Origin of the sequence: Pseudomonas sp. B6002, from assembly GCF_013385985.1 — a bacterium.
Classification (GTDB): domain Bacteria; phylum Pseudomonadota; class Gammaproteobacteria; order Pseudomonadales; family Pseudomonadaceae; genus Aquipseudomonas.
Genome location: NZ_JACAOY010000023.1, coordinates 172,267 through 228,667, shown reverse-complemented (window position 1 = coordinate 228,667; position 56,401 = coordinate 172,267). Strand labels below are relative to the sequence as shown.

53 protein-coding genes (1 of these 53 cut by a window edge) are annotated in these 56,401 nt (G+C 61.5%); 30 read left to right on the top strand and 23 right to left on the bottom strand.

Annotated elements, in window-relative coordinates:
- The 6 genes from HX792_RS24815 to HX792_RS24790 form a co-directional block, all read left to right on the top strand.
- Positions 1–1,843, top strand: partial view of a sigma-54-dependent Fis family transcriptional regulator gene (locus HX792_RS24815; RefSeq protein WP_176998547.1) — the 3' portion only. The gene continues 50 nt to the left of window position 1, outside the view; 1,843 of the gene's 1,893 nt are visible here — the last part of the coding sequence; the start codon falls outside the window, past its left edge; the stop codon is at positions 1,841–1,843.
- Between the two features lie 162 nt (positions 1,844–2,005).
- Positions 2,006–3,250 carry a hypothetical protein gene (locus HX792_RS24810; RefSeq protein ID WP_176998546.1) on the top strand — a complete coding sequence of 415 codons (1,245 nt, stop codon included), beginning with the start codon at positions 2,006–2,008 and terminating at the stop codon, positions 3,248–3,250.
- A 171-nt stretch (positions 3,251–3,421) separates the two neighbouring features.
- Positions 3,422–6,373, top strand: coding sequence for a hypothetical protein (locus HX792_RS24805; protein WP_176998545.1), 2,952 nt, complete (start codon positions 3,422–3,424; stop codon positions 6,371–6,373).
- Between the two features lie 75 nt (positions 6,374–6,448).
- Entirely contained in the window at positions 6,449–7,798 is a 1,350-nt protein-coding gene (gene mpl, locus HX792_RS24800) for a UDP-N-acetylmuramate:L-alanyl-gamma-D-glutamyl-meso-diaminopimelate ligase (RefSeq protein WP_176998544.1), read from the top strand.
- The gene (gene ubiX / locus HX792_RS24795; RefSeq protein WP_071485426.1) at positions 7,795–8,424 is read left to right on the top strand and encodes a flavin prenyltransferase UbiX; all 630 of its coding nucleotides are present in this window, start codon (positions 7,795–7,797) and stop codon (positions 8,422–8,424) included. Before mpl ends, ubiX begins: the two co-directional genes overlap by 4 nt.
- Positions 8,417–8,701 (top strand): YceK/YidQ family lipoprotein, encoded by a 285-nt coding sequence (locus HX792_RS24790; RefSeq protein ID WP_176998543.1) that lies wholly within the window; start codon positions 8,417–8,419, stop codon positions 8,699–8,701. Before ubiX ends, HX792_RS24790 begins: the two co-directional genes overlap by 8 nt.
- A gap of 95 nt (positions 8,702–8,796) precedes the next feature.
- On the opposite strand, the gene HX792_RS24785 is transcribed toward HX792_RS24790, so the two are convergent.
- The 3 genes from HX792_RS24785 to HX792_RS24775 form a co-directional block, all read right to left on the bottom strand.
- A complete protein-coding gene (locus tag HX792_RS24785; protein WP_176998542.1) occupies positions 8,797–9,438 on the bottom strand; it encodes an oxidoreductase in 642 nt (213 codons plus the stop codon).
- A 29-nt stretch (positions 9,439–9,467) separates the two neighbouring features.
- A complete protein-coding gene (locus HX792_RS24780) occupies positions 9,468–11,186 on the bottom strand; it encodes a C13 family peptidase (protein ID WP_176998541.1) in 1,719 nt (572 codons plus the stop codon).
- Positions 11,187–11,362: 176 nt separating this feature from the next.
- Positions 11,363–11,818: a MaoC family dehydratase gene (locus tag HX792_RS24775; protein WP_003194496.1), complete on the bottom strand. Its 456-nt coding sequence runs from the start codon at positions 11,816–11,818 to the stop codon at positions 11,363–11,365.
- Between the two features lie 158 nt (positions 11,819–11,976).
- Here HX792_RS24775 and HX792_RS24770 point away from each other — a divergent pair, with 158 nt between their 5' ends.
- The 3 genes from HX792_RS24770 to HX792_RS24760 are packed head-to-tail and all read left to right on the top strand — an operon-like array spanning position 11,977 to position 13,656.
- Positions 11,977–12,330, top strand: a complete 354-nt coding sequence (locus tag HX792_RS24770; RefSeq protein ID WP_176998540.1) for a CidA/LrgA family protein — start codon at positions 11,977–11,979, stop codon at positions 12,328–12,330.
- Entirely contained in the window at positions 12,327–13,043 is a 717-nt protein-coding gene (locus tag HX792_RS24765) for an LrgB family protein (protein WP_176998539.1), read from the top strand. The genes HX792_RS24770 and HX792_RS24765 overlap by 4 nt, the downstream gene beginning before the upstream one ends.
- Positions 13,044–13,065: 22 nt before the next feature.
- Positions 13,066–13,656 (top strand): LON peptidase substrate-binding domain-containing protein, encoded by a 591-nt coding sequence (locus HX792_RS24760; protein ID WP_176998538.1) that lies wholly within the window; start codon positions 13,066–13,068, stop codon positions 13,654–13,656.
- Here HX792_RS24760 and HX792_RS24755 read toward each other — a convergent pair.
- Both HX792_RS24755 and HX792_RS24750 read right to left on the bottom strand, forming a co-directional pair.
- Positions 13,653–14,969, bottom strand: coding sequence for a bifunctional DedA family/phosphatase PAP2 family protein (locus HX792_RS24755; RefSeq protein ID WP_176998537.1), 1,317 nt, complete (start codon positions 14,967–14,969; stop codon positions 13,653–13,655). The genes HX792_RS24760 and HX792_RS24755 overlap by 4 nt on opposite strands.
- A 108-nt stretch (positions 14,970–15,077) precedes the next feature.
- On the bottom strand, positions 15,078–15,761 hold the full coding sequence (locus HX792_RS24750) for a DNA-3-methyladenine glycosylase (protein WP_176998536.1): 684 nt from the start codon (positions 15,759–15,761) through the stop codon (positions 15,078–15,080).
- 175 nt (positions 15,762–15,936) lie between these two features.
- On the opposite strand from HX792_RS24750, the gene HX792_RS24745 reads away from it, so the two are divergent.
- The 13 genes from HX792_RS24745 (at position 15,937) to HX792_RS24685 (ending at position 28,456) form a co-directional block, all read left to right on the top strand.
- Positions 15,937–17,202, top strand: coding sequence for a glutamate-5-semialdehyde dehydrogenase (locus HX792_RS24745; RefSeq protein WP_176998535.1), 1,266 nt, complete (start codon positions 15,937–15,939; stop codon positions 17,200–17,202).
- Positions 17,202–17,846 (top strand): nicotinate-nucleotide adenylyltransferase, encoded by a 645-nt coding sequence (nadD, locus tag HX792_RS24740; RefSeq protein WP_176998534.1) that lies wholly within the window; start codon positions 17,202–17,204, stop codon positions 17,844–17,846. The genes HX792_RS24745 and nadD overlap by 1 nt, the downstream gene beginning before the upstream one ends.
- A gap of 69 nt (positions 17,847–17,915) precedes the next feature.
- Entirely contained in the window at positions 17,916–18,410 is a 495-nt protein-coding gene (gene rsfS / locus HX792_RS24735; protein ID WP_010206793.1) for a ribosome silencing factor, read from the top strand.
- 9 nt (positions 18,411–18,419) lie between these two features.
- Positions 18,420–18,887 carry a 23S rRNA (pseudouridine(1915)-N(3))-methyltransferase RlmH gene (rlmH, locus tag HX792_RS24730; RefSeq protein WP_003176297.1) on the top strand — a complete coding sequence of 156 codons (468 nt, stop codon included), beginning with the start codon at positions 18,420–18,422 and terminating at the stop codon, positions 18,885–18,887.
- A 15-nt stretch (positions 18,888–18,902) separates the two neighbouring features.
- A complete protein-coding gene (mrdA, locus tag HX792_RS24725) occupies positions 18,903–20,801 on the top strand; it encodes a penicillin-binding protein 2 (RefSeq protein WP_176998533.1) in 1,899 nt (632 codons plus the stop codon).
- 31 nt (positions 20,802–20,832) lie between these two features.
- A complete protein-coding gene (gene rodA / locus HX792_RS24720; protein ID WP_050442794.1) occupies positions 20,833–21,936 on the top strand; it encodes a rod shape-determining protein RodA in 1,104 nt (367 codons plus the stop codon).
- 17 nt (positions 21,937–21,953) lie between these two features.
- On the top strand, positions 21,954–22,964 hold the full coding sequence (gene mltB / locus HX792_RS24715) for a lytic murein transglycosylase B (RefSeq protein ID WP_176998532.1): 1,011 nt from the start codon (positions 21,954–21,956) through the stop codon (positions 22,962–22,964).
- A complete protein-coding gene (locus tag HX792_RS24710; RefSeq protein WP_176998531.1) occupies positions 22,964–23,962 on the top strand; it encodes a septal ring lytic transglycosylase RlpA family protein in 999 nt (332 codons plus the stop codon). The genes mltB and HX792_RS24710 overlap by 1 nt, the downstream gene beginning before the upstream one ends.
- Before the next feature lie 184 nt (positions 23,963–24,146).
- On the top strand, positions 24,147–25,304 hold the full coding sequence (locus HX792_RS24705) for a D-alanyl-D-alanine carboxypeptidase family protein (protein ID WP_176998530.1): 1,158 nt from the start codon (positions 24,147–24,149) through the stop codon (positions 25,302–25,304).
- 84 nt (positions 25,305–25,388) lie between these two features.
- On the top strand, positions 25,389–25,670 hold the full coding sequence (locus HX792_RS24700; protein WP_025858241.1) for a DUF493 domain-containing protein: 282 nt from the start codon (positions 25,389–25,391) through the stop codon (positions 25,668–25,670).
- Positions 25,670–26,317 (top strand): lipoyl(octanoyl) transferase LipB, encoded by a 648-nt coding sequence (gene lipB / locus HX792_RS24695; protein ID WP_176998529.1) that lies wholly within the window; start codon positions 25,670–25,672, stop codon positions 26,315–26,317. Before HX792_RS24700 ends, lipB begins: the two co-directional genes overlap by 1 nt.
- Positions 26,318–26,343: 26 nt before the next feature.
- Positions 26,344–27,345 (top strand): lipoyl synthase, encoded by a 1,002-nt coding sequence (gene lipA / locus HX792_RS24690; RefSeq protein WP_176998559.1) that lies wholly within the window; start codon positions 26,344–26,346, stop codon positions 27,343–27,345.
- Positions 27,346–27,526: 181 nt separating this feature from the next.
- Positions 27,527–28,456, top strand: a complete 930-nt coding sequence (locus tag HX792_RS24685; protein ID WP_176998528.1) for an LD-carboxypeptidase — start codon at positions 27,527–27,529, stop codon at positions 28,454–28,456.
- 125 nt (positions 28,457–28,581) lie between these two features.
- Here the strand turns inward: HX792_RS24685 and HX792_RS24680 are convergent, their stop codons facing one another.
- From HX792_RS24680 to leuS, 5 genes are all read right to left on the bottom strand, one after another.
- Positions 28,582–29,907, bottom strand: coding sequence for a lytic murein transglycosylase (locus tag HX792_RS24680; RefSeq protein WP_176998527.1), 1,326 nt, complete (start codon positions 29,905–29,907; stop codon positions 28,582–28,584).
- A 61-nt stretch (positions 29,908–29,968) separates the two neighbouring features.
- The gene (arfA, locus tag HX792_RS24675) at positions 29,969–30,133 is read right to left on the bottom strand and encodes an alternative ribosome rescue factor ArfA (protein ID WP_071489899.1); all 165 of its coding nucleotides are present in this window, start codon (positions 30,131–30,133) and stop codon (positions 29,969–29,971) included.
- Positions 30,134–30,347: 214 nt separating this feature from the next.
- Positions 30,348–31,385, bottom strand: a complete 1,038-nt coding sequence (holA, locus tag HX792_RS24670; protein ID WP_176998526.1) for a DNA polymerase III subunit delta — start codon at positions 31,383–31,385, stop codon at positions 30,348–30,350.
- A gap of 39 nt (positions 31,386–31,424) precedes the next feature.
- Complete coding sequence (gene lptE, locus HX792_RS24665; RefSeq protein ID WP_176998525.1) at positions 31,425–32,030, bottom strand: LPS assembly lipoprotein LptE; 606 nt, start codon at positions 32,028–32,030, stop codon at positions 31,425–31,427.
- Between the two features lie 88 nt (positions 32,031–32,118).
- The gene (gene leuS / locus HX792_RS24660) at positions 32,119–34,725 is read right to left on the bottom strand and encodes a leucine--tRNA ligase (RefSeq protein WP_176998524.1); all 2,607 of its coding nucleotides are present in this window, start codon (positions 34,723–34,725) and stop codon (positions 32,119–32,121) included.
- 261 nt (positions 34,726–34,986) lie between these two features.
- Here leuS and HX792_RS24655 point away from each other — a divergent pair, with 261 nt between their 5' ends.
- Both HX792_RS24655 and HX792_RS24650 read left to right on the top strand, forming a co-directional pair.
- Complete coding sequence (locus HX792_RS24655) at positions 34,987–35,304, top strand: hypothetical protein (RefSeq protein WP_176998523.1); 318 nt, start codon at positions 34,987–34,989, stop codon at positions 35,302–35,304.
- A gap of 114 nt (positions 35,305–35,418) precedes the next feature.
- A complete protein-coding gene (locus HX792_RS24650) occupies positions 35,419–36,180 on the top strand; it encodes a YdcF family protein (RefSeq protein WP_176998522.1) in 762 nt (253 codons plus the stop codon).
- A gap of 120 nt (positions 36,181–36,300) precedes the next feature.
- Here HX792_RS24650 and lnt read toward each other — a convergent pair whose 3' ends face one another.
- The 5 genes from lnt to miaB all read right to left on the bottom strand — a co-directional run bounded on the left by lnt (position 36,301) and on the right by miaB (position 41,736).
- Positions 36,301–37,824 carry an apolipoprotein N-acyltransferase gene (gene lnt / locus HX792_RS24645; protein WP_176998521.1) on the bottom strand — a complete coding sequence of 508 codons (1,524 nt, stop codon included), beginning with the start codon at positions 37,822–37,824 and terminating at the stop codon, positions 36,301–36,303.
- Between the two features lie 8 nt (positions 37,825–37,832).
- Positions 37,833–38,672 (bottom strand): HlyC/CorC family transporter, encoded by an 840-nt coding sequence (locus tag HX792_RS24640; protein WP_176998520.1) that lies wholly within the window; start codon positions 38,670–38,672, stop codon positions 37,833–37,835.
- A gap of 42 nt (positions 38,673–38,714) precedes the next feature.
- On the bottom strand, positions 38,715–39,173 hold the full coding sequence (gene ybeY / locus HX792_RS24635) for an rRNA maturation RNase YbeY (RefSeq protein ID WP_176998519.1): 459 nt from the start codon (positions 39,171–39,173) through the stop codon (positions 38,715–38,717).
- Positions 39,166–40,170 (bottom strand): PhoH family protein, encoded by a 1,005-nt coding sequence (locus HX792_RS24630; protein ID WP_176998518.1) that lies wholly within the window; start codon positions 40,168–40,170, stop codon positions 39,166–39,168. Before HX792_RS24630 ends, ybeY begins: the two co-directional genes overlap by 8 nt.
- 237 nt (positions 40,171–40,407) lie before the next feature.
- Positions 40,408–41,736, bottom strand: coding sequence for a tRNA (N6-isopentenyl adenosine(37)-C2)-methylthiotransferase MiaB (gene miaB, locus HX792_RS24625; protein WP_176998517.1), 1,329 nt, complete (start codon positions 41,734–41,736; stop codon positions 40,408–40,410).
- 131 nt (positions 41,737–41,867) lie between these two features.
- Between miaB and HX792_RS24620 the strand changes: the two genes are divergently transcribed.
- Positions 41,868–42,194: a DUF1820 family protein gene (locus HX792_RS24620; RefSeq protein ID WP_003194436.1), complete on the top strand. Its 327-nt coding sequence runs from the start codon at positions 41,868–41,870 to the stop codon at positions 42,192–42,194.
- A gap of 128 nt (positions 42,195–42,322) precedes the next feature.
- Here the strand turns inward: HX792_RS24620 and HX792_RS24615 are convergent, their stop codons facing one another.
- From HX792_RS24615 to HX792_RS24600, 4 genes are all read right to left on the bottom strand, one after another.
- On the bottom strand, positions 42,323–42,877 hold the full coding sequence (locus tag HX792_RS24615; RefSeq protein WP_176998516.1) for a tetratricopeptide repeat protein: 555 nt from the start codon (positions 42,875–42,877) through the stop codon (positions 42,323–42,325).
- Positions 42,878–43,101: 224 nt separating this feature from the next.
- Complete coding sequence (gene hemL, locus HX792_RS24610; RefSeq protein WP_176998515.1) at positions 43,102–44,385, bottom strand: glutamate-1-semialdehyde 2,1-aminomutase; 1,284 nt, start codon at positions 44,383–44,385, stop codon at positions 43,102–43,104.
- A 30-nt stretch (positions 44,386–44,415) separates the two neighbouring features.
- Positions 44,416–45,042, bottom strand: coding sequence for a thiamine phosphate synthase (gene thiE / locus HX792_RS24605; RefSeq protein WP_176998514.1), 627 nt, complete (start codon positions 45,040–45,042; stop codon positions 44,416–44,418).
- Between the two features lie 19 nt (positions 45,043–45,061).
- Positions 45,062–45,859 carry a hydroxymethylpyrimidine/phosphomethylpyrimidine kinase gene (locus HX792_RS24600; protein WP_176998513.1) on the bottom strand — a complete coding sequence of 266 codons (798 nt, stop codon included), beginning with the start codon at positions 45,857–45,859 and terminating at the stop codon, positions 45,062–45,064.
- 286 nt (positions 45,860–46,145) lie between these two features.
- On the opposite strand from HX792_RS24600, the gene HX792_RS24595 reads away from it, so the two are divergent.
- The 4 genes from HX792_RS24595 (at position 46,146) to HX792_RS24580 (ending at position 52,614) form a co-directional block, all read left to right on the top strand.
- Positions 46,146–48,524 carry a hybrid sensor histidine kinase/response regulator gene (locus HX792_RS24595; RefSeq protein ID WP_176998512.1) on the top strand — a complete coding sequence of 793 codons (2,379 nt, stop codon included), beginning with the start codon at positions 46,146–46,148 and terminating at the stop codon, positions 48,522–48,524.
- Between the two features lie 89 nt (positions 48,525–48,613).
- Positions 48,614–50,263, top strand: a complete 1,650-nt coding sequence (locus HX792_RS24590) for an acyl-CoA dehydrogenase family protein (protein ID WP_176998511.1) — start codon at positions 48,614–48,616, stop codon at positions 50,261–50,263.
- 148 nt (positions 50,264–50,411) lie between these two features.
- Positions 50,412–51,911, top strand: coding sequence for an AMP nucleosidase (amn, locus tag HX792_RS24585; RefSeq protein ID WP_176998510.1), 1,500 nt, complete (start codon positions 50,412–50,414; stop codon positions 51,909–51,911).
- 67 nt (positions 51,912–51,978) lie between these two features.
- The gene (locus HX792_RS24580; protein WP_256349897.1) at positions 51,979–52,614 is read left to right on the top strand and encodes a pseudouridine synthase; all 636 of its coding nucleotides are present in this window, start codon (positions 51,979–51,981) and stop codon (positions 52,612–52,614) included.
- On the opposite strand, the gene HX792_RS24575 is transcribed toward HX792_RS24580, so the two are convergent.
- Both HX792_RS24575 and HX792_RS24570 read right to left on the bottom strand, forming a co-directional pair.
- Positions 52,609–52,818, bottom strand: a complete 210-nt coding sequence (locus HX792_RS24575; protein WP_025999909.1) for a DUF2788 domain-containing protein — start codon at positions 52,816–52,818, stop codon at positions 52,609–52,611. The two genes, HX792_RS24580 and HX792_RS24575, sit on opposite strands and share 6 nt — an antisense overlap.
- A gap of 197 nt (positions 52,819–53,015) precedes the next feature.
- The gene (locus tag HX792_RS24570; RefSeq protein ID WP_003194418.1) at positions 53,016–53,495 is read right to left on the bottom strand and encodes an Lrp/AsnC family transcriptional regulator; all 480 of its coding nucleotides are present in this window, start codon (positions 53,493–53,495) and stop codon (positions 53,016–53,018) included.
- 432 nt (positions 53,496–53,927) lie between these two features.
- On the opposite strand from HX792_RS24570, the gene HX792_RS24565 reads away from it, so the two are divergent.
- Positions 53,928–55,034, top strand: coding sequence for a DUF6515 family protein (locus tag HX792_RS24565; protein WP_176998509.1), 1,107 nt, complete (start codon positions 53,928–53,930; stop codon positions 55,032–55,034).
- Here HX792_RS24565 and HX792_RS24560 read toward each other — a convergent pair.
- The gene (locus HX792_RS24560) at positions 55,031–55,924 is read right to left on the bottom strand and encodes a cation diffusion facilitator family transporter (protein WP_176998508.1); all 894 of its coding nucleotides are present in this window, start codon (positions 55,922–55,924) and stop codon (positions 55,031–55,033) included. The genes HX792_RS24565 and HX792_RS24560 overlap by 4 nt on opposite strands.
- Positions 55,925–55,939: 15 nt before the next feature.
- Positions 55,940–56,359, bottom strand: a complete 420-nt coding sequence (locus HX792_RS24555; protein WP_176998507.1) for a polyribonucleotide nucleotidyltransferase — start codon at positions 56,357–56,359, stop codon at positions 55,940–55,942.
- Positions 56,360–56,401: the final 42 nt, after the last annotated feature.

The window sequence follows — 56,401 nt, the reverse complement described above, 5'->3', positions numbered from 1 at the left end:
CCATGGTCGCGACCCGTCCAGCGATCCCTCTATTGCCCGGTCCTGGCTGCGTTGCCTGGAGGACTACCACCTCGACCCTGCGCAAACCATTGCCCCCACCGTGCTTGAGCATGGCCGCCTGCTGGAAAGCCGCGAGCGCCTGCAACAGGTGCTGCACATCGCCGGCAGTGAGATGAACAGCCTGCACCAGCAACTCTCGGGTGCTGGCCATGCGGTGTTGCTGACCGATGCGCGGGGTGTGATCCTCAACTGTGTCACCGCGCCGTCCGAGCGCAAGATCTTCGAGCGCGCCGGGCTGTGGCTGGGCGCCGATTGGAGCGAGGCGTGCGAGGGCACCAACGGCATCGGCACCTGCCTGGTGGAACGCCAGTCCCTGACCATTCACCGTGATGAGCATTTTCGCGGACGACATACTGGCTTGACCTGTTCGGCCAGCCCGGTGTTCGACCCCCATGGCGAATTGCTGGCCGTGCTGGATGTGTCCTCGGCCCGCGAGGCGGTGTCGCGCCAGAGCCAGTTCCATACCATGGCACTGGTGAACCTGTCGGCGAAGATGATTGAGAGCTGCTACTTCCTGCGTCACTTCGAAAACCACTGGCTGCTGCGTTTTCACCTGCAGGCCGAGTCGGTCGGGTTGTTCAGCGAAGGGTTGCTGGCGTTCGACGGCGAAGGGCGGATCTGCGCGGTAAACCAGAGCGCCCTGAACCTGCTGGGGCAACTGCGCGGCGGTTTGCTGGGGCAACCGGTGGAAGCGTTTTTCGACTGCTCCCTGGACCAATTGCTCGGCCGCGCCAGCGCCAATGCCACGGCCAGTTGGCCTCTGCGCACCCGCGATGGACGGCCATTGTTCGCCGCATTGCGCGGTCAGCCGCGCAGCGTGCCTGCCCCCATCATGGCCAAACCGGCGCCGCCTCAGTTGTCCGGCATTTGCCTGGGCGATCCGGCGCTGCAAAATGACTTTCGCAAAGCGCTGCGGGTGTTTGAGCGTGATGTGCCACTGCTCATCAATGGCGAAACCGGCTCCGGTAAAGAAGCCTTCGCCAAGGCCGTGCACCACGCCAGTCAGCGCGCCAATAAAGCGTTTGTAGCGCTCAATTGCGCCGCCATCCCGGAAAGCCTGATCGAAAGCGAGTTATTCGGCTATCGTGGCGGCAGCTTTACTGGTGCCCTCAAGGATGGCATGCGCGGCAAGCTCCAACAGGCCGACGGTGGCACGTTGTTCCTTGACGAAATTGGCGATATGCCACTGGCTTTGCAGACCCGTCTATTAAGGGTGCTGGAAGATCGCCTGGTGGTCCCCATCGGCGGCGAGCCTCAAGCCGTGAATGTCCGAATTATCAGCGCTACGCACCGTAATTTGCATGAACGCGTACGGGACGGCAGCTTTCGCGAAGACCTGTATTACCGGCTTAACGGCCTGGAAATCGGCCTGCCGGCGTTGCGCGAGCGCAGTGACAAGTCGCAACTGCTGGACTTCCTGCTGGGGGAGGAGGCCGGAGATCAGTCGATCAGTGTGGAGCCCGAAGCGCGCGAGGCATTGCTGGCCTTCGCCTGGCCGGGCAATGTCCGTCAGTTGCGCACGGTATTGCGCACACTGGTGGCACTCAGCGATGACGGGCGGATAGAGTTGTTGGATCTGCCCGCTATGGTGCAATGCCCCCCTGTTCAACACGCCAGCGAGTCACTCCTAGATAATGCCGAGCGCCAGACGTTGCTGACAGCATTGGAGCAACGGCACTGGCATATGACGTACACGGCGCAAGCGCTGGGTATCAGTCGTAATACGCTTTATAGGAAATTGCGAAAATATAATATTAAACGGTGTGCGGCAGTGCCTAGTTAATGTGAGCGTGCCCTGAGGTCTTTAAGGCAGTATTTAAACTCGGGTGGAGGGGGCTTTTCAAAAGGCTGTAGGGAACTGTTTTGTTTTTGGTGACCACGTAATGAACAGAAGCCATGAGGTTTCACTGTTGGGTTTAATGCCCGTTCATTATGAGGTGACTATATGCCGAGAATCAAACCGCCTACCGTTCATGTACCTAAATCTATACCGGCGCCGGCTAGACCGATTCCGCATTACGCGCCTTCAGGCAGTTATTATAATAAGCAAGGGCTCCTGGTCAATAAGCAGGGTCAGTTGCTCAATGACAAAGGGCAGGCGGTTAACAAACAAGGGTTTCTGATTAATTCGAATAACCAGCGGATTAATGAGCAGGGGCAGCGGGTTAATAACAGCGGTCAGGCAATCGGTAATAAGGGCCGTCTGATCGATGAAAAGGGGCGATTGATAAATACCCAAGGAAAACTTATCAATGAGAACAATCATCTCGTCGATACCCAAGGCCGCTTGGTCAATCACTCGGGCCGCTTGGTCAACGCTCAGGGGCACTTGGTCGATAAGGACGGAAAGCGTGTCAATCGAGAAGGCTTTCTGATTGATGGCACTGGAAGACCGCTCGATAAGAACGGCAAGGTAGCAAGGGATCAGGCCAGTGCGGTCAAGGGCAATAACGAACCTCATGAGCAACTGCTTTCGCCCAAAATCAACCAAAAGATTCTCGATTGGAAGAACAAGGTCCCAGCGCCCGCGGCTACGCCTAAAATGACGATTGCGGAAGCCACGACCCGGATGATGAATGCCGAAAAAATGGTCAAGTCGGGCGTGATTCCATCGTCGCCATCTGCGGCGCGTACTGCGCGCGATGCGGCGATCAGTGCCGGGATAACGGGGGTAGTGTCTGCGCCAATTAACATTGGGGCATATGCCGGGTCTACGGCGGCTTCCGAACAAATCAAGGCGTCGTATCTGCCTCAACCCATGATTCCTCCGACGCCGATCGGTAAGTCATCGGTCGAACGTCCAGAGGCGCCGGCGGCCCCAGAACTCAATAAGCTCTACGCAAGAATGGATGATGCTCAGATCCAGGCGTTCACGTTGGCGAATCAGTCGATGGTGCTCAAGTTTGGGGATACCGAAACGGGTTATGTGCCGAGTCAAAATTGGTCGAAAGACCCGCTTGAACGCATGAGCCAACTTGAGAATCTGTTGGACTTCGCTGAACAACATACGAAGGAAGTTTCCGATCAATATGAGGTTTTCTTCAAGCCTCATCTGGCTGCTCAACCGGCTGCCCAAGGCCTTGATGGGCTGGAAAGTCGTATGGCTACACTCGAAGAGCGAATAGCAAAGGTGAATAAGGCACAAGCTGATATTTTGCTGAAAATGGAAAAATCCGTGACTAAACAGTGAGCGGGTCAGTGCCAAATTTCATAGTTGGCTTTTGCAGTGCATGTTAATTCTCAATGTCGATAGGGGGTAGTCGACGGATATTGGTAATAAGCCTGGCGCTGAATGGAGTATCTGTGACAGGCTTTTCTGAAAGATTGCCCGGTAACGCGCAATAGCTTTCGGGGTGTTGCAATGATTTCCAATCATTTGAGTTCATCACGTTTTATATTGTTCTACCCTCAGTCTGAATCGCCGATAGATAATAAGTCTAACAGTGCAACTCCTCCAAATATATCCACAGCTTTCCCACCTTCACGCTATCGACGCAGTGCGGCGTCTTCTTCATCTCCACACGTGGCTGATTATGGCGGGCTGCTAACTAAAGACGTCCCTTTGGCGGCTGACGCCCAGGCCAAATTACGCCAGGTAGTTGCCACTTGGAAAGCCGCTCAACCCAAAGCAAACACCGATGATGCCAGCGGTGTGCCGAGTCTAATCGAATGCTTGCGGCTTACCCTTCCTGAGCCTTTACGGTCTGGTAAGGATGAACCTGAAAAAACCCTTAAAGCCATTCTCGATTCTCCAGAAGGCCTTGCGTTGGCCAGGTTACTCCAGGACAGCATCGACGCAGTACCCACGGCCACCAGCCTGCAGGAAGTACTGCTTAGCGCGCTATTGTTGGATGTGGATTCGGCAGGAGGCCTGGAGCGTAATAATCTGGCTGGGTACGCGTTGCGTCAGCCAGGTAACTGGGGTTACAGCGCTGCGCAAATGGTCACGCGTTTTGAAGCGCACCTGGCCACCCGCTTCGGCGATGCCAATGCCAAAATCATCGCTTTTCAACTGTTGTCGGTTTCCGCCCCCGAGTTTCTGGTGAAGGACCTGCCCTCGTCGCTGGTGTATGGTTCCCACCAATGGGCCTCCTTCAGTGCAGCGGTGGCTCGCCAAGAGGCGAGTCACCCGGGATCAACGCATGCGAAGACCTATGCGCAGATCATGAACCTCGATGAGATAGCGCCTGTTTCTGAGTTTGAAAAGCGTCAACAACAACTCGCTCAGATGACGGCCGTTATCGACTGGGGTATTGCCAACGGCGTCATAGTTGAAAAAAACGATGATGCGTACACCCCCGAAGAAGTCGAAAGCGCGTTGAAGGCCATGCAAGCACAGCATAAGACCTTGGCTGATTCCGTTGATGCATTGTCGACGCCGATGCCAACCCGGCGAGAGTTGGCGCTCGTTGAGCTGCGGCGCGTGTATGGCGTCGAAAATGAAGCTTTTTTTGAGCAGAAGCTGCTGGGGAATATCCCGCCGGGGTCGCCCGGCCGAAAAGCCTATTCGCTGCTGGACATTTACATGTCAGGCGACCTGGGTAATCACTTCTGGATATCCAGCGACCCTGACTTCAATACCGTCAAAGTGAATCTGGGTTTTCCGAAGTTGCCAAACATCAAACAGCAGTTTGATGAAAGCTTCGACAAATACACCCAAGGGCTCAAAGATGGTTTTGCCGCGCAGTTCAAGTATCAACTCTCATTGCTTGCGCTCGAAGACCGGCGGCTGATTGAGTACGGCAAGGTCACGACATTCAACCTCCAGACGCCCAGTGCCAATCAGGGCCCTGTCAGCACCGATCATAAAATTCAAGCGTATATAGGCAGCGGTGCAGTACTTATCAGGGCTGAACGTGATGGGAAGGTTTGTCATTATCTGTATTCACCGGCGCAGGGCCGAATCATCAAGGACGCCGACCCTTCCAGGCCTGGCCTGCAGTTTCCAGGCTCTCGTTTGTACTTCTCCATGTCGCTGCCTGATTCGCCGGGCGGTAAAGAACCGCCGGTCACTATCCTGTGGCAGACAGTCGGTAGTGCATCGCCGAAAAACGATCCGGTGGACTTTTCCGCCTATCGTATCTACCCCTCCAAATCGTTGGAGGCCGGTATACCCGGAGAGCATCCCTCCCCGCCGCCGACTTTTTTTTCGCCTAAAACCGATGAACTGTCAGCCGCTGTCGGTGCTTATTTCACGCGAGGTTTGGATGAGGCGAAAGCAACGGCCAATGGCAGCACAGAGCAAGAGCGGGAAAGCGCGCGTTCAAAGGCCGTCAATGCGTTCTTTTTAGGACTGATTCCTTTCTACAATGCGGTTGAAAGTTTTATTAATGGCAGGCCCGCTGAAGGTTTTTTCAATGTGGTGCTGGATGTGTTTGGCTTTTTTATTCCGGGGCTAAAAGGCGGGGTCCAAGGCGTCAAGCAGGGTGTCAGAGCCGGATTGGGCACGACGCTGAACTTCATCAAGGGGGTTGGCAAGGCCGGTGTGAAGGCGCTTAACCCTCTAGCAGGTATTTATGACGTGGGCCGTGGTGTATTTAAACTGGGTAAAGCAGGCTTTAAAAAAATAAGCCGTCTTGGCGGGCGTGGGCGCAGTTTTGATCTTCCCCAACTAGGCAACAAAGGCGGGATTGCCGAGGGCCTCTACAGGCCGTTGGGCGCTAATAGCCATGCGGTTCACGTCACCGCCGTGGAACGCAACGGAAAATGGTATGCCTTCGACCCTGCGACTCAAACGCCATACGGCGCGCCATTGAAAGGTTTTGCCCAGTACTCTTCTTCCGATTTTGTCGGCCAGGTCAAGCAGTGGGCAATGGAGGCGGTGACCGATGTTGGCATTGGGGCTGCTGTCATTGCGACGCAAAAAGCGCTTCAAAAACACTATGAGCGTCCTGCTGCTCCTGACGGCGGTGTTAACCCCGGCGACGTAGAAGTCGCGGACCTGGGGCCGGTAGTTGAACCCGTTGATCCTGCCCTTCGAGTTCGCCTCGACGCTGCAACGCGGGGCGCCAATGAGTTGGGTAAGTTATCGTTGCAATTGGCGCCGGGTGCTGTGGTGGACATCCCGAAATGGTCCAGCGAGCCGCAGCAGGTCGTCAACCAGTTGGAGGCTTTCCTGGCGTTGCTCGAGGAACTCACGATTGATCTTGCACAGGCTTATGAGGTTTTTTTCAAACCGTACACACACGAAGGCTCCGTCAGTCAGGGCGACGGGGGTGTTGCGGATCGATTGAACACCATTGAGAAAAAAATAGCTGCCATACGTGGTGCGTTGACGCAGGTGTCGGCTCGGCATAAACAGGCCGTCGCATAGAGGGGGCGGCTCACCTAAAGAGTGCGATTTCCCCCTCCCTGCGCTAACCTGCCTCGATGTTTTACGAGGTCGACTATGCACATTCATATTCTTGGTATCTGCGGCACTTTCATGGGTTCGATGGCGGTTCTGGCCAAAGAACTGGGCCATCACGTCACCGGCTCCGATGCCAATGTCTACCCGCCCATGAGCACGCAGTTGCAGGCCCAGGGCATTGAGCTGACCCAAGGTTACGACCCGTCGCAGTTCGACCCGGTGCCGGACCTGGTGGTCATTGGGAATGCCATGTCCCGTGGCAACCCAGCCGTCGAGTATGTGCTCAACAAAGGCTTGCCGTATGTGTCTGGCCCGCAGTGGCTGGCAGACCACGTGCTGCAAGACCGTTGGGTGCTCGCCGTTGCCGGCACCCATGGCAAGACCACCACCAGCAGCATGCTGGCCTGGGTGCTTGAGCATGCGGGCATGAGCCCGGGCTTCCTGATTGGTGGCGTGCCGCAGAACTTCTCGGTCTCGGCGCGCCTGGGCGACACGCCGTTTTTTGTGATCGAAGCGGATGAATACGACAGTGCCTTCTTCGACAAGCGCTCCAAGTTCGTTCACTACCGCCCGCGCACGGCGATCCTGAACAACCTGGAATTCGATCACGCCGACATCTTCCCCGATCTGCCGGCCATCGAGCGGCAGTTCCACCACCTGGTGCGCACCATTCCAAGCGAAGGCCTGGTGATCCACCCGACCACCGAGCCCGCCTTGCAGCGGGTGATCGAGATGGGCTGCTGGACCCCGGTGCAAACCACCGGCGCGGGCGGGCAGTGGCAGGTCAAGTTGCTCAGCGACGACGGCTCCAAGTTCGAAGTGCTGTTTGAAGGCGAGCCCCAAGGCATTGTCGAGTGGGGCATGACCGGCCAGCACAACGTGGCCAACGCCCTGGTCACCCTGGCGGCCGCACGGCATGTGGGCGTTGTGCCGTCCATGGGCATCGCCGCCTTGAGCGCCTTCAAGAGCGTGAAACGCCGCATGGAAAAAGTCGCCGACGTGAATGGCATTACTATCTACGACGACTTTGCCCACCACCCGACGGCAATCGCCACCACCCTGGATGGCCTGCGCAAGCAGGTGGGCGATGCGCCGATCATTGCGATCATCGAGCCGCGTTCCAACTCCATGAAACTGGGCGCGCACCGCGATGGTTTGCCAGAAAGCGTCAACGATGCCAACGAGGCCGTCTGGTACGCACCGGCCAACCTCGGCTGGGACCTGCCGGGCATTGCCGCGCGGTGTACGGTGCCGTCCACGGTGTGTGATTCCATCGAAGGCATCATCGAACACGTCAAGCGCCAGGCCAAGCCGGGCACTCACGTAGTGGTCATGAGCAACGGCGGCTTCGGCGGCCTGCATGGCAAGTTGGCCGAGGCGCTGAAATGAGCGGCCCGGAACGCGTCACCCTGGCGATGACCGGCGCATCGGGCGCGCCTTATGGGTTGCGCCTGCTCGATTGCCTGGTGCGCGAAGACCGCGAGGTGCATTTTTTGATCTCCAAGGCCGCGCAGTTGGTACTGGCCACCGAGACCGACGTCGCGCTGCCGGCCAAGGTGCAGATGATGCAAGCCTTCCTCACCGAGTACACCGGTGCGGCGGCGGGGCAGATCCGGGTGTACGGCAAGGAAGACTGGATGTCGCCGGTGGCCTCGGGCTCTGGCGCACCGGCGGCGATGGTGGTGGTACCGTGTTCCACCGGCACCTTGTCGGCGATCGCCACCGGTGCGTGCAACAACCTGATCGAGCGCGCGGCGGACGTGACCCTCAAGGAGCGTCGCCAGTTGATCCTGGTGCCGCGTGAGGCGCCGTATTCGAGCATTCACCTGGAGCACATGCTCAAGCTGTCGAACATGGGCGTGACCATTTTGCCGGCATCGCCGGGCTTCTATCACCAGCCGCAGACCATCGATGACCTGGTGGACTTTGTGGTGGCGCGCATTCTCAACCTGCTGAACATCCCTCAGGACATGCTGCCACGTTGGGGCGAACACCATTTGAGCAGCGATGAATAAACTCTTGATGGTACTGCTGGCGCTGCAACTCGCCGGCTGCGCGACCGCTCGCACGCTGGACGCCGCGCAACCTGGTGCACCCGTGGTGTATGCCGGTACGCGGCTCGACTTGTATGCGATCAACGGCGGCTGCTGCGCCAAAGACCGCTTCGGCGCCGAGGCGCCGAGCTATCCCCATGTCGACCTGCCAGCCAGCGCGTTGCTCGACACGCTGCTGTTGCCGCTGTCGGTGTTGACGGTGTTGGGGGTGGGGTTTAACGCTACGGGCGGGCTTTAGGGCCCCATCGCCGGCAAGCCGGCTCCTACAATTGGAATGCATTCCCCTGTAGGAGGTGGCTTGCCAGCGATAGCGCCAGTCCAGCCAACAAAGGATTATTTGCCGAGCTTACGCAACTCATCCGACTCCACCACCCGCACCCCGTCCTGTTCTTCCAGTGCCAGGCGCCACATGGCCCGGGCCAGTTCGCACACTTCGATGCCGCGGTATTTGCCGGGGATCAGCTTGGACAACGGCCCGGCCAGTTGCTCGGCCAGACGCGGCTCCAACCGCTCGCCCAGCAGCAGCGAAGGCCGCACGATGGTCAGTTGCGGCCAGTCTTGCGCCTTCAGCGCCTGTTCCATTTCACCCTTGACCCGGTTGTAGAAGATCGAGGATTTCGGATCGGCGCCAATCGCGCTGATCACGATCAGGTGGCGTGCGCCCATTTCCCGTGCACGCTTGGCGAAGGCCACGACCATGTCCAGGTCCACGGCGCGAAACGCTGCTTCAGAGCCCGCTTGTTTGATGGTGGTGCCCAGGCAGCAGAAGGCAATGTCCACGCGGCCGCTCAGTTGCGGCAGGAACACCGCCGGGTCGCCCACCGGGTTTTCCAGGTGCGGGTGTTCGGCCAGTGGCTTGCGGCTTGGTGCCAGTACGCGGGTCACCGTGGGTTCGTTGAGCAGGCGGTCGAGCAGGTGTTCGCCGGTCAGGCCGGAGGCGCCAGCGAGCAGGATATGCTGAGGTGTCAGGTACATGGTGTTTCCCCCTTGTTACACAGTTCAGCTTAGTTGCCTTTGGCTTCCTTGCTATTCATTGAGACGCTTTCGAGCGCCTTTCGTGCCTGCTGTTTGCGTAAAAGTTGCCAGTGGGCGATCACGCCCTTGGGGGCCCAGATCTGCGGCTCGGAGGCTTCGAAGTTGTCCGCCTGTTCGCGTTCGGCCACGTGCTGCTGCGCCAGCTTGAAGGCTTGCTGCAAGTCGTCGGTCTGGTTGAAGGCTTGGGCGAAGAGGGCGTCGCCGAAGTAGGTGAAGTCTGCCTCTTCGGAGCAGCCGAAGGACACGCGGTCGGCGCGGGAGGCGGTCATGATCAGGGTGCGCTCGTCTTTGAGCGCCGGGATGAAACCGCCGGAATAGCAGGCGGAAATCACGATGATCTTGTCGCGGTTCTTCAACGGCGCGAGCACGGCGGCCAGCTCATCGGCGGGCAGGTCGGCCAGCTCCATGCGCGGTTGGTCCAGCACCAGCTCGTGTTCGTGGGTGCCATGGCTGGTCATGTAGATGAACACCAGGTCTTCCGGGCCGGTGCGTTCGGCCAGGGTTTGCACGGCGCGGCGCAGGCTTTCGCGGGTAGCGAGGGGGCGGTCGGCGATATGGTCGCGGTGGTTGACCAGGCGAATCTGCCCACGCGCACCAAAACGGGTGGCGAGCATGTTGCTGACGTAATCGGCTTCGCGCAGGAACACGCTCTGTTTGCCATCACCGGCCAACACCAGGGTGTACAGCTCTACGGCGGGGGTGGACGGCGGCACGGCGGCAAGGGCAGCATCGAGCAAGCGGCCTTGAGCCAGTATTCCGGTTTCCAGCGGGTCGGGCAGCAACTTGCCGTCGGCGTCCCTCACGCGCATGCCATTGACCCAGGTGCCGGCTTGCACCGTGCCATCGGTGAGCACCAGGGTGCCCTTGCCTTGGTAGCTGTCGCTGTCGAAACCGCCGATATAGAAGCTGCCATCGGTGAGGTTCAAGCGGCCTTCGCCGGTAAAGCGCCAATCGCTGAATTGGCCGACATAGTGGCTGCCGTCGATGCCAATCAACTCGCCTTTGCCGCTGAGGGCGCCTTCCTTGAACTGGCCGATCCACACGTCGCCGTCGGCGTTTTCGTAGCGGCCCTTGCCGTTGAGCTGGTTTTGTTTGAACTGGCCGACATAGATGTCGCCATCGGCGCTGTTGAACGTGCCGTTGCCTTCAAGCTGGCCATCGACGAAGTGGCCGCTGAACTGATTGCCGCTGTCGTCATTGCGCTGGCCTTCGCCATTGGGCTTGCCGTGGGCGAACTGGCCCTGGTACTGGCTGCCGTCGGCCAGCTCCAGGCGGCCGAGGCCGGAATACTGGTCGTCCTTGAACTCGCCGCGATAGGTCATCGCCCCTTCCTTGAGGGTGCCTTCGCCATTGCGTCGACCGTTCTTGAAGCCGCCCACATAGCTGCTGCCCGAAGTGGTCAGGCTGCCCTGGCCGTCGAACAGGCCTTGCTGGAACTGGCCTTTATAGACCTCGCCGTTGCTGCCATGCCATTCGCCCTGGCCGTGCCACTGGCCCTTGTCGAACTGGCCGGCGTACCAACTGCCGTTGGGGTAGTCCACCCGGCCCTGGCCTTGCAGCAAACCGTTGACCACATCGCCCCGGTAGCGGCCGCCGTCGGGCAGGCGCGCATCGGGCGGCAACAGCGATTCGCCGTCTCCGCAAGCGGTGAGCAACAGGGCAAGGGCAAGAGGAGCGAGTGGGCGCATAGCGGGATCCGGATAATTGAGCGCCGAGTATGCCGCAGCTGCGAGATTCATACATAAATTTACATACATTGTGGCGAGGATTTTGCCCCGCCACTCACCTGTAGAAGCCGGCTTGCCGGCGATGCAGCGTCGCTGCGTTTATCGCTGGCAAGCCAGCTCCTACGGGGGGCTGGGCGTTACACGAAGCAGAGTGACAACGACTCTGCGATGTAAGCCGGTTTTTCCTGGCCTTCGATTTCCAGGGTGGCGGTGGCCTTGAACAGCCATTGGCCAGGCTTTTTCTCGGTGACGTCAGTGAGCGTGACGTTCAGGCGGACCTTGGAATTGACTTTCACGGGTTGGATGAAACGCACGCTGTCCAGGCCATAGTTGACCGCCATCTTCAGGCCTTCGGGCATGATCAGGATGTCTTCCATCAGCTTGGGCATCAGCGACAGCGACAGGAAACCGTGGGCGATGGTGCTGCCAAACGGCGTTTGCGCGGCCTTGACCGGGTCGACGTGGATGAACTGATGATCGCCAGTGGCTTCTGCGAACAGGTTGATACGGGCCTGGTCGATGGTGAGCCATTCGGAACGTCCCAGTTCCTTGCCGACATAATCTTTGAGCTGCGCTACAGGTACATAGGGCATTGCGACTCTCCTTGGTTCATCGGTTTTTATAGGTGTGCGAAATCCATCTTAGATCATCATGGGCACCCCGCCCGGTCAAGCCACCATGCTTTTGGCGAATGCCTGAGCATAGGGCGGGCGTGCTTATAATGCCGGGACGTTTCGAGGGGGAAGAACGGATGCTGCCACGTGGCCTGACCTGGCTGGTGCTGTTTCAATTGATCGGCACGGCGATCAACCATTTGCTGTTGCCCATCTTGCCGGGGCCGATTATCGGGCTGCTGCTGATGCTGGGCTTTCTGATCTGGAAGGGCGAAGTCGGTGAGCCCCTGAGCCTGGCGGCCAGCAGCCTGCTGCGTTATCTGCCGTTGCTGCTGGTGCCACCTGCGGTCGGGGTGATGGTGTACGCCACGGACATCGCGGCTGACTTCTGGGCCATCGTCGGTGCGCTGGTGCTGTCGCTGGTGATCGCCATGGGCTTTGTCGGCGTGCTGATGCAGCGGATGGTCAAGCGCAAGGAGAAGGATCAATGATCTTCGACTGGCAGGGCGCGTGGACCGCCGTGATTCATCACCCCTTGTTCGGCATCGGCATCACCCTGGGCGCCTATCAACTGGTGCTGGCGGCGTTTGAGAAAACCCGCTGGATCTTCCTGCAGCCGGTGCTGGTGTCCATGCTGCTGGTGATCGGCGTGCTGGTCAGTTGTGGCCTGACGTACGCCGAGTACCGCAAGAGCACCGAGATCATGGGCATCCTGCTGGGCCCCGCGACCGTGGCCCTGGCCGTGCCGCTTTACTTGAACCTGCGGCGCATTCGTCAATTGTTCTGGCCGATTTTTACTACGCTGGTGGTAGGCGGGGTGTTGGCCACCGGGCTGTGTGTGCTGCTGGGCTGGTGGTTTGGCGCCGAACACATGATGTTGATGACCATGGCGCCCAAGTCGGTCACCTCGCCGATTGCCATGCTGGTGGCCGAGCAGATCGGCGGCGTGGCTGCGTTGGCGGCGGTGTTTGTGCTGATCACCGGCGTGATCGGTGCGATGATCGGCCCGGCCTACCTGTCGCGCCTGGGCGTGCACAGCCCTGAGGCGCGCGGCATGGCGCTGGGCATGACGGCCCACGCCGTCGGCACCTCGGTGGCCCTGCAAGAGAGTGAAGAATGCGGCGCCTTTGCCGCGCTGGCGATGAGTCTGATGGGCGTGGCCACGGCGGTGTTCCTGCCGTTGGCTGTGTCGGTGATCGTTTAATCCGGGTTTGAAGGAAACCTTTATGAGTCTGGCGCTGTTCCCGCTCAACACCGTGCTGTTCCCGGGTTGCACCCTCGACCTGCAACTGTTCGAAGCGCGCTACCTGGACATGGTCGCGCGCTGCATGAAAAAGGGCGAAAGCTTCGGCGTGGTGTGCATCCTCGACGGCAACGAAGTGGGCACGGCCCCGGATGGTTACGCGCTGATCGGCTGCGAAGCGCTGATCCGTGATTTCAAGCAACAGGACAACGGCCTGCTGGGCATTCGTGTCGAAGGCGGGCGGCGTTTTCGTGTGCGCGACGCCGGCGTGCAGAAGGACCAACTGCTGGTCGCCGAGGTGCAATGGCTCGAAGAACTGCCGGACCAGCCGCTGGAAGAAGAGGACGCCGACCTGCTGGCGTTGCTCCAGGCCCTGGCGGAGCACCCGATGGTGGCCTCGTTGGACATGGACGCCCATGCCGACGGGCAGCAAGCCTTGGGCAATCAGTTGGCGTATCTGCTGCCGTTCACCGAGGCCGACAAGATCGACCTGCTGCAACTCGATGACCCACAGCAGCGCCTGGATGCGATCCAGATGCTGCTCGATGAACTGCAGGGCGAGCTGTTTACTTAATAGGCATAACGCAGCAGGGCGTGGGGCGTGCCGGTAAACGCGATGACCCCCATCACGGCGACCAGTGTCGGCAACAGCAGCCACCAGGTTTTTTGCGACAGGGCCGGCAGCGGGCTTCGATACTGGCTCACGCCCAGGCTGAACGCGCACACCGTCATCGCCAGCAGCGTGCCGGCCAGGATGTCCGTGGGCCAGTGGGCGCCGAGGTACACCCGTGACAGTGCGATGAAGGCCGCCGGAATACAGCCCAGCAGCATCCAGGTCAGGCGCAGCCGGATGGGTTGCCCGCGACCGGCCAGTACGGCCAGCGCCAGGAAAAACGCAAACGCGCCGGAGGCGTGACCGCTGGGCATGCTGAAACTGGTCAGCGGGTCGGTGAGGATTTCTGGGCGGCCACGGGCGAAAAACAGCTTGGTCCCGGTGTTGATCAGCGCTGAACCGGCCAGGGTCGCGCCGACAAACAGCGCATGGCGCCATTGCCGCGCCAGTAGCAGCAGGCCGGTGAATACGGCGCTGGCCACGAACATCTTCTTGAACTCACCCAGCTGGGTGATGCGCACCATCACTTCGTCCAGCCAGGGGCTGCGGTGTTCTTGCACCAGGGCGCTCAGGCCCTGGTCGAAATCATTGAGGTGGGGGTAGCCGATAAACAGGGTGATCAACATGGCGAGGCTGGCGCAGCCAATCCACAGCGTGGCGCGGCGATGGCCGCGCAGGCTGCTGTTCAGGCTCAGTCCCACTACCACCGCGATACAGGCCGCAACGATGCCGGCCTCGGGCCAGAAACCCTCGGGCAACGGCAGGCGAAACGCAGCGCCGGTCGCCCAGCCCGGCAGCAGATAAGCCACCGACCAGCCCGCCGCCGCAACGATGCTCACCGCCGCGAAACGGGGGAAGGGCATGTCGCACATGCCGGCCACCATGGGCAACATGGGTCGCAGCGGGCCGATGAAGCGCCCGACCAGCAGGCTGGCGATGCCGTATTTGTGGAAGTAGGTTTCGGCGCTGTTCATCCATTCGGGGTGGTGGCGCAAGCCGGGCAGGCGCCGGATGTTCTGGTGGAAATGTCGGCCCAGGTAGTAGGAAACCGCATCACCCAACAACCCGCCGAGGAAACCCAGCAGCAGGGTTTCGCTCAAGGACAGCGCGCCGCTGCCGGCAAGGGCGGCAATGGCGAATAACAATACCGTGCCTGGCACGATCAGCCCGGCAATGGCCAGGCACTCCACGCAAGCGACGATGAAGACCGCCACCGCCAGCCATTCGGGGTTCAGGGTCAGCCAACCGGTAATGCTATCGAGCCATTGGCCCATACAATCCTCTCCATCCAAGGTTGTACACCCTGTAGGAGCCCGGCTTGCCGGCGATGGCGTCCGTGATATCGCCATCGCCGGCAAGCCGGGCTCCTACGGGTCGTGTGATCAAATTAAAAAGTAGTCGCGGCCTTCGACCTGGCCCCGGCGCAGCGGGTTCCGGGTGCAATAAGGCGCGTAGCCAGCATCGACGAAGCGGTACATCAGCTGTTCATCGCGCCCGCTCGGAATACCGAGGCGGGTGGTCTGGATGATCTGGCTCGGGGTCTGGCCCACGTCTTCAACGTAGAGCAACTCCTGGTCGAAGCGCTTGGCGTCCCACATTGGCACTTTCAAACCCAGCGCCTTGCACAGCAGCGTCTGGCCGGCACACAGCTTTTGCGACGGGCGCGGGCTGCCGTTGGCATCGGGGTTGTTCAGCAGCATCTGCGCCAAACTGGCCGGGCCGGACGTTTCATCGACCCACGGATACGCCGACTTGATCAGCACGGCGTTGCCCGGGCCCTGGGCGCTGAAGTTCAGCGAATCGCCGCCGCGGGCGTAGTACATATAGATGTGACCGCCATCCAGAAACAAAGCCTTACGCTTTTCTGTGTAGCCGAGGGAGGCGTGGCTGCCTTTTTCGGCCAGGTAATACGCTTCGGTTTCAATAATTCTCGCCGAAAGCCAGAGATCGCCTACGCGATGGCGGACGATTTTTCCGAGCAGATCCCGGGCGAGCAATTGCGCGTCGCGGTCGAAGAAGCTATCGGGCAGGGCGCTGGCGGGCAGTCGGGGGGTAAAACTGGACATGGCGGTCTGGGGTTAATACGGCTAAATGTGACGGAATCATAACAACTCCCACCTTAATTACCGCTGAAGCCCAGGTTTTTACAGTTCATTTCGACCATCCGCCCCTCACCGCTGTCAGTCGAGCGGCGTCACAGCTATAATCTGCCGCTTTCCTCCCTGCCAAGACTCCCTGACCATGACTGAGTCCGTTCTTGACTACATGACCCGCCTGGGTCGCGCTGCCCGTCAGGCCTCGCGGTTGATCGCCCGTGCGAGCACCGCGCAGAAGAACCGCGCCCTGCTGGCCGCCGCCGACGCTCTGGATGCTTCGCGCTCCGAGCTCACCGCCGCCAACGAGCAAGACCTGGCCAACGGCCGCGCCAATGGCCTCGAGCCAGCCCTGCTGGACCGCCTGGCGCTGACCCCGGCACGAATCGACGACATGATCGAAGGCCTGCGTCAGGTGGCCAAGCTGCCTGACCCCATCGGTGAAATCCGTGATATGCGTTACCTGCCGTCTGGCATCCAGGTCGGCAAGATGCGCGTGCCGCTGGGTGTGATCGGCATCATTTATGAGTCGCGCCCGAACGTGACCATCGACGCCGCGAGCCTGTGCCTCAAGTCCGGCAACGCCACCATCCTGCGTGGCGGTTCCGAAGCCATTAATTCCAACCGTGCCATTGCCGCGTGCATCCAGCAGGGCCTGGCCGTGGCCGAACTGCCGGCCGAAGTGGTGCAAGTGGTCGAGACCACTGACCGTGCCGCCGTTGGCGCGCTGATCACCATGCCGGAATTCGTCGACGTGATCGTGCCGCGCGGTGGCAAGAGCCTGATCGAGCGCGTCAGCCGTGATGCCAAGGTGCCGGTGATCAAGCACCTGGACGGCGTGTGCCACGTGTATATCGACATCGCTGCCGATATCGACAAGGCCATCCGCATCGCCGACAACGCCAAGACTCACCGCTACGCCCCGTGCAACACCATGGAAACCCTGCTGGTGCACGCCGGCATTGCCGAGCGCGTGTTGCCTCCATTGGCGGCTATCTACCGCGACAAGGGCGTGGAGCTGCGCGGCTGTGAGCGCACCCGTGCGCTGTTGGGCGCGGACGTGATCGAAGCCACCGAACTGGACTGGTACACCGAATACACGGCGCCGATCCTGTCGATCAAGATTGTCGACGACCTGGTCGAGGCCATCGAACACATCAACACCTACGGCTCCAAGCACACCGACGCCATTGTTTCCGAGCATTTCAGCGATGCCCGGCGTTTCCTCAACGAAGTGGATTCTGCCTCGGTGATGATCAACGCCTCGACGCGCTTTGCCGACGGCTTCGAGTACGGCCTGGGGGCGGAGATCGGTATCTCCACCGACAAGCTGCACGCACGCGGCCCGGTGGGTCTGGAAGGCCTGACCAGCGAGAAGTACGTGGTGTTCGGCGACGGTCATGTGCGCACTTGATGGGTAAACGCATCGGGCTGCTCGGCGGTACTTTCGACCCCGTGCACATTGGCCATTTGCGCAGTGCCCTGGAAGTCGCGGATGCCCTCGCGCTGGATGAGTTGCGGGTGATGCCCAACGCCCGGCCACCGCACCGCGATACCCCGCAGGTGTCGCCGCAGCAGCGCCTGGAAATGGTGCGCCTGGCAGTGGACGGCATTGCGCCGTTGGTGGTGGACGACCACGAGCTCAAGCGTGATAAACCGTCCTACACTGTCGATACCCTGGAAGTGATGCGCGCTGAAATGGCCGCGGATGACCAGTTGTTTCTGCTTTTGGGCTGGGACGCATTTTGCGGCCTGCCCTCTTGGCATCGCTGGGAGGAACTCCTCCAGCATTGCCACATCCTGGTTTTGCAACGCCCGGATGCCGACAGCGAACCGCCGGATGCCTTGCGCAACCTGCTGGCCGCGCGGTCGGTAAGTGACCCCTTGGCCCTGACCGGGCCGAACGGGAATATTGCATTCGTCTGGCAGACCCCGCTTGCGGTGTCCGCCACCCAGATCCGTCAACTGCTGGCCAGCGGGAAGTCGGTACGTTTCCTGGTGCCTGACGCGGTCCTGGCCTACATCGATGCGCACGGGCTTTACCGTGCGTCGAACTGAAAAGGCGCGCTTGAACGTACGTACAGTCGTACAGCGAGCGCCCGAACATACGAGCAAAACGAGTTTTATATGACGAACAAAGACGTAAGCAAAGTTAAGCGCAAAGGCACGTTCAAAAGCGCCCCGCTGCCAGTTGAAGCCCACACCGGCCCTGAGCTGGCGGGCGAAGAGCTGGTAAAAGTGGCCGTGGCTGCCCTGGAAGACGTGAAAGCCCAGGACATCCAGGTGCTGGACGTGCGCGACAAGCAGAGCATCACCGACTACATGATCATCGCCACCGGTACCTCGAACCGTCAGATCGGCGCGATGCTCGACAAAGTCCGCGAAGCCGTCAAAGCCCAAGGCGTCAAGCCGCTGGGTGAAGAAGGCAAGGGCGACAGCGACTGGGTGCTGCTGGACATGGACGACGTGATCGTTCACATGATGACTTCCAACGCTCGCCAGTTCTACGACCTGGAGCGTCTGTGGAAAGGCGCCGAGCAGAGCCGTGCCGCCGATGGCAAGCACCACAGCCCGGAAGTGGGCCACGCGCACTTCGACAAGCTGAACAAAGACCAGGAATAAGGAACGGCTGTGCGCCTGCGTCTGATTGCTGTCGGTTCACGCATGCCCAAGTGGGTGGAAGAAGGCTGGCACGAGTACGCCAAGCGTCTGCCCGCTGAGCTGTCTCTTGAACTGGTAGAGATACCGCTCAACACCCGGGGCAAGAATGCCGATGTGGCGCGCTTTATCCGTCAGGAAGGCGAAGCCATGTTGGCCAAGGTCGGCCCCAACGAGCGCATCGTCACCCTAGAAGTGCACGGCAAACCCTGGAGCACCGAGCAGTTGGCGGTGGAACTGGACCGCTGGCGCCTGGACTCGCGCACGGTCAACTTCATGGTCGGCGGCCCCGAAGGGCTGGCGCCGGAAGTCTGTGCGCGGGCGGACCAGCGCTGGTCGCTGTCGGCGCTCACGCTGCCGCACCCGCTGGTACGCATCCTGATCGGTGAACAGCTGTATCGCGCCTGGACAGTTCTGTCCGGGCACCCTTATCACAAATAATCTGCGCCCCTCCCGATGACCCAGCCGATCCGCATCAAGGACCACGAGAAAGACGCACGTCTTGTACGCGCGCGCGTGGTGTTTGGCGCAATCCTGGTGGTGGCCTTATTGGGCGTGCTGATTGCGCGCCTGTATTTCCTGCAGGTGATCCAGTACGACTATCACTCCACGCTGTCGGAGAACAATCGGGTGCACGTGCAGCCGATTCCGCCGACGCGCGGGCTGATCTTCGACCGCAATGGCGTGGTGGTCGCGGACAACCGGCCCAGCTTCAGCCTGAGCATGACCCGCGAGCGATCCGGCGACTGGCAGCAGATCCTCGATGTGATCGTCGAGGTGCTGCAACTGACGCCGGAAGACCGGGTGATCTTCGAGAAGCGCATGAAACAGGGGCGCCGGCCGTTCGAGCCGGTGCCGATCCTGTTTGAGCTGACTGAAGAGCAGATCGCGCGCATCGCGGTGAACCAGTTCCGCCTGCCCGGTGTTGAGGTGGTGGCGCAGTTGGTGCGGCATTACCCGCAAGGGCCGCACTTTGCCCACTCCGTCGGCTACATGGGGCGGATCAACGAGAAAGAGCTGAAGACCCTCGACCCGGTCAACTACAGCGGCACCCACCATATCGGCAAGACCGGCATCGAGCGCTTCTACGAGCCCGAGCTGCACGGCCAGGTGGGTTACGAAGAAGTCGAGACCAACGCCCGTGGCCGCGTGCTGCGTGTGCTCAAGCGCACCGACCCGGTGCCGGGCAAGGACATCGTGCTGAGCCTGGACATCAAGCTGCAGGAAGCCGCGGAAATGGCCCTGGGTGGTCGGCGGGGTGCGGTAGTGGCGCTGGACCCGACCACGGGTGAAGTATTGGCCATGGTCAGCCAGCCGAGTTTCGACCCCAACCTGTTCGTGACCGGCATCAGCTTCAAGGCGTACGCCGAGCTGCGTGATTCCATCGACCGGCCGCTGTTCAACCGCGTACTGCGCGGCCTGTACCCGCCTGGCTCGACGATCAAGCCTGCGGTGGCGATTGCCGGCCTGGATGCGGGCGTGGTCACGGCGTCCAGTCGGGTGTTCGACCCGGGCTATTACATGCTGCCCAACTACGACCACAAATACCGTAACTGGAACCGCACCGGTGACGGCTATGTCGACCTGGACACCGCGATCATGCGCTCCAACGACACCTATTTTTACGACCTGGCCCACAAGCTGGGGATCGATCGCCTGTCTGCCTACATGGGCAAGTTCGGCCTCGGCCAGAAAGTCTCCCTGGACATGTTCGAAGAATCACCTGGCTTGATGCCGTCACGGGAATGGAAACGGGCGACCCGCCGCCAGGCGTGGTTCCCGGGTGAAACCCTGATCCTCGGGATCGGCCAGGGCTACATGCAGGCCACGCCGTTGCAACTGGCTCAGGCCACAGCGCTGGTGGCGAACAAGGGCATCTGGAACCGCCCGCACCTGGCCAAGACCATCGAAGGCGAGAAGCCGGTGGACGAGAACCCGATTGCCGACATCGTGCTGCGTGACCCGTCCGACTGGACCAAGGTCAACCACGGCATGCAGCAGGTGATGCACGGCGCCCGGGGCACCGCGCGCAAGGCGGCCGTCGGTGCGCAATACCGTATTGCCGGCAAGAGTGGTACGGCCCAGGTGGTCGCGATCAAGCAAGGCGAGAAATATGACCGCTCCAAGGTTCAGGAGCGCCACCGTGACCACGCCTTGTTTGTCGGCTTCGCGCCGGCCGACGATCCGAAGATCGTGGTGGCGGTGATGGTCGAGAACGGCGAGTCCGGCTCTGGCGTCGCGGCGCCTGTGGTGCGTCAAGTGATGGACGCCTGGCTGTTGGCCGACGACGGCAGGCTCAAACCCGAATATGGCGGCCCCCCTTCAAGCACCGAGGTTACGGCCCGTGAAGAGTAATTTTGACCGCATCCTCTCCAGCGAGGACGTGATGCGTCGCCGTGCGACGCTGCTGCAGCGCATGCACATTGATGGCCCGTTGCTGATCCTGCTGCTGACCCTGGCGGCCGGCAGCCTGTTCGTGCTGTATTCGGCCAGCGGCAAGAACTGGGACCTGCTGATCAAGCAAGCGTCGTCGTTCGGCCTGGGCCTGTTGTCGATGGTGGTGATCGCCCAGCTGGAGCCGCGTTTCATGGCGCGCTGGGTGCCGCTGGGCTACGTGGCCGGCGTGTTGCTGCTGGTGGTGGTGGACGTGATGGGCCACAACGCCATGGGTGCGACCCGCTGGATCAACATCCCGGGGGTGATTCGCTTCCAGCCGTCGGAATTCATGAAGATTTTAATGCCGGCGACTATCGCCTGGTACCTGTCCAAGCGCACCTTGCCGCCACAGCTCAAGCACGTGGGCATCAGCCTGATCCTGATCGGCGTGCCGTTCATTCTGATCGTGCGCCAGCCGGACCTCGGGACTTCTTTGCTGATCCTCGCGGGCGGCGCGTTCGTGCTGTTCATGGGCGGTTTGCGCTGGCGCTGGATCCTCAGCGTGCTGGCCGCCGCCGTGCCAGTGGCCGTGGCGATGTGGTTCTTCTTTATGCACGACTACCAGAAGCAACGGATCCTCACGTTCCTCGACCCGGAGAGCGACCCGCTGGGCACCGGCTGGAACATCATCCAGTCGAAGGCGGCGATCGGTTCCGGCGGCGTATTTGGTAAAGGCTGGCTGCTGGGTACCCAGTCGCACCTGGACTTCCTGCCGGAAAGCCACACCGACTTCATCATTGCGGTGATGGGCGAAGAGTTCGGCCTGGTGGGCATTTGCGCGTTGCTGTTGATTTATTTGCTACTGATCGGTCGCGGGCTGGTGATCACCGCCCAGGCGCAGACGCTGTTCGGCAAGTTGCTGGCGGGCAGCCTGACCATGACCTTTTTTGTTTATGTTTTCGTCAACATCGGTATGGTCAGTGGCCTGCTGCCGGTGGTTGGGGTGCCGTTGCCATTCATTAGCTACGGCGGAACTTCGCTGGTGACATTGCTGTCAGCGTTTGGGGTTTTGATGTCGATTCATACGCATCGCAAATGGATCGCACAGGTTTGAATAAGGTGAAGATGTCAATGCAAGTAATGCGCGGCTGGGCGACTCGGCATGCGTCCTGGATGGGCCTGATCGGGCTGCTGGGCGCGACGCAAGAGGCGCAGGCCGGTGACTACGACGGCTCACCTCAGGTCGCCGAATTTGTCGGTGAAATGACCCGCGACTACGGTTTTGCCGGTGAGCAGCTGATGGGCGTGTTCCGTGAAGCCCAGAAGAAGCAGGCGATTCTCGACGCCATCTCACGCCCCGCCGAGCGGGTCAAGCAGTGGAAAGAATACCGCCCGATGTTCCTCACCGACGCCCGTGTGGCGCGGGGTGTGGACTTCTGGCGCCAGCACGAAGCCGTGCTGGCCCGCGCCGAGCAGGAATACGGCGTGCCGGCCCAGGTCATCGTCGCCATCATCGGTATCGAAACCTTCTACGGGCGCAACACTGGCAGCTACCGGGTGATCGACGCCCTGTCGACCCTGGGCTTCGATTACCCGCCGCGTGCCGAGTTTTTCCGCAAGGAACTGCGTGAATTCCTGCTGCTGGCCCGCGAAGAACAGGTCGACCCGCTGACCCTCAAGGGTTCCTACGCCGGGGCGATGGGCTTGCCGCAGTTCATGCCGAGCAGCTTCCGTGCCTATGCCGTGGACTTTGACGGTGACGGCCACATCAATATCTGGAGCAACCCCGACGACGCCATTGGCAGCGTGGCCAGCTACTTCAAGCGCCATGGCTGGGTGGCCGGTGAACCGGTGGTGATTCGCGCCGAGGTGTCCGGGGAGCGCGCCGACGAAGGCCTGACCCAGGGCATCGAGCCGGCCAAGACGGTCGGGGAGTTGCGGGCGCTGGGCTGGTCGAGTCAGAATGCGCCACGCGATGACATGCCGGTGACGGCATTCCGCCTTGAAGGCGAAAACGGCCCGGAATACTGGATGGGCCTGAAGAATTTCTACGCAATCACGCGTTATAACCGCAGTGTGATGTACGCCATGGCCGTGCATCAGCTGTCAGACATGCTGGTCCAAGCACGGGGCAACAAGTAATGCGGGTATCGCCGATCAAACAACCGCTCAAGCTGGTGGCGTTCGCCGCGTTGTCCCTGCTGGTCGTCAGTTGCTCCACCAGCCGTGGTCCGGCGCAGAAGTCAGGCGGTACGGCCATCCGTTCCCAGCCGGGCCTGGACATCAACCGTGCGCACAAAGACGGCGCGCCGTGGTGGGACGTGGATGTCTCGAAGATCCCGGACGCCACGCCAACCCTGCACACCGGCGCCTACAAGGCCAACCCGTACACCGTGCTGGGCAAGACCTATTTCCCGCTGCAAGACTCCAAGACCTATGTCCAGTCGGGCACGGCGTCCTGGTATGGCACCAAGTTCCATGGCCAGAACACCGCCAACGGCGAAGTGTATGACCTGTACGGCATGAGCGCGGCCCACAAGACCCTGCCACTGCCCAGCTATGTACGGGTGACCAACCTGGACAACAACCGCACGGTGATCCTGCGGGTCAACGACCGTGGGCCGTTCTATTCGGACCGCATCATTGACTTGTCCTACGCGGCCGCGAAGAAACTCGGTTACGCCGAAACCGGCACGGCGCGCGTGAAAGTCGAAGGTATCGACCCGGCGCAGTACTGGGCCCAGCGTGGCAAGCCGGCGCCGTTGATGCTCAACGAGCCGCAAACCCCGCAACCGCAAGTGACGGCGTCGGCGGGCAAGATCGAACAGTGGACCCCACCACCGGCGCAGCACGCGCCGGATACGGTGGTCGTGCCCCAGGCAGCGCCGGGCGCCTCCATGGCCGGTGGGCAATACCTGCAGGTCGGCGCTTTCGCCAACCCGGACGCGGCAGAACTGTTAAGGTCCAAGCTCAGCGGCATGGTCAATGCGCCGGTGTTCATCAGTTCCATCGTGCGTAACCAGCAGACCTTGCACCGCGTGCGCATGGGCCCGATCGGCTCGCCAAGCGAGGTTGCACAAGTGCAGAACAGCGTGCGCCTGGCCAACCTGGGGCAACCCAGTGTGGTCACCGCAGAATAAGCAGTAGACGGATTGATGGCTCGGGCGCGCATGCGGGCCCGGACCTTGGTTGTTGGCTCGTTGAACAATAAAAACCCAGGGGCAAGGGGTGAGCGGGCAACCGAACACGTGACAGTCTGGAAGCGGGCTGTCTGAATAGTTTTGCCCGCGAGGGCAAGTTTCCATAAGCAATTTCGAGAGACGGATGAACATCACCACCTTAGCCAAACGCACGTGCCTGCTTCTTTCGCTGATCATCACCCCGGCCGCCTGGGCGGTTGAAATGGTGCCGGCTTCCCCGCAACTGGCCGCCAAGGCCTGGGTCCTCATGGATGCCGCCAGCGGCAACGTGCTGGTCGAGAACAACGGTGACCAGCGCCTGCCCCCTGCCAGCCTGACCAAACTGATGACGGCCTACATCGCGACCCTGGAAATCCGTCGCGGTCAGATCGGCGAGAACGACCCGGTCACCGTCAGCGAAAACGCCTGGCGCACCGGCGGTTCGCGGATGTTCATCAAGGTAGGTTCGCAGGTGACGGTGAGTGACCTGCTGCACGGCATCATCATTCAGTCGGGTAACGACGCCAGCGTGGCTCTGTCCGAGCACATCGCCGGCAGTGAAGACGCGTTCGCCGACATGATGAACAAAACCGTGGCCGACCTGGGCATGACCAACAGCCACTTCATGAACCCGACCGGCCTGCCGAACCCGGAGCACTACTCGTCGGCTCACGACATGGCGATCCTGGCCCGCGCGATCATCCGTGTCGACCCGGTGCACTACGCCATCTACTCCCAGAAGGAGTTCTTCTGGAACAACATCAAGCAGCCTAACCGCAACCTGTTGCTGTGGCGTGACAAGACCGTCGACGGTCTGAAAACCGGCCACACCGAAGAAGCCGGCTACTGCATGGTGTCGTCCGCTGTACGTGATGGCCAGCGCCTGATTGCCGTGGTCTTCGGCACCAACAGCGAGCAGGCCCGTGCGGCCGAAACGCAAAAACTGCTGACCTACGGTTTCCGTTTCTTCGAAACCCAGACCTTCTACCAGAAGGGCACCGAGCTGGCGCAGGCACCGGTATGGAAGGGCGCAACCCACCAGGTCAAAGCCGGCCTGGCGGAAGACCTGACCCTGACCATGCCTAAAGGCCAGCTGAAAAAGCTCGCTGCCAGCATGACCATGAACCCGCAGCTGGTTGCGCCAATCGCCAAGGGCGACGTGATCGGCAAGGTTGAAGTCAAACTGGACGACAAAGTGGTGCACAGCGCCGACCTGATCGCCCTGGACGCTGTCGACGAAGGTGGTATCTTCCGCCGCGTGTGGGATAGCATCCGTCTATTCTTCTACAGCTTGTTCAACTGATAGTGTGCACCTGCAAAGCCCCGTGTTGATCCGACACGGGGCTTTGCCCGTCGCCACGGCTTACGCTTACGAGGCCGTTACGCCATGACCGATAAAGAAGTAGAAGTAAAGGCGCCGAAGATCGAATTCCCAGTGACGGATTATCCCGTCAAGGTGATCAGCGATACCGGCGTGGGCCGCAAGGACAAGATTCTCGAGATCGTGCGCAAATACGCGACGATCAACGACAACCGCGTGGACGAGCGTCAAAGCTCCACCGGCAAATACACCACGATCCAGTTGCACATCGTTGCGACGGATCAGGACCAGCTCTACAACATCAACAGCGAACTGCGGGCCACTGGCTTCGTGCACATGGTGTTGTGATGTCTCATGTCCTGGGCTTTCGCGAGCTCGGCCGGATGGACTACGAGCCCGTCTGGCACGCCATGCAACGGTTCACCAACGAGCGCGGCACCTCGGCTCCCGATGAGATCTGGCTGGTGGAACACCCGCCGGTGTTCACCCAGGGCCAGGCCGGCAAGGCCGAACACCTGCTGCTGCCGGGAGATATTCCGGTGGTGCAGGTCGACCGAGGTGGCCAAGTGACTTACCATGGGCCCGGCCAACTGGTGGCGTACCTGCTGCTGGATGTGCGCAAGCTGGGGTTTGGCGTGCGTGACCTGGTCACCCGCATGGAGGCCTGCCTGATCGAGCTGCTGGCCAGCTACGGCGTGACCGCTGCGGCCAAGCCCGATGCCCCGGGTGTGTATGTGGACGGCGCGAAAATCGCCTCCCTGGGGCTGCGTATCCGCCACGGTTGTTCCTTTCACGGCCTGGCCCTGAACGTGGACATGGACCTGGCGCCGTTCCGGCGGATCAACCCGTGCGGCTATGCCGGACTGGCCATGACCCAACTGAGCGAGCACGCCACACCGATTAAATTTGCCGAGGTTAGTGCCCGGCTGCGTGCGCAGCTCGTCAAACACCTCGACTATGCTGAGCAGACGACCCTTACGGGCGGAATCGACTGATTATGACTACTGATGCAGTGCAAACCATGATCCCGACGGTGGACGTTACAGACCGTCCGGCCCCGGCCCCGCGTGCCAAGGTGGAAGCCGGCGTCAAGCTGCGCGGCGCCGAGAAGGTTGCACGCATCCCGGTGAAGATCATTCCGACCACCGAACTGCCGAAGAAGCCCGACTGGATCCGCGTGCGCATCCCGGTTTCGCCGGAAGTCGACCGTATCAAGGCCCTGCTGCGTAAGCACAAGCTGCACAGCGTGTGCGAAGAAGCGTCCTGCCCGAACCTGGGCGAGTGCTTCTCCGGCGGCACCGCCACCTTCATGATCATGGGTGACATCTGCACCCGTCGTTGCCCGTTCTGCGACGTCGGCCACGGCCGTCCGAAGCCACTGGACGTCAACGAGCCGGAAAGCCTGGCCATCGCCATCGCCGACCTGCGTCTCAAGTACGTGGTGATCACCTCGGTAGACCGCGACGACCTGCGTGACGGCGGTGCCCAGCACTTTGCCGACTGCATCCGCGAGATCCGCAAGCTGTCGCCGAACGTGATGCTCGAAACCCTGGTGCCGGACTACCGTGGCCGTATGGACGTGGCGCTGGAAATCACCGCCGCCGAGCCGCCGGATGTGTTCAACCACAACCTGGAAACCGTGCCACGCCTGTACAAGGCTGCGCGCCCGGGTTCGGACTACCAGTGGTCGTTGACCCTGCTGCAGAAGTTCAAGCAGATGATGCCTCACGTTCCAACCAAGTCCGGCTTGATGCTGGGCCTGGGCGAGACCGACGAGGAAGTCATCGAAGTCATGAAGCGCATGCGCGAACACGACATCGACATGCTGACCCTGGGCCAGTACCTGCAGCCGTCCCGCAGTCACTTGCCGGTGCAGCGTTTCGTGCACCCGGACACCTTCGCCTGGTTCGCCGAGGAAGGTTACAAGATGGGCTTCAAGAACGTGGCCTCGGGCCCGCTGGTGCGCTCCTCTTACCACGCTGACGAGCAGGCCAAGCTGGTCAAGGCGAGCCTGGTTTCTTAATACAGACTTGGGTATCACCGCTGATCCAATGTGGGAGCGGGCTTCTGTGGGAGCTGGCTTGCCTGCGATAGCACCACCTCGGTGCACCAGATACACCGAGGTGCCGGCATCGCAGGCAAGCCAGCTCCCACACAAGCCAGCTCCCACAGTTCGTTTTGCGACATAACCAGGGAGAACATGGATGACCACTCAACTCGCGGCCGCCGTACCCGCGTTGCGCTCTGAAGGCACCATCGCCCTGATCGCCCCCGCTGGCCCCACCGCACTGGACGTCGACAAAGCCAACCAATGGATGCGTTCCCGTGGCTACGCGCTGCGCATCTTCCCGGGTGTCCATGAAAGCGACGGCTACCTCGCCGGCAGCGATGACGTCCGCCTGCGTGACCTGCACGCCGCCTTCGCCGACCCCGATATCGATGCGATCTTCTGCCTGCGCGGCGGCTACGGCACGCCACGCCTGCTGGATCGCCTGGACTTCGACCTGTTGCGCGCCAATCCCAAGCCTTTCGTGGGGTACAGCGATCTCACCGCCGTGCACCTGGCCATCAGCCGCTACGCAGGCTTTGTGACGTTCCACGGGCCGATGTTCAAAGTCGACCTGTTGGGCGATAAGCAACAACCGACCGAGTCATCACTGTTCAGCCTGCTGCGCGGCCAATTGGGCGCTGGCAGTGAGCTGGCGCACCCGGTGGCCTACCCGTTGACCACTGTCGAGCCTGGCATCGCCTGTGGGCGCTTGCTGGGGGGCAACCTGTCGATGATCGCGGCAGTCATGGGCACCGCCTTTGAGATCGATGCAGAGGGCATCATCCTGCTGATCGAAGACGTCAACGAGCCGATCTATCGGATCGACCGGCTGCTCACTCACTTACGGTTGGCGGGCAAGCTGGATCAGGTGGCGGGTGTACTGGTGGGGGATGTGGCGGGAGTAGACAGTGCCGCGCTGGAGCGACTGCTCAAGCAGACCTTTGGGCCGTTGCGCATTCCAGTGCTGGCCGGCTGGCGCAGTGGGCATTGTGATCCGAACCTGACCTTGCCGATGGGCGCTTTGGTGCGCCTGGATGCGGGGGAGCAGCGGTTGGTGTTGGAGCAGGATGTGGTCTTTAAATAATTGTTGCCTGTGATGGCCTCTTCGCGAGCAAGCCCGCTCCCACATTCGACCGCATTCCAAAGGATGTTCACGGTTAAATGTGGGAGCGGGCTTGCTCGCGAAGACGGTAGTCGCCATAAGCGTTTCTACCGGTTCTGCAGCGATTCCAGCAGCTTCACCGTCGGATACCCATCCGCCGGCCAACCCAGCGCTTGCTGCGCCGCACGAATCGCCTTGCGCGTATTCGCACCGATAATCCCGTCCGGGTTGCCGGCGTCATAGCCTTTCGCACTCAGCGCTGTTTGCAGGTCGATACGCTGGGAGCGACTCAGCGGCAATTCATCCTTCGGCCAATCCCCACGAATCACACCGCCACCACCAAACCGTTCCGACAACAGCCCAACCGCCAGGGCGTAGGACGACGAGTTGTTGTACTTGAGGATCGCGCGGAAGTTATCCAGCACCAGGAACGCCGGCCCACGGTAGCCCGCCGGCAGCAGCAGTGCAGCAGAGAGCTGGCTGACGTTCGGCGGCAGGCTCGCGCCAGGCGGCAATTGAATGCCCAGGCTCAGCCACTCGGCGACGGTCTTGCGCACGCCGCCATCGGCTAATGCGTAGTCGAAATTCGACGGCAGTTGCTTGACCTCGAAACCCCACGGCTGGCCCTTCTGCCAGCCGGAGCTTTGCAGGTAGTGCGCGGTGGAGGCGAGGGCGTCGGCCGGGCTGTTCCAGATATCGCGGCGACCGTCGCCATCGAAGTCCACGGCGTGAGTGTTATAGGTGGTCGGGATAAATTGGGTCTGGCCCATGGCGCCGGCCCAGGAGCCTTTCATCTGGTCGGCCTGGATGTCGCCGTGCTGGATGATCTGCAGCGCTGCCAGCAACTGAGCCTGGGCGAATGCCGGGCGCCGGCCTTCGTAGGCCAGGGTCGCCAGGGAGCGGATCACTGAGTTGTTGCCCTGGAACTGGCCGAAGTTGCTTTCCATGCCCCACACCGACACCAGTGCCTGGCGATCGACGCCGTAACGCTGTTCGATGCTTTGCAGGATGTCGGCGTATTTGATCAGCAGGGCCTGGCCATTGCGCACGCGTACCGGCGACAGGGCGCCGTCGAGGTATTCCCACACCGGGCGAGAAAACTCGGGTTGGCTGCGGTCGGCGCGAATCACCGCCATGTCGGGTGTGACACCGGCGAAGGCGTTATCGAAGACGGCAGGTGTGATGCCAGCCTTCAGGGCTTCAACGCGAAAGCCCGCCTGCCATTCGGCAAAGGTCTGGGTCGGTTGGATGTCGAGATTGTCCACGGCTACGGGAGGCACGACAGCGGGGGCAACAGCCGGTGCGGTCTGGAGCTTGGGCAGGGGTTGAGCGTCGGCGGCGGTGGGTTTTTCCGCGCAGGCGACGAGCAGAATAAGGCTGGAGGCAGCGATCAATTGGCGAAGGTGCCAACGACGGGAAAGACTAGAGGGCATGCACAGGTCCAGGGATTACAAATCAGGTGCAGACCTTATCATGCCGGAGGGGCGCTTGCCTTCAGGCAGCCAGAAAGTAAGAAGCCTCCCAGCTTTTAGACTGGAAGGCTTCGCGGCGGTAGCTGCCTTTGCCCTTGCCGGCGCGTTCCTGACGGCTGCGGAACAGTGGCTGGGCGATGATGGATTTGGCCTTGTTCGGGCCATGCTTGGATGGCTTTTTGCTCATGGTCGGTACTCTCTGGGTGGGGTGGAGCGGTGCAAATCATCTGCCGAAGTTGGGCGGCTGTAAAGGCTGGCACCTCTCAGAAATTGTAAATGCGCTCAAAATGTGGGAGCTGGCTTGCCTGCGATAGCGGTGGGCCAGCTTGCATCTCTGCGACTGATACACCGCTATCGCAGGCAAGCCAGCTCCCACAGGGGAATGCAGTGTCTGGGAGACATTATTCGGCGGGGAGTGCCAGACGCTGGCCGGCCATCAGCAGCGACAACCGGCTCAGGCTCATCCATGGAGAACCCGCCGCCTGCCCCTTGATCTGCGCATCGATGCGCTGCGCCTCCAGCAATAGCTGCGCCCAGCGTTGCGCCGAGTGCCGTTGCAGCGCTTTGCTCATCAGGGGTTTGCGTTTGTCCCAGACAGGCGGCTTGGCCTGGCTGAACGCCTTGTCCAGCGGCGTGCCCTGGCTGTATTGCAGGGAAATGTTGGCCAGCACCCGCAGCTCCCGGGCCAGGGCCCAGAGAATCACCGGTGGCTCCACGCCTTCGCCGCGCAGGCCTTCGAGCATGCGCAGGGCGTGGGCCGGTTCGCCGTTGAGGATCGCATCCACCAGCCCGAACACGTCAAAGCGCGCACTGTCGGCCACCGCGCCTTGCACGGTTTCGACCGTGATCTGGCCGTCTTCGGCCATCAGCTTGAGCTTTTCGATCTCCTGGGCGGCAGCGAGCAGGTTGCCTTCGACCCGGGCGGCGATCAGTTCCACCGCATCTTGTGTCGCCGACAGTCCCGATTGGGACAGGCGTTGGCGGATCCACTGCGGCAGTTGGTTGCTGTCCACCGGCCAGATCTGGATGAACTGGGTTTGCGCGCCCTCCACCAGGGCCTTGCCCCATTTGGTTTTCTGCGCACTGCCGTCGAGCTTGGGCAGGCTGATCAACAGCACCGTATCGTCGGCGGGGCGTGCGCAGTATTCCATCAGGGCCGCCGCGCCCTTGTCGCCGGGCTTGCCGGACGGCAGGCGCAGTTCCAGCAGGCGTTTTTCGGCAAACAACGACATGCTCGCACCGGCTTGCAGCAGCGTCCCCCAGTCGAAACTGGCGTCGGCGCTGAACACCTGGCGTTCATCGAAACCTTGCTTGCGCGCAGCGCTGCGAATGGCGTCGGCGGCTTCCTGGCACAGCAGTGGGTCATCGCCACTGACGATGTACACAGGCGCGAGGCCACCTTGCAGGTGTTTAGCGAGTTGGGCGGGAGCGAGTTTCATAGGCGGGTCGAACGGGGCGCCTGGGGCGCCCCGTCGGGCTTACTCGACAGGAACTTCAACAGGTGACTGTTTCGGCGTGTTGTCTTCGTACTCTTGTGCCGCTTTCAGCGCGTCAGCATCGGCCTTGGCCTTGTTGTCGGCGGTTTGCTGCAGGGCATCGAGCTGTTGCGGGGTGAACAACGACAGGCGCAGGACCATGCGTTGCACCAGTTCACGGCGCATTTCCTTGCGGACCTGGATCACTTCCGAATCCGAGCCCACGAGGTTGTTGCCGTCATGGGTGACGATTTTCTGTACCTGGATCTTGTCCGCCATCAGCGGCAGATGATCACGGCCCTGGATCTGGAAGAACAGTTCGGTGCTCAGTTCGACATCCGAAGAGCGGCCGGCACTGGCGTAGCTCAGGTTGCGCTGGGTTTCTTTTTCATCGGCCAGGAACAGCTTGTAAGGCGCGCCGTTATAAACGTGCACACCGCTGTTTTCCAGGACCTGACGCAACTGAACCACGGTGGTGCCGTAGGAGTCGCGGGCGCTGACGTCCAGCTCCTTGATCGTCAGATCGTCGGTGCCGGTGCCGCGCAGCTGGAAGCCGCAAGCGCTCAGAAGAACGGCGAGGCCCATCACCAGCAAATTGCGTTTGATCATTTTGTTGCTCCCCTTGAAACCATGTGGGCCTTATCGAGGCCCTAAAGGTTTAGTTCGGCGCAGGGCTCAGGCCCAGCGCCCGATCCGATTAGCTAGCGACGATATTGACCAGCTTGCCAGGCACTACGATCACTTTGCGGATCGTCAGGCCTTCGGTAAAGCGCAGCACGTTTTCGTTGATGCGGGCGGCCGCCTCAACGTCTTCGCGGCTGGCGCTGGCCGGCATGTCGATCTGGCCGCGCAGTTTACCGTTGACCTGAATGACCAGTTGCAGGGTGTCCTGAACCAGGGCGCTGTCGTCCTGTACCGGCCAGCGTGCGTCGATGACGGCGTCGCTGTGGCCCAGGCGGTTCCACAGGTCGTGGCTGATGTGCGGCGTGATCGGTGCCAGCAGCAGGGTGACCGTTTCCAGGCCTTCCTGCACCAGCGCACGGTCCTGTTCGGTGGCTTGCGGTGCTTTTTCCAGCACGTTCATCAGGGTCATCACCTGGGCGATGGCGGTGTTGAACTTGTGGTTCTGGCCCACGTCCTGGCTGGCTTGCTTGATGGCCAGGTGAGTGCTGCGGCGAATGACTTTCTGCTCGTCGCTCAAGGCGGCCACGTCCAGCTTGCCCGGCAAGCCTTGGCTGATGTGGGCGTGCGCCAGGCGCCAGACGCGCTTGAGGAAGCGGTGCGAGCCTTCGACGCCGGAGTCGGACCATTCGGCGCTCATGTCAGGCGGCGAGGCGAACATCATGAACAGGCGGCAGGTGTCGGCACCGAACTGGTCGATCATCGACTGCGGGTCAACACCGTTGTTCTTCGACTTGGCCATCTTCTCGGTGCCACCGATCTCTACCGGCAGGCCGTCGGCGATCAGCTTGGCGCTGATGACCTTGGCTTTGCTGTCGCGCTCAAGCTCGACGTCGGCCGGGTTGTACCAGGTGTAGGCACCGTTGGCTTCGCGGCGATAGTAAGTCTCGGCGACCACCATGCCCTGGGTCAGCAGGTTCTTGAACGGCTCATCGGAACTCACCAGGCCTTCGTCGCGCATCAGCTTGTGGAAGAAGCGCGCGTACAGCAGGTGAAGAATGGCGTGTTCGATCCCGCCGATGTACTGATCGACCGGCAACCAGTGGTCGGCCGCGGATTTCTCCACCAGGCCGCCTTCATAGTGCGGCGAGGCGTAGCGGGCGTAGTACCACGACGACTCGACGAAGGTGTCCATGGTGTCGGTTTCACGCTTGGCAGGCTGACCGCATTTGGGGCAGCTGCACTCGTAGAACTCGGGCATGCGCGCCAGTGGCGAGCCTGCGCCGTCCGGCACCACGTCTTCCGGCAGGACGACCGGCAGTTGGTCTTCGGGGACTGGCACGTCGCCACAGCTTTCGCAGTGGATGATCGGGATCGGGCAGCCCCAGTAGCGCTGGCGGCTGATGCCCCAGTCGCGCAGGCGGAACTGGGTGCGCGAGGCGCCCAGGTTCTTCTTGATCAGTGCCACTTCCATGGCGTCGAAGGCGCCCTGGAAATCCAGGCCATCGAACTCGCCGGAATTGATCAGGGTGCCGTGCTCACCGTAGGCGTCTTGCCACGGCGCTGGGTTGGTGTCGCCGGAACTGGTGCGCACCACGGATTTGATCGGCAGGTTGTACTTGGTGGCGAATTCGAAATCGCGCTCGTCGTGGGCCGGCACTGCCATTACGGCGCCATCGCCGTAGTGCATCAGCACGTAGTTGGCGACCCATACCGGCAGCTTCTCGCCGGTCAGTGGGTGCTCGACGAACAGGCCGGTTGGCAGGCCTTTTTTCTCCTGGGTGGCGACGTCGGCTTCGGCCACGCTGCCGCCTTTGCATTCGGCGATGAATGCTTGCAGCTCAGGGTTGTTCTGCGCGGCCTGGGTGGCCAGCGGGTGTTCGGCGGCCACGGCGACGTAGGTCGCGCCCATCAGGGTATCGGGGCGGGTGGTGAATACTTTGAGTGCGCCCGCTTCGCCGATCGAGTCGACGTTGTACGGGAACTGCACTTCCATGCCCTTGGATTTGCCGATCCAGTTGCGCTGCATGGTCTTGACCTGTTCAGGCCAGCCCGGCAGGTCGTCGAGGCTCGACAAGAGTTCATCCGCGTAGGCGGTGATCTTGAAGTAGTACATCGGGATTTCGCGCTTTTCGATCAGCGCGCCGGAACGCCAGCCGCGACCGTCGATCACTTGCTCGTTGGCCAGTACGGTCTGGTCCAGTGGGTCCCAGTTCACGGTGCCGCTTTTCTTGTAGATCACACCTTTTTCGAACAGGCGGGTGAACAGCCATTGTTCCCAGCGGTAGTAATCCGGCTTGCAGGTGGTCACTTCGCGGGACCAGTCCACCGCCAGGCCCAGGCTGCGCAGCTGGGTCTTCATGTAGGCGATGTTTTCGTAGGTCCACTTGGCGGGGGCCACATTGTTTTTCATCGCGGCGTTTTCCGCGGGCATGCCGAAGGCGTCCCAACCCATGGGTTGCAGGACGTTCTTGCCTTGCATGCGCTGGTAGCGGGAAATCACGTCACCGATGGTGTAGTTGCGCACGTGCCCCATGTGTAGCTTGCCGCTGGGGTAAGGGAACATCGATAGGCAGTAGTAAGTCTCCTTGCCTGGCTGTTCACTGACTTCAAAGGACTTTTGCTCGTCCCAGAAGGTTTGGGCGGCATTTTCTATTTCACGGGGCTGATATTGTTCGTGCATGGCTACTTTTGAACTGAATAGGGGTGGCCTAATCCTCTTCGGTGCAACATTCAGGTTCATCGACACCAAAAAGCGGCGCGTCCGTGCCCAAACCCTGCGGGAAGTGGAGTTACAGGAAGCGCCGTAGCATACATGACCCCACTCTATCGAGGGAAACCCTGATTGCGCTGCCAGGGCCGTCTGTCGCGGCGCCAGGCATGCGCAGCCATGGGGACTACGCTGTTTAGTGGGGAGCAAGTATTTCTTCAATGAGGTGAGGGGATGGTTGAATCGCAGCGAACTTTAACGAAACCGCAGTTGTATGAGGGACTGATCGACCGATTGGGTCGGGCATTGGATGCCGCAAGAACCGCAGGCCGTTTGCGTGATGAGCGGCCTCTGGAGCTGGAGTTGCGAGGCTTGAGCCAGGCAGAACTTGAACTGATCAAGGTTTACCTGGAATTGAATCACCACCGCGCCTCTCCTGCGCAGGCTTCCCCGCCTGCTCAAGAGCCCTCGCGTTCGGCCAAGGTGATCTGGCTGAAGGACTTGTCTGCCGGCCGCGGCCCGGAAAAGCTCCGAGCCGTTCGGAGCAAGTGAAGCACAGCGTTACCCGTTAGCCTTCTCACTGTGTACTGTCACAGAAAGAGTGTAGGTAAAGATTGTCGCTAAATCCCGTTGCATCTAGGCTTCGGGCATCTATGGAGATGCCCGATGCCTATTCGTTATTTCATTAAACAATTGCTTTTGCCGCCTGGCATTTTCTTGCTGTTGCTGGCGTTTGCCTGGTGGTGCAGAAAGCGCCGGTCGCGCCTGGCCGGTTTCTGCTTTGCCGTGGGGTTTGGCGGGATGTGGTTGATGAGCCTGCCGGTGGTGGTGCAATGGGGCGCGCACGCGCTGGAGACCGAGCCGCCGCTGGCCCGTGAAGAGTGGGCGACGCTGGCCCAGCGGGCGGATGCGATTGTGGTGCTGGGCTCGGGGCGTGAACGTGGCGACCCGGCGTGGGGCAGCGACCAGCCCACCGGTATTGGGCTGGAGCGTCAGCGGTATGCCGCGCGGCTGGCCAAGGCGTCGGGGCTGCCGGTGCTGACCACCGGAGGGTTGCACTATGGCACGCCGCCGAGTGAAGCCGAATTGATGGCCGTGTCGATGAGGGATGATTTCGGTGTAGACGTGCGCTGGAAGGAAGAGCGCAGCCGTACTACCTGGGAAAACGCCCAAATGAGCGCTGAGATTCTATTGCCCCAAGGCATCAAGCGCGTGGTGGTGGTGACCCAGGCGTGGCATATGCCGCGGTCGGTGTGGAGCTTTGAAAAGGCTGGGTTCACCGTGGTCCCAGCACCGGTAGGCTTCCTGGGCGTGGACAACGCCCGGCCGCTGGGCGGCTGGATGCCGGAGTTCGTGTCGGTGTGGCGCAGTGGGCAGTTGATCAATGAGGCGGTGGGGCAGGTGGGTTACCGGCTGTTTTACAAGTAACACCGTAGGGCAAATGTGGGAGCTGGCTTGCCTGCGATAGCATCACCCTGGTGCATCTGATACACCGAGGTGTCTGCATCGCAGGCAAGCCAGCTCCCACATTGGTTGTATGTGTGTCAGTTAGACGGTTTTGGCCATTCGCCCCGCCAGCAACGCCCAGCCAAACAGCCCCAGGCACAGGATGATCAACGGCCACGAACGCCATTGCAGGTACGGCGTGAGGTTGTGCATCGGCACCACTTCGCCATACAGAATGCCGCGTTCGAACTGCGGGATCTGCGCAGTGATCTGCCCAAAGGGGTTGATCAGGCCGGTCACGCCATTGTTGGTGGCGCGGATCATCCAGCGCCCGGCTTCCAGTGCGCGCATCTGCGCCATCTGCAGGTGCTGCAACGGGCCAATGGAGCGGCCGAACCAGGTGTCGTTGCTGATGGTCAGCAGCAAGTCGCTCTGGGCTGAGAGGCCTGCGGCGAACTCCGGGTACACCACTTCGTAGCAGATGAACGGTGCAATCTGATAGCCCTTGGCCTGCAGCATTGCCTGGTCGGACGGGCCGCGAGCGAAGTCCGACATCGGCAAGTCAAAGAAGGCGATCAAGCCGCGCAGCATGTCTTGCAGGGGGACATACTCGCCGAATGGCACCAGCTTCTGCTTGAGGTAAGTGCCGTCGCCTTCACCCACCACCGTGATGCCGTTGAAGTAGCGCTTCTGATGGTGCACTTCCTGGCGAATCGGCACGCCGGTGATCAGCGCGGTGTGCCGGTCGGCGGCAAACTTGCCCATCATGCCCAGGTAACCTTCCACCGACTCCTTGAGCACCGGCACCGCCGTTTCCGGCCACACCAGCAGGTCGACACGCTTGGAGCTGAAGCTCATGTCGCGGTACAGCGCCAACTGCGCGTTGAGCTGTTCCGGGTCCCACTTCATGCTTTGTTCGACGTTGCCCTGGATAGCGGCGACGCTCAGCGGCGCGCCGGACGGGGTGGTCCAGGCATGATGCTTGAGCGCCAGGCCAATCGCCCACGGCGCTACCAACAGCATCAGGCCGGCGCCGATAAAACCGTTGCGCTTGCTTGCCAGCAGGCGCGGCAGGTTGCACAGCACGGCGGCGGTCAGCGCCAGCGCGAAGGAGATCAGCCACATACCGCCCAATGGCGCGAGGCCGGTGAGAGGGCCGTCGAGCTGGCTGTAACCGGAGTAAAGCCACGGGAAACCGGTGAGGAACCAGCCGCGAAACGCTTCCTGGCCTACCCACAACGCTGCAAAGGTCAACGCATCGGCCAGCGGCGCCTCATTGCGCCGCAACCAGCGTGCCCACAGCCAGGCGGGCAGGGCGAAGAACCAGGCAATGGCGGCGGTAAACAGCAGCATCAGGAAACCGGCCAGCAACACCGAAGCGCCGCCGAAGTGGTGGATGCTGTAGTAGATCCAACTGGTGCCGGCGCCAAACAGGCCGAAACCGAAGCACCAGCCACGGCCTAGGGCCTGGCGTGGTGTCAGTTCCCGCAATCCGACATAGAACAGGCCGACCGCCACCAGTGCAAACGGCCACAGGTCGAACGGCGCCAGCGCCAGGGTGGTTATGGCGCCGGCCACCACGGCCAGCAAATTACCGGGCCAGCCGGGGCGGGTTAGGCGCTGCATGTCATTCCTTAGCGGGCAATAGGGGTCAAGCGGATCAAGTGAATACGACGGCTATCGGCATTCAGGATGCGGAAGCGATACGCGCCAATTTCGGTGGTTTCGTTACGTTTTGGCAGGTGGCCAAACGCACTCATCACCAGACCGCCCACGGTGTCGAACTCATCGTCGGAGAATTCGCTGTCGAAGAACTCGTTGAAGTTCTCGATCGGCGTCAGCGCCTTGACCAGGAAATCACCGCTGGGCAGCGGCTTGATGTAGCTGTCTTCTTCGACGTCGTGCTCATCTTCGATGTCGCCGACGATCTGTTCCAGTACGTCTTCGATGGTGACCAGGCCGGCTACACCGCCGTATTCGTCGATCACAATGGCCATGTGATTGTGGTTGGCGCGGAACTCGCGCAGCAACACGTTCAGGCGCTTGGATTCAGGTACGAAGGTGGCCGGACGCAGCAGGTCCTTGATGTTGAAGTTGTCGCCGTTCTCCTTGAGGATCAGCGGCAACAGGTCCTTGGCCAGCAGGACACCCATGACGTCGTCATGGCTTTCGCCGATCACCGGGTAGCGCGAGTGCGCCGAGTCGATCACGGCCGGGAGGAATTCCCGTGGGGTCTGGTTCGCCTTGATGCTGATCATCTGCGAGCGCGGGACCATGATGTCCCGAACCTGCAGGTCAGCCACCTGGATGGCGCCTTCGACGATGGCCAGCGCTTCGCTGTCCAGCAACTTGTTCTGATGGGCCTCGCGCAGGAGCTCCAGCAGCTCCTGGCGGTTTTTCGGCTCGTGGGCAAAAGCCTGGGTCAATTTACCCAGCCATGACTTCTGCCCGTTGCTCGATCGGTCTTCGCTCATAGCGATTACTCTGAATCCTTTATTGTTACAGTTGAGTGTTTTTTAAGCTTCGTCGTCCGCATACGGGTCCGGATGACCCAATTCTGCAAGCAACGTTTGTTCCAGTGTTTCCATTTCCTCGGCTTCGTCATCGTCTATATGGTCGTAACCCAAGAGATGCAAGCAGCCGTGGATGACTAGATGGGCCCAGTGGGCCTCAAGTTCCTTGCCTTGTTCCTTGGCTTCACGTTCCACCACCGGTACGCAGATCACCAGGTCGCCCAGCAGCGGGATATCCAGTAACTCATCCGGTACGTCGGCGGGGAAGGACAGCACGTTGGTCGCGTAATCCTTTTGGCGCCAGGTGTGATTCAGTTCACGGCCTTCGGGCTCGTCTACCAGGCGAATGGTCAGTTCCGAGTCGGCGGTGCGCTGGCGCAGGGCCAGGGCGCACCACTGGCGGAACTGTTCTTCGCTGGGGGCGGGTGCATCGGAGGCGACTTGCAGGTCAAGCTCAAGCATCGTGGCGCACATCCTTGGCGGGGGCGTCGTCACGGTGCTCGAAGCGCTCGTAGGCTTCGACAATGCGCTGCACCAGCGGGTGGCGCACGACGTCCTTCGGCGAGAAGTGCGTGAAACTGATGCCCGGTACGTCCTTGAGCACTTCAATCACATGGCCCAGGCCCGACTTGGTACCCCTGGGCAGGTCAACCTGGGTAATGTCGCCGGTGATAATGGCCGTGGAGCCGAACCCGATACGGGTCAGGAACATCTTCATCTGCTCGACCGTGGTGTTCTGGCTTTCGTCGAGGATGATGAAACTGTTGCTCAAGGTGCGACCGCGCATGTAGGCCAGCGGAGCGATCTCGATCACCTGGCGCTCGATCAACTTGGCCACGTATTCAAAACCAAGCATCTCGTACAGCGCGTCGTAGAGCGGGCGCAGGTACGGGTCGATCTTCTGGGCCAGGTCGCCGGGCAGGAAGCCGAGTTTTTCACCCGCTTCGACCGCCGGACGTACCAGCAGGATGCGGCGCACTTGCTCGCGCTCCAGGGCATCCACTGCACAGGCCACGGCCAGGTAGGTCTTGCCGGTACCGGCTGGGCCGATGCCGAAATTGATGTCGTTGCCGAGGATTGCCTTGACGTACTTCTGCTGGTTCAAGCCCTTAGGGCGAATCATGCCTTTTTTGGTTCGCAGGGCCACGCTGGCTTCGGCCACCGGGTTGTTGGCCAGGTCTTCCACGGCCGATTCCTGCAAGTACAGGTGCACGGTTTCCGGCGACAGCTCACTGCCCTTGGTTTCGCGGTAGAGGCGGCGCAGCAGGTTTTCTGCCGATTTTGTGGGCTGGGTTTCACCGATGAGCTCGAACTGATTGCCGCGGTTGCGGATCTCGATGCCCAGGCGTTGTTCGATCAGGCGCAGGTGCTCGTCGAACTGTCCGCACAGGTTGGCGAAACGGCGAGCCTCAAAGGGCTCGAGGATAAAACGATGGGGTTCTGCAATGGGTGCGTTCAAGGTCGCTTTTAGCCGCCCTTTGGCTGTTGAGGTGAAAGAGAGAATAACGCCAGCTGCTTGTGTGCGAAAGCACTTAAATCGGCTGGCCTCGATCTCAATAACAATGAAGAACCCCTGTGGGAGCTGGCTTGCCTGCGATGAGGCCGGCACATCCAAAATAGAGGCTGTCTGTTACACCGCTATCGCAGGCAAGCCAGCTCCCACATTTGATCTTCATTTGTAGTCAGAGCGTTTGTGTCAGTTGATCAGTGACCCGCGCAGCGAATGGGGTTGCGCCGCATCGATGTGTACATCCGCAAACTGGCCGATCAAGGTTGGATTGTCGCAACGGAAGTTGACGATTCGGTTGTTCTCGGTGCGGCCTTGCAGCTCGCCCGGGTCCTTTTTCGAATAGTCGGTGACCAGGATGCGCTGAATCGACCCGACCATTTGTCGGCTGATCTCGAACCCTTGCTGGTTCAGGCGGTGTTGCAGTGCATTGAGGCGCTCTTTTTTCAGCGCTTCCGGGGTCTCGTCCGCCAAATCGGCCGCAGGCGTACCCGGGCGCTGGCTGTAGACAAAGGAATAGGAGAAGTCGAAACCGACGTCTTCGATCAGCTTCATGGTCTGTTCGAAGTCTTTCTCGGTTTCACCCGGGAAGCCGACGATAAAGTCCGAGCTGATGCAGATACCCGGCACGGCGGCGCGCAGTTTGCGCAGTTTGGATTTGTACTCCAGCGCCGTGTGGTTGCGCTTCATCGCCGCCAGGATGCGGTCCGAGCCCGATTGCACCGGCAAATGCAGGTGTTTGACCAGCTCTGGCACTTCGGCGTGGGCCTGGATCAGGCTGTCGGAGAACTCCAGCGGGTGCGAAGTGGTGTAGCGGATGCGCTCGATACCGTCCACGGCCGCCACCACGCGGATCAGCTCCGCCAGGTCGGCCAGGCGCCCGTCGTGGGTCAGGCCGCGATAGCCGTTGACGTTCTGGCCCAGCAGTGTCACTTCACGCACGCCGTTTTCGGCCAGGTGGATGATTTCCGACAGCACGTCGTCAAACGGCCGGCTGACTTCTTCGCCACGGGTGTAGGGCACCACGCAGAAGGTGCAGTACTTGCTGCAGCCTTCCATCACCGACACATAGGCGCTCGGGCCGTCGATGCGCGGTTCGGGCAAATGGTCGAATTTTTCAATTTCGGGGAACGACACGTCCACCTGCGGCAACTTGCTGATGCGCGCGGCGTCGATCATTTCCGGCAGGCGGTGCAGGGTCTGCGGGCCGAAGACCACGTCGACATAGGGCGCGCGGTCGCGGATGGCGGCGCCTTCCTGGCTGGCCACGCAACCGCCGACGGCGATCACCATGTCCGGGTTGGCCAGTTTCAATTCACGCCAGCGGCCCAGCTGGGAGTACACACGGTCCTGGGCCCGCTCGCGGATCGAGCAGGTATTGAGCAGGATTACGTCGGCATCTTCGGCGCGGGCGGTGACTTCCAGGGCCTGGTGTTCGCCCAGCAGATCGACCATGCGCGAGCTGTCGTACTCGTTCATCTGGCAACCGTGGGTTTCGATGTAAAGCTTCTTGGCCATGGGAATCGTCAACTGGTGGTAAAGAACCGCGCATTATAGGGGGCATGCCCATTGGTTCCTAGCGTTGTGCATCGGGTGCCATGCTATAGTTCGCGCCCTCTTTTATATCCCCGATGTGTTATTCGCCCACCATGACCAAACGTGAAGCTCCAATCTACAAGGTGATTTTCCTCAACCAGGGCCAGGTGTTCGAAATGTACGCCAAGCAGATCTATCAGAGCGATCTGTGGGGTTTCCTGGAGGTGGAAGAGTTCGTCTTTGGCGAGCGCACCCAGTTGGTCGTCGACCCGGGCGAAGAGAAGCTCAAGGCTCAGTTTGAAGGCGTTGTGCGCAGCTTTGTGCCAATGCATTCGATCGTGCGCATCGATGAAGTGGAGCGCCTGGGTACGCCGAAGATCAGCGAGGCCCGGGGCACCAGCAATGTGATGCCTTTCCCGATGCCAATGCCTGAGAAGTAAGGCTTTAGACCGCGTCGCGGCCTTCGCAGGCAAGCCCGCTCCCACATTTGAATGCATTCCAACGTTGGAACTCGGTCAAATGTAGGAGCTGGCTTGCCAGCGATAGCGGTAGAAGGGTTTAGCTGAAATCAGGGGAGGGGTGAGAAGGGCGAACGCCCATCGGCACTCTGCAACTCTTGCAAGTAGTTACGGAAAATCTGGCCCAGCACCTGGGTGGCCACTTCCAGTTCATCGCGCTGCATGTGCTCGGCGACTTCGTCGGCAGTGTCCAGCGCATCTTCAGCGCCGTTGACCGCGGCCATCTTCAGCACGATATACGCCTGAACGTTGTTGGCTGGCACGCCTTCGCCCTTGAAGAACATGTTGCCCAGCTCGAATTGCGCCTGGGCATGGCCCTGCAACGAGGCTTTCTCGAAATAGCTCAAGGCTTTGTTGAGGTCGCGGGCGGGGTTCTTGCTGTCGTGGTAGTACTCGCCCAACTCGTATTGCGCCTGCGCATCCCCGCCGTCGGCCTGTTTCTGGCACGCGCTCAGGGCTTCGGCCTGGCTGTCTGGCTGGGTATTGAGGGTGCAACGACCCATCGCTGGGATTAACAACGAGTTGCCGCCTGCTTGTGCATGTGCCAGCAGCGGCTGAAGGAGCAACAGGCAGCCCAGAACCAGGGTGCGGCCGGTGCGTTTCATGGGAATCGACTTACCTCTGACGGGGCACGCGGACCCTCGGGGGTCCAATAAGCGCGCATTATGAAATAAGCAGGCCTCTGCTTACAAAGTCTTTACTCGTTTTTCTGCTGCGTGGGCAAGTTATCTGCCGGATTGCAGGTGATTTCTCGAAAAATGCAGGAAATCTCTGTAAGCAAAGTAGCAAATCTGACGCTGCCTAGGGCAACGTCAGACTCCATCGTCACTTATTTCAGGGCCGCGAAGGCGCGCTCGGCAGCATCCAGCGTCAATTTCAACTCGGCTTCGCCATGGGCGATCGACGTGAAACCGGCTTCGAAGGCACTCGGCGCCAAGTACACGCCACCTTCGAGCATCAAGTGGAAGAAGCGCTTGAACAGGTCGGCATCGCTGCCCATCACGTCATCGAAGGTAACAATGTCGTCGGCGCCACTGAAGTACAGGCCGAACATGCCGCCCGCTTGAGTGGTCACGAACGGAATGCCCGCGGCGTCGGCGCGCTGTTGCAGGCCGTCGAGCAGGCGGGTGGTGTAGTCGGTCAGCTCGGCGTGGAAGCCCGGGCGGCTGATCAGGCGCAAGGTGGTCAGGCCGGCGGCCATGGCCAGCGGGTTACCCGACAGGGTGCCCGCCTGGTACACCGGGCCCAGCGGTGCGATGTGCTGCATGATCTCGCGCTTGCCGCCGAAGCAGCCCACCGGCATGCCGCCGCCGATGATCTTGCCGAAGGTGCTCAGGTCGGGCGTCACGCCGTAATAGGCTTGCGCGCCACCGAGGGCCACGCGGAAACCCGTCATTACTTCGTCGAAAATCAACACCACGCCGTGCTTGTCGCACTGCGCGCGCAGGCCTTCCAGGAAACCCGGTGCCGGTGGCACGCAGTTCATGTTGCCGGCGACCGGCTCGACGATGATGCAGGCCACGTCCTGGCCCACTTCGTTGAGCATCTGCTCGACGGCGCCAATGTCGTTGAACGGCAGGGTCAGGGTGTGTTTGGCGAACGCGGCCGGTACACCGGCCGAGCTTGGCACGCCTTGGGTCAGCAGGCCCGAGCCGGCTTTAACCAGCAGGCTGTCGGAGTGGCCGTGGTAGCAGCCTTCGAACTTGATGATGCTGTCGCGGCCGGTAAAGCCACGGGCCAGGCGGATGGCGCTCATGGTGGCTTCGGTGCCGGAGCTGACCATGCGCACCATTTCCATCGACGGCACGATCGAGCAGACCAGGTCGGCCATCTCGGTTTCCATGGCAGTCGGTGCGCCGTAGGACAAGCCGTGTTCCAGCTGCTTGCGCACCGCGTCCAGCACGTCTGGGTGGCTGTGACCGAGGATCATCGGGCCCCAGGAACCTACGTAGTCCACATAGCGCTTGTCGTCTTCGTCGGTAACGTAGGCGCCTTCGGCATGCTTGAAGAACAGCGGCGTGCCGCCGACGCTCTTGAACGCACGCACGGGGGAGTTCACACCGCCGGGGATGTGTTTCTGGGCATTGGCAAACAGCGTTTCGGAACGGGACATGATGGGGCTCTCTGAATTCAAACTTGCTTTCTATTTAAGGAGCAGAAGGGCGTTGAACGCACGGGCGCGACGGGTGACTTCCGCGGTGCTGTCGGCACCGAACAGGCCGTGCACCACGGCAAGCAGGTCGGCACCGTGGGCCACCAGCGGCTCGGCGTTTTCCAGGGTCACGCCGCCGATCACGCAGATCGGCAATTGCACGCGGGCGCGGGCCTGGGCGAGCATTTCAACGGTGGCGGCAGGTGCGCCGGGCTTGGTACTGGAATTGAAGAAGCGGCCAAAGGCGACGTAGCTGGCGCCTTCCCGGGCGGCCTGCTCGGCCAGTTCGATCTGGCTGTGGCAGGTGGAACCGATGATCGCCTTGGACCCGAGCAGCGCACGGGCCGGGGTCAGCGGGCCGTCGGTTTGCCCCAGGTGCACGCCGACGCCCAGGCGCGCGGCCAGTTCGGCGTCGTCGTTGATGATCAACTGGGTCTTGTAGCGCGAGCACAGCTCCCGCAGCTTTTCCGCTTCACGCAGGCGCCGGGCTTCGTCGCTGCTTTTGTCGCGGTACTGCAACAGGGCCACGCCGCCGTCCAGCGCCGCTTCGACGTAGGCGAGGAATTTGCCGGCCAACAGTTGGCTGTCGGTAATGGCATACAGGCCACGTAGTTTCATCGGGCAGGCCTCTTAAGTCTTACGAGCAAAAATCCAGCGGCAAGCGGCGCGGCACGAACTGGCCCTGGCCGAGTTGTTCGGCATCACGCAGGGTGCGCCAAGTGTAGTTGAGTGCCGATTGCACGGCGCTCACCAGGCCTTCGCCCTGGGCAATCCGCCCGGCCAATGCGCTGGCCAGCGTGCAGCCCGAACCGTGGTAGCTGCCTGGCAGACGCTGGCAGGTAAAGGTCTGGTGCGTGCCGTCTCGGCTGTAGAGGCGGTTGTGCACTTCGTGCTCGTCGCCGTGGCCGCCGGTGATCAGCAGGTGCTTGATATACGGCAGCAGCTTCTCGGCGCATTCGTCGGCCGTGCCGTCTGGCAGCTCGGCCAGGATGCGCGCTTCGGGCAGGTTCGGCGTGGCGATCAGCGACAACGGCAACAGCCGCTCGCGCATCGCATAACCGACCTCGTCCTTGCCCAGGCTGCCACCGCCACCGGCGCGCAGCACCGGGTCGCACACCACCGGCAGGTGGGGGTGTGCCTGCAGCAGTTCGACCACGGTGTCGACCATCGCCGTGGAGCCGAGCATGCCCAGCTTGACGGCCGCCACTTCGGAATCGCCGAGCACGGCATTGGCCTGGGCCAGTACCCACTCGCGGTCGAGCACGCGGAAATCGCTGACATTGACGGTGTTCTGCACGGTCAGGGCGGTGACGGCCGGGGCCGCATGGCAACCCTGGGCGAGCAGGGCTTCGATATCTGCCTGCAAGCCGGCGCCACCACTTGGGTCGTGGCCGGAGAGACAGAGGACAACGGGGCGAGAGCTGTAGATATTCATGGTGCGCGAGCTTACCACCAAACGCTTTTTGCGTGGCTGTCTGGCGAGGGGGGAATTTCACCGCCTGCCAGTCAGGGTTTGTGGCTGTTTGTCAGCCCGTTTTGATGCCGAAAAAGTCGCTGAAAGTGCTGTTCTAGAGCCTTTCAAAAAATTATTTCAATGGTGTCTAATGGCCTGTACCGGCTATGCTAAAGTGGATCCAAACAACTTAATGTATCGCCGGTATACGTCTTCTCAAAAGGAATGGGGGCTTTTGACAGAACCGGACAGGCCACGCTGGGGCTCTATGCGCTATTTGCTGATCTTACTATTGTGCGGGCTGCCGATGCTCGCCAGCGCCATCGAGTTCGACCAGGGCACTCGCAGCCTGCCGCTGGGCCGGGTCATGCAAGTGCTGGAAGACCCCACCGACGCCCTCACCATCGCCGACGTCAGCTCCCCTGCCTACGCTTCAAAATTCAAGACCCATGACAAAGCCACCCTCAATGCCGGCTATTCGCGCTCGGTGTTCTGGCTCAAGGTCGACCTGCATTACGTCGCCAAGGATGCCCGCGCCCCGCGCACCTGGTTCCTGGAACTGGCCTACCCGCCGCTCAATCGCCTGGACCTGTACCAGAACGATGGCACCGGCAACTATCGCCTCACTACTCGCACCGGCAGCGCGCTGCCGTTTTCCAGCCGGGAAGTGCGCCAGAGCAACTACCTGTTCAAGCTCAACTTCGTGCCCGACCAGCAGGAAACGATCTACCTGCGCCTGCAAAGTGAAGGCTCGATCCAGGCGCCATTGACGCTGTGGGCCGGCACCGCCTACCTGGAAGAACAGCCGCTGCGCCTGTACGTATTGGGCGCGATCTATGGCGTGCTGCTCGGCATGTTGATCTACAACCTGTTCATCTACCTGAGCGTGCGCGACACCAGCTACCTCTATTACATCTTCTATATTGCCTCGTTCGGCCTGTACCAGTTGTCGGTCAATGGCGTGGCCGTGGAGTACTTCTGGCCAAACAACCCGTGGTGGACGAACGCGGCGGTGCCGTTCCTGATCGGTTCGGCAGCGCTGTTTGGCAGCCTGTTTGCGCGCAGCTTCCTGCATACCGCGCAGCACAGTCGTTGGCTGGATCGGATCCTGCTGGGGCTGGCCGCCTGTGGTGGGCTGGTGATGGCCCTGGCGCTGTTGACCAGTTACGCCGTGGCGCTGCGCCTGGCCACCGGCTTGGCGCTGGTGTTCACCGTGACCATCTTTGTCGCCGCGATCAAAGCCTGGTGCTGCGGCCAGCGCATGGCGCGCTATTTCATCATCGCCTGGTCGGCGTTCCTGCTGGGCGGGGTGGTCAACACGATGATGGTGTTGGGCTACTTGCCTAATGTGTTCCTCACCATGTACGCCAGCCAGATCGGCTCGGCCATCGAAGTGGCGTTGCTGTCCCTGGCCCTGGCCGACCGCATCAACGGCATGCGCGAGCAGCAGGCGCAGATCCTCTTCGACGCCAGCCAGAAGCTTGAAGTGCTCAACCAGGAACTGGCCCGCAGCAATCGGCTCAAGGACGAGTTCCTGGCCACCCTGACCCACGAACTGCGCACCCCGATGAATGGTGTGATCGGCTCCCTTGAGCTGATGCAGACCGTGCCGCTGGGCGATGACCTCGCGCAATACCAGCAAACGGCCGCTGGCTCGGCGCGGGACATGATGCGCATGGTCAACGGCATCCTCACCCTCACCGAACTGCAGGCCGGCCGCCTCAGCGCCCAGGCCCAGGTCTTCAGCCTGCGCGGCGTGCTCGACACTTTGCGCCAACAGTTCAACGCCAGCGCCCAGAGCAAGGGCCTGGCGTTTTCCATTGACGTGGCCGACGAGTTGCCGGACCGCGTGATGGGCGACGCCGACAAACTGGTCCAGTGCCTGGACTGCCTGCTGGACAACGCCTTCAAGTTCACCCATGAAGGGGTCGTGCGCCTGCGCGTGGTGGGCGTCCCGCACAGTGATGGCAGCTTGCGCCTGAGTTTTATCGTCACCGATACCGGCATTGGCTTTGCGTTCCTCGACGAAGCCACCCTGTACCAGCGCTTCTTCCAGCTCGATGGCTCGACCACCCGTGAATACGGGGGGCTGGGGATTGGCCTGGCGATCTGCCGTCAGTTGATCGAGCTGTTGGGCGGGCGGCTGACCCATCATTCCGAGCCGCGCAAGGGCAGTCGGTTCCAGTTGGAAGTGAGCGTCTCCCAGGTCGCGCCCGAGCCCAAGACCACCGGGCCGGAGCCATTCAGTCAGCGTGCGCCCCAGGAGTGCGCGGTACTGCTGGTGGATGACAACAGCGTGGGCCAGTTGGCCGTGCGCGGCATGCTGCTCAAGCTTGGCTATCGGGTCAAAACCGTGGACAACGGCCCGGCTGCCTTGGCGATCTTGCAGAGTGAAACCTTCGATGCTGTGTTACTGGATGTGCCAGAAGGCGGCTTCTCACTGTGTTGTCAGATCCGCGCCTTGCCGGGCTGTGGCGAACTGCCGGTGATTGCCTTGAGCACTTCGTTACAGGCCCCGGAACGCGAGCGTTGCCATGGCATTGGCGTGACGGATCGCCTGGCCAAGCCGGTGCGGTTCGAGGCGTTGCAGGCGGTGCTGGAGCGCCGTTTGTTGTGCCCGCTAGAGGGCGAAAGCGCCGAGCATTAGGCGCGTATGCCACTTTTTTAAGGGGGGTGACGGTGCTTAACTGAAAAACGGGCCCAACTGAACGCGGCCTTTTTTCCAGGAGGCCCGTCATGAACCTGCATCAATTTGCCGAAACCCACGACGTCACCAACCAGCCCCCGTCGCTCGACGGCACCAACCTGTACCGCGTCGACTTGCCCCTGCAGGAATGGTCGCGCCGCTTTGGCGCCGGCTGGGCCGAGGCGCGTATAGACGCCTACGGTGCGCTGGCCGGTGGGCCGTTGATGGAGGCCGGGTTCCTGGCGAACCAGAACAAGCCGGTGTTCAACAGCCATGACCGGTATGGTCATCGGGTCGATCTGGTCGAGTTTCACCCCGCGTACCACGAGCTGATGCGCACGGCGGTTGAACATGGCCTGCCGTCGTTGCCGTGGGCCCATCCGCAGTCCGGTGCCCATGTGGCCCGCGCCGCCATGACCTACCTGCACAGCCAGGCGGAAGCCGGCACGGGCTGCCCGCTGACCATGACCTTTGCCTGCGTCCCGGCCCTGCGTCTGCAACCGGACCTGGCGCAGGCCTGGCTGCCGAAAATCCTCAACACCCAATACGACCCGCGCAACGTTGGCATCGCCCACAAGGCGGGCGCCACCATTGGCATGGCCATGACCGAGAAACAAGGCGGCACCGATGTGCGCGCCAACACCACCCGCGCTTATCCCGTGGGCGCGGGCGGCCCCGGGCAGGCCTACGAACTGGTGGGCCACAAGTGGTTTTGCTCGGCGCCGATGTGCGATGCCTTCCTGACCCTGGCCCAGACCGACAAAGGCCTGACCTGTTTCCTGCTGCCCCGGCACCGCCCGGATGACACGCGCAACGAATTTTACATCCAGCGCCTGAAGAACAAGCTGGGCAATTGCTCCAACGCCTCCAGCGAAGTGGAGTTCCGTGGTGCCCTGGCCTGGATGATCGGCGAAGAAGGCCGGGGCGTGCCCACCATCATCGAAATGGTCGCCATGACCCGCTTTGATTGCATGGTCGGCTCCAGCGCCCTGATGCGCCAGGCGTTGACCCAGGCCAGCCATCATTGCGCCCACCGTTCGGTCGGCGGGCGTGTGCTCAGCGAGCAACCGCTGATGCAAAACGTGCTGGCCGACCTGGCCCTGGAAAGCGAGGCCGCCCTGGCCTTGAGCATGCGCATGGGGCGCGCACTGGATCACCTGGGCGATGAGAGGGAGGCCAAGTTCGCCCGGCTGGTGACGGCGGTGGGCAAGTATTGGATCTGCAAGCGGGCGCCGGCGATGATCAACGAGGCGGCCGAATGCATGGGCGGTGCGGGTTATGTGGAAGACAGCATCCTGCCGCGCCTCTACCGTGAGGCACCGGTGAATTCGACGTGGGAAGGTTCCGGCAACGTGCAATGCCTGGATGTATTGCGAGCACTGTCGAAAGAACCCGGTGTGTTGGAGGCCTTGTTCGTCGAGCTGGGGGACGGGCATGGCGACAAGCGGCTGGCGCGGCAGATCGAGCAGTTGAAGTCGGCTTTCATGGACACCCAGGACATTCAATACCGCGCACGGCAATTGACCGAGGACATAGCCGTGGCGTTGCAGGCCAAGCTGTTGCTGGAGGCCGGGAATGCGGCAGTCAGCGATGGCTTCATTGCAAGCCGCCTAGGCGAATCGTCAGGCCGGGTATACGGCACCTTGCCGCGCGGCGTGGATGCAGAAGCCATCGTCACCCGCTCAACCCCCACTTTCTGATCGCCGCCCCCCTGTAGGAGCCGGCTTGCCGGCGATGAGGCCCTTGAATTCAATACACGACTTGAGGCCGCCATCGCCGGCAAGCCGGCTCCTACAAGGTGAGGTGTTTCCAACGCCGGTGTTTCGGTGAAGCTGGGATACAGGCAAGATGAAGGCCTGCACGTCAGAACACAGGATGCTTACCGTGACCGAAGCTTTTGTTGTCGTTCAAACCGCCGAGGAAGCCGTGGATCGGCTGGCGGCTCTGCATGAGCGTGCTACCGGCGCGCTCAACCAAGCCCTCAAGCGATACCTCAAAGACCGCGTCGAGCCCGACGCCGAACAACGTGCGCTGTTTCGCTACCCGGAACTGCGCCTGACCTACCACTGCCACGGCGAAGTCCCACAGACCACCCGGGCGTATGCCAAGGTCCAGTTGCCGGGGACCTACAGCGTCACCGTCACCCATCCCGGCGCGTTTCGTAAATACTTGCTGGAGCAACTGGTGCCGCTGATGCACGACTTCACCGTGACGGTGGAAGTGGGCGTCAGCGAACAGAACATTCCCTACCCGTACGTGGTGGAGCAGGGCGACGAGCTGGCCGGCTCCGGCGTGACCGCAGCGACCCTGGCCCGTGTGTTCCCGAGCACCGACCTGTCGGCGGCCACCGATGGCATCGCCGACGGCCTCTACGACTGGGAAAACACCGACCCGCTGCCCTTGGCGCTGTTCGATGCGGCCCGCGTGGACTTCTCCCTGCGCCGCCTGGTGCACTACACCGGCAGCGACTGGCGCCATGTGCAGCCGTGGATCCTGTTGACCAACTACCACCGCTACGTTGACCAGTTCATCCTGCATGGCCTGGAACAACTGCGCAGCGACCCGCGCTTTATCCGCATGGTGCTGCCGGGCAACGTGGTGATCGACAAGTCCATGGACCATGGCGAAGCCTCTGCCATCGCCGCGGGCGTGGTCTGGCACCGTTACCAGATGCCGGCCTACCACCTGCAGGCCAGCGATGGCCATGGCGTGACCCTCGTAAACATCGGCGTTGGCCCGTCCAATGCCAAGAACATCACCGACCATCTGGCCGTGCTGCGTCCGCATTGCTGGCTGATGATCGGCCACTGCGGCGGCCTGCGCCAATCCCAGACCATCGGCGACTACGTGCTGGCCCACGCCTACATGCGCCGCGACGGGATTCTCGACCGCGTGGTGCCGCCGAACATCCCGATCCCGGCCCTGGCCGAAGTGCAGCTGGCCTTGCAGCAGGCGGCGGCCAACGTCACCGGCGAAAAGGGCGAAGAGCTGAAAAAACGCCTGCGCACCGGCACCGTGTTGACCTACGACGACCGCAACTGGGAACTGCGCTGGGCCCAGGAGCGTCCGCTGATCAACCTGTCGCGCGCCGTGGCCGTGGACATGGAAAGCGGCACCATCGCCGCCCAGGGCTATCGCCTGCGGGTGCCGTACGGCACGTTGCTGTGCGTCTCGGACAAACCGCTGCACAGCGAGATCAAGCTGCCGGGCTCGGCCAACGCGTTCTATGAGCGTGCGGTGAGCCAGCACTTGAAGATCGGCATCGAGGCGGTGGATCTGCTGCGCACCGAACTCAACTCGTTGCACTCGCGCAAACTGCGCAGCTTCGACGAGCCGCCGTTCCGCTAGTCGGGATGGTCATTTAACGGTCAGGCCACTAGCATTGTCGGTCCTGACCGTTAGATGTACCGAAGCCATGTCCCGTTCCACTCGTCCCGATTCGCGCCGCCCTGGCGTGAAACCTCCGTATTCCGCTGCACGCCGTGTCGCCAAGGCGCCACCGGCCGAGCCCAAATTGATCCTGTTCAATAAGCCGTTCGACGTGCTGACCCAGTTCAGCGACGAAGGCGGGCGCGCGACACTCAAGGACTTCATCAACATCCCCGGCATCTACCCGGCCGGTCGCCTGGACCGCGACAGCGAAGGCTTGTTGCTGCTGACCAATGATGGCCAGCTGCAGGCGCGCATTGCCGATCCCAAGCACAAGCTGGCGAAAACCTACTGGGTGCAGGTGGAAGGCGAGCCGACGGAGGAACAACTGCAACGCCTGCGCGAGGGCGTGGAGCTTAACGACGGTATGACCTTGCCCGCCGAAGCTCGGCAGTTGGATGAGCCTGAGCTATGGCCGCGCAACCCGCCGGTGCGCTTTCGCAAGAGCGTGCCCACCCATTGGTTGGAGTTGGTGATTCGGGAAGGGCGCAACCGCCAGGTTCGGCGCATGACCGCCGCCGTGGGTTTGCCGACGTTGCGCCTGGTGCGTGTGCGTATCGGTGACTGGTCGATCGCCGGCCTGGACCAGGGCCAGTGGAAGGAAGTGCCGGCGCGCTTATAAAGCGCCGGACTCGATCAGGCCGATCACCACGCTTTTGATGATGAACGCGGCCACGCCCAGCCCCAGCACAAAGAACAGGATGAACGAGCCAAAGCGCCCGGCCTTGGACTTCTTCGCCAGGTCCCAGACGATAAAGCCCATGAAAATGATCAGAATGGTGACCAGGCCGGTCATCATCCATTCTTCAAACAGGGCGGGGTCGATGTTGTTCATGCGGGAATTTTTCCGACAAGGCAGGCGGGAAAGTATACGGCAGTGTTACAGGCACAACATTGACCTGCGTCGTGGCGCGGCCAATGTGGGAGCTGGCTTGCCTGCGATAGCATCACCTCGGATAGGCTGATACACCGAGCCGCCTGCATCGCAGGCAAGCCAGCTCCCACATTGGTTATGCGGCGGTCTTAAGTGCGCAGGTGCGTCAGCGGCAATTCGGTGCTGTTGAGCACCTGGTTCAGCACAAAGCTGGAGCGCACGCTGGTCACGCCTTCAATGCGGGTCAGGTGGCCCAGCAGCAGTTTCTGGTAGTGGTCCATGTCCGGCACCACCACTTTCAACTGGTAGTCGGCATCCATCCCGGTGACCAAACTGCATTCCAGCACCTGGGGCAGGGTGCGAATGGCGGCTTCGAAGTTCTCGAAACGCTCGGGCGTGTGGCGGTCCATGCCGATCAACACATAGGCCGTGAGGCTCAAGCCGAGCATCTTGCGGTCGAGCAGCGCGACCTGGCGGGCGATGTAGCCGTCGTCCTCCAACTGCTTGACCCGGCGTGAGCAGGGCGATGGCGACAGGCCGATACGCTCGGCCAACTCCTGGTTGGAGATCCTCGCGTCGCGCTGCAATTCCGCCAAAATACTCAGGTCGTATCGGTCAAGCTTGCTCATTGGGTTGGCCTTTGTCGTAACTATTGCGGTTAATTATCTATGAAGGGTTAAAAATTGCGCAAGCACTGTTTATTGACGCAATCTTCGCAATCATCTGCCGGGCGCTCGCGGGTATCTTTATCAACAGAATCACCGCCTGGACAACAGTCCACTGCAGCCCGCCCAATCAGGCCCGCTGCGGCCGCCACCCCAGCAGGGTTGAGCCGGCCTCCAGGCTGCACACTGTCCACAAGACGGCGTGAGGTGAGCCAACGTCAAAAGCGTTGAGCCAGGACGAAATTCTCAAGGGGTGGCCGACGGGTCACCCCTTTTTCTTTGCCTTCAGAAAATTGTTCTCGTGACTGATAACCTGTCTTAGAACCGGGTGAGGCTTTTCCAGTCTCATGGTATGAGGCCGGACACTCTAGGCCCTAATCCGCAGTGAGGAATAGCATGAAGCGCATCTGGCGTATGGCAGGTGTAGGTTTGCTGATGATCAGCGTCGGCACGCAAGTGATGGCCGACGACCCACGCTCTGAAGGCGGTGGTCAGCATGAACGAGGGCCCGAAGGCGGGCGGCAAGGCAACGAACCGCCGCGACCGCAGAACAACCAACCGCGACCTGAGAATAATCAGCCGCGCCCTCAGAACCCTCAACCGCGGCCTGAAAACAATCAGCCGCGTCCGCAGAATCAACATTTCGAAAACAACCCGCCACGCCCGCAGAACGAGCATTTTGATCGCGGCGAGCAGCGTGGCGGTGGGCAATGGCAAGGGCGCCCGCAAGGCGCCGAACAGCCTCGGCCTGCGCCGCAACCGGCCCAGCCGGCCAACAACCTGCCTATCCAGGGACGCCCGGATACCGTGCGCCAAACCCAGGAACCGCGCCAGGGTTACTACCAGGACATCCCGCGCCGCAACGACGGCAACCCGCATTGGCAAGGCGGTAACGGCCCAGGCCCGCGCCCGGGAGGCGGTTTCAACGGCCACCCCAATGACGTTCGCTGGCCGGGCCGCCCGGATGGCCACGGCAATGGTTGGGGCCCGGGGCCCCAATATCGCCCGGGGTACACCGTCGACCGCTTCACCGACCGCAACTACCGCGTGCCGTACCGTGGCCAGGATTACTTCTTCTCCGGTGGCTACTGGTACCGTCCCCAAGGCCCGCGTTATGTGGTGGTGACGCCGCCTTACGGCATCCGCGTGCAATACCTGCCCGATTATGCTCGGGAAGTGTGGGTGGGCAGTGCGCTGTTCTTCGTCGCCGCCGGTGCCTATTACACCTACGAAACCAGCTCGCAGCAGTACGTGGTGGTGCAACCGCCTGCACAGCCGCCGGCGCCCCAGGGCAATGGCTATGACGTAGTCGCCTATCCCACCAATGGCCAATCACCGGCCCAGGTGCAGCAGGACGGCTACGACTGTTATCGCTGGGCGGTGCAGCAAAGTGGTTTTGACCCGCAGGCAGTGACCTACGCCCCGGATCCAGCGGTGGTGCAAACCTACCGCCAGGCCCAAGGCAACTGCCTGAGCAGTCGCGGCTATCAGGTGCAGTACTAGGCCTTGTTGCCCGTGACCACCTCCCGCGGGTCGGCGTGCACCAGCACTTCGGCACGCGGGTAGGCTTTGTGAATGGCGTCGGCGGCCTGGTCGCTGATGCCATGGGCCACTGACAGCGTCAATTCTCCTGGCAACTCCAGGTGCAGTTGCACAAACCAGTGGCTGCCGGAAATCCGCGTGCGCAGGTCATGCGCGCCCAACACCCCCGGAACGCCACGCGCCAGTTCCAACATGTGCTGGCTCACGTCCGGTGGCAGTTCCTCATCCATCAACACCGCGAAGCTTTCCCGGGCAATCTGGATAGCACTCCACAGGATGTAGGCCGCGATCCCGAGACCAAACCAGGCGTCCACCTGATTGAACCCGAAACCGGCCAACACCAACGCCACCAGGATGCTGCCATTGAGCATCAGGTCGGAGCGGTAATGCAGCGAGTCAGCCCGCACCGCGTTGGAGCCGGTTTCGCGGATCACTCGGTGTTGCAGCATCAGCAACGCCACGGTCATCACCAGGGAAAACACGATTACCCCGATGCTCAACCACGGCGCACCGACGGGCTCCGGGTGCTGCAAACGTTGATAGGCCTGGAAGGCGATCAGCACCGCACTGCCGGCGATAAACAGCGCCTGGGCCATACCCGACAACGATTCCGCCTTGCCATGCCCGTAACGGTGATCGTCATCGGCCGGGCGCAGCGCGTAATGCACCGCCAGCAAATTCAGCAGCGAGGTCACGCCGTCCAGCAGTGAGTCGGTCAACCCGGCGAGCATGCTCACCGAGCCGCTGAGCCACCAGGCGATGGCCTTGGTGATAATCAGCGCACAGGCCACGCCCACCGAGGCGCGCGTCGCCAGGCGCAAAAGCCGGGCGTGTTCGGGGCTGCTGGTCATAGGCGGGTCGAATCCTTAGGCGGCGGGTTTCAGGCCCAGGGAGGCGAGTTGCTGCACGCTGCCCTTGAACTGGATCATGCGCGGGTCGTCCAGCGGCAGGCGGTGGCCGGTTTCTTTCTGGATGATGGTTTGCAGCTTGGCGTTGTCGACCTTGCCGTCGGCGCCGATGGCTTCGTGGAGTTTTTCCGGAGCCACCTGGGCGGTCTTGCCCGGCTCGAAATAGATGGCGCCGGTGGCGAAGTCCACGCCGAACGCGATCAGGCCCGGGATCACATAGAACAGCAAGCCGATGGCATCGAGCACGGCGACGGTGGGGTCGATCTTGCCGTCGATCTGGCCACGGCGGTCGGGGAAGAAGATCGAGCCGCAGGCCGTCAACTGGCTCAGCAAGGTGACGGTGAGGACACCGCCGATGATGCGGGAAGCGATACGCATGGAGACTCTCCTGGACACTGTTAATACGAAACTATAAGCCAG

Bases quoted from the DNA above. Each gene is read 5' to 3' on its own strand.
- HX792_RS24810 (WP_176998546.1), top strand. From the start codon at position 2,006: ATGCCGAGAATCAAACCGCCTACCGTTCATGTACCTAAATCTATACCG.
- HX792_RS24805 (WP_176998545.1), top strand. From the start codon at position 3,422: ATGATTTCCAATCATTTGAGTTCATCACGTTTTATATTGTTCTACCCT.
- mpl (WP_176998544.1), top strand. From the start codon at position 6,449: ATGCACATTCATATTCTTGGTATCTGCGGCACTTTCATGGGTTCGATG.
- ubiX (WP_071485426.1), top strand. From the start codon at position 7,795: ATGAGCGGCCCGGAACGCGTCACCCTGGCGATGACCGGCGCATCGGGC.
- HX792_RS24790 (WP_176998543.1), top strand. From the start codon at position 8,417: ATGAATAAACTCTTGATGGTACTGCTGGCGCTGCAACTCGCCGGCTGC.
- HX792_RS24785 (WP_176998542.1), bottom strand. From the start codon at position 9,438: ATGTACCTGACACCTCAGCATATCCTGCTCGCTGGCGCCTCCGGCCTG.
- HX792_RS24780 (WP_176998541.1), bottom strand. From the start codon at position 11,186: ATGCGCCCACTCGCTCCTCTTGCCCTTGCCCTGTTGCTCACCGCTTGC.
- HX792_RS24775 (WP_003194496.1), bottom strand. From the start codon at position 11,818: ATGCCCTATGTACCTGTAGCGCAGCTCAAAGATTATGTCGGCAAGGAA.
- HX792_RS24770 (WP_176998540.1), top strand. From the start codon at position 11,977: ATGCTGCCACGTGGCCTGACCTGGCTGGTGCTGTTTCAATTGATCGGC.
- HX792_RS24765 (WP_176998539.1), top strand. From the start codon at position 12,327: ATGATCTTCGACTGGCAGGGCGCGTGGACCGCCGTGATTCATCACCCC.
- HX792_RS24760 (WP_176998538.1), top strand. From the start codon at position 13,066: ATGAGTCTGGCGCTGTTCCCGCTCAACACCGTGCTGTTCCCGGGTTGC.
- HX792_RS24755 (WP_176998537.1), bottom strand. From the start codon at position 14,969: ATGGGCCAATGGCTCGATAGCATTACCGGTTGGCTGACCCTGAACCCC.
- HX792_RS24750 (WP_176998536.1), bottom strand. From the start codon at position 15,761: ATGTCCAGTTTTACCCCCCGACTGCCCGCCAGCGCCCTGCCCGATAGC.
- HX792_RS24745 (WP_176998535.1), top strand. From the start codon at position 15,937: ATGACTGAGTCCGTTCTTGACTACATGACCCGCCTGGGTCGCGCTGCC.
- nadD (WP_176998534.1), top strand. From the start codon at position 17,202: ATGGGTAAACGCATCGGGCTGCTCGGCGGTACTTTCGACCCCGTGCAC.
- rsfS (WP_010206793.1), top strand. From the start codon at position 17,916: ATGACGAACAAAGACGTAAGCAAAGTTAAGCGCAAAGGCACGTTCAAA.
- mrdA (WP_176998533.1), top strand. From the start codon at position 18,903: ATGACCCAGCCGATCCGCATCAAGGACCACGAGAAAGACGCACGTCTT.
- rodA (WP_050442794.1), top strand. From the start codon at position 20,833: ATGCGTCGCCGTGCGACGCTGCTGCAGCGCATGCACATTGATGGCCCG.
- mltB (WP_176998532.1), top strand. From the start codon at position 21,954: ATGCAAGTAATGCGCGGCTGGGCGACTCGGCATGCGTCCTGGATGGGC.
- HX792_RS24710 (WP_176998531.1), top strand. From the start codon at position 22,964: ATGCGGGTATCGCCGATCAAACAACCGCTCAAGCTGGTGGCGTTCGCC.
- HX792_RS24705 (WP_176998530.1), top strand. From the start codon at position 24,147: ATGAACATCACCACCTTAGCCAAACGCACGTGCCTGCTTCTTTCGCTG.
- HX792_RS24700 (WP_025858241.1), top strand. From the start codon at position 25,389: ATGACCGATAAAGAAGTAGAAGTAAAGGCGCCGAAGATCGAATTCCCA.
- lipB (WP_176998529.1), top strand. From the start codon at position 25,670: ATGTCTCATGTCCTGGGCTTTCGCGAGCTCGGCCGGATGGACTACGAG.
- lipA (WP_176998559.1), top strand. From the start codon at position 26,344: ATGATCCCGACGGTGGACGTTACAGACCGTCCGGCCCCGGCCCCGCGT.
- HX792_RS24685 (WP_176998528.1), top strand. From the start codon at position 27,527: ATGACCACTCAACTCGCGGCCGCCGTACCCGCGTTGCGCTCTGAAGGC.
- HX792_RS24680 (WP_176998527.1), bottom strand. From the start codon at position 29,907: ATGCCCTCTAGTCTTTCCCGTCGTTGGCACCTTCGCCAATTGATCGCT.
- arfA (WP_071489899.1), bottom strand. From the start codon at position 30,133: ATGAGCAAAAAGCCATCCAAGCATGGCCCGAACAAGGCCAAATCCATC.
- holA (WP_176998526.1), bottom strand. From the start codon at position 31,385: ATGAAACTCGCTCCCGCCCAACTCGCTAAACACCTGCAAGGTGGCCTC.
- lptE (WP_176998525.1), bottom strand. From the start codon at position 32,030: ATGATCAAACGCAATTTGCTGGTGATGGGCCTCGCCGTTCTTCTGAGC.
- leuS (WP_176998524.1), bottom strand. From the start codon at position 34,725: ATGCACGAACAATATCAGCCCCGTGAAATAGAAAATGCCGCCCAAACC.
- HX792_RS24655 (WP_176998523.1), top strand. From the start codon at position 34,987: ATGGTTGAATCGCAGCGAACTTTAACGAAACCGCAGTTGTATGAGGGA.
- HX792_RS24650 (WP_176998522.1), top strand. From the start codon at position 35,419: ATGCCTATTCGTTATTTCATTAAACAATTGCTTTTGCCGCCTGGCATT.
- lnt (WP_176998521.1), bottom strand. From the start codon at position 37,824: ATGCAGCGCCTAACCCGCCCCGGCTGGCCCGGTAATTTGCTGGCCGTG.
- HX792_RS24640 (WP_176998520.1), bottom strand. From the start codon at position 38,672: ATGAGCGAAGACCGATCGAGCAACGGGCAGAAGTCATGGCTGGGTAAA.
- ybeY (WP_176998519.1), bottom strand. From the start codon at position 39,173: ATGCTTGAGCTTGACCTGCAAGTCGCCTCCGATGCACCCGCCCCCAGC.
- miaB (WP_176998517.1), bottom strand. From the start codon at position 41,736: ATGGCCAAGAAGCTTTACATCGAAACCCACGGTTGCCAGATGAACGAG.
- HX792_RS24620 (WP_003194436.1), top strand. From the start codon at position 41,868: ATGACCAAACGTGAAGCTCCAATCTACAAGGTGATTTTCCTCAACCAG.
- HX792_RS24615 (WP_176998516.1), bottom strand. From the start codon at position 42,877: ATGAAACGCACCGGCCGCACCCTGGTTCTGGGCTGCCTGTTGCTCCTT.
- hemL (WP_176998515.1), bottom strand. From the start codon at position 44,385: ATGTCCCGTTCCGAAACGCTGTTTGCCAATGCCCAGAAACACATCCCC.
- thiE (WP_176998514.1), bottom strand. From the start codon at position 45,042: ATGAAACTACGTGGCCTGTATGCCATTACCGACAGCCAACTGTTGGCC.
- HX792_RS24600 (WP_176998513.1), bottom strand. From the start codon at position 45,859: ATGAATATCTACAGCTCTCGCCCCGTTGTCCTCTGTCTCTCCGGCCAC.
- HX792_RS24595 (WP_176998512.1), top strand. From the start codon at position 46,146: ATGCGCTATTTGCTGATCTTACTATTGTGCGGGCTGCCGATGCTCGCC.
- HX792_RS24590 (WP_176998511.1), top strand. From the start codon at position 48,614: ATGAACCTGCATCAATTTGCCGAAACCCACGACGTCACCAACCAGCCC.
- amn (WP_176998510.1), top strand. From the start codon at position 50,412: ATGAAGGCCTGCACGTCAGAACACAGGATGCTTACCGTGACCGAAGCT.
- HX792_RS24580 (WP_256349897.1), top strand. From the start codon at position 51,979: ATGTCCCGTTCCACTCGTCCCGATTCGCGCCGCCCTGGCGTGAAACCT.
- HX792_RS24570 (WP_003194418.1), bottom strand. From the start codon at position 53,495: ATGAGCAAGCTTGACCGATACGACCTGAGTATTTTGGCGGAATTGCAG.
- HX792_RS24565 (WP_176998509.1), top strand. From the start codon at position 53,928: ATGAAGCGCATCTGGCGTATGGCAGGTGTAGGTTTGCTGATGATCAGC.
- HX792_RS24560 (WP_176998508.1), bottom strand. From the start codon at position 55,924: ATGACCAGCAGCCCCGAACACGCCCGGCTTTTGCGCCTGGCGACGCGC.
- HX792_RS24555 (WP_176998507.1), bottom strand. From the start codon at position 56,359: ATGCGTATCGCTTCCCGCATCATCGGCGGTGTCCTCACCGTCACCTTG.